Below are 54138 nucleotides of genomic sequence, written 5' to 3' on the forward strand. Positions count from 1 at the left end.
GGTCAACCCCGTGCCGGGCCCGGGGGGCCGGGGGGGGGGGGGGGGGCCCCCCCCCCCCCCCCCCCGCGTCCAGCCTCACGCCCATTTGCTGGTTGCCCACACCCCAACGGCCGCCGCCAGCGCCGACACCACGATGCCCCAGAAGATATCGATGAACACCAGCAACGGCGGCCAGCCCACCAGCGTGGCCCAGTTGGTCAGGTCGTAGGTGCCGTAGGCCACCAGCCCCAGCATCGCCCCCACCCCCAGGCCGCGCCAGACGCTGCCCGCGTTCACCCCCGGCCACACCGCCAGCACCACCACGCCCAGCGCATACAGCAGGTAAAACGCTGCCGCCGGCCCGAGCAAGGGCTTGTCGCGCATCAGCGAGCCGAGCATTTGTTTGTAGGTGGGACTCATGAGCACGCCCAGCCACAGGGCGTCGAGTACAAGGATGACCAGGAGGGTGCTGACGTAGGCGATCAGGGCTTTTTTCATCGGTACACTGCCTCGAAAGGGGTTCGTACAGTGTAGGCCCAAGCCCGGCGCGAAAAGTTCACGCCGGGTGTCTAGCTCAAGGGCTTCAGGTCAATTCGATGCGGTCGGCATGAATCACCAGCTTGCCTTCCTTGTAGAGGGCACCGATGGCCTTCTTGAAGTTGCCCTTGCTCACGCCGAACAGGCCGCTGATCACGGCCGGGTCGCTCTTGTCGCTGACCGGCAGCACGCCATTGTTGTCACGCAGCTTGCCGAGGATCTGGCTGTGCAGGCTGCTGGTCAGTTGCTCACCCACCGGTTGCAGGCTGAGGGCAATCTTGCCATCGCTGCGCAGCTCCTTGATGAAGCCTTTTTCCTGCTTGCCCGAGCGCAGGAACTTGAACACTTCGTTCTTGTGAATCAGGCCCCAGTGCTTGTTGTTGATGATGGCCTTGAAACCCATGTCGGTTTCCTCGGCCACCAGCAGGTCAACTTCCTGGCCGACGCTGTAGTTGGCCGGCAACTTGTCCAGGTAGCGGTCCAGGCGCGCGGTGGCGGTGATGCGCTTGGTGCGCTTGTCCAGGTAGACATGCACCACGCAGTAGTCACCCTGCTTGAGCTCGCGCTTCTCTTCGGAATACGGCAGCAGCAGGTCCTTGGGCAGGCCCCAGTCCAGGAACACGCCGATGCTGTTGATTTCGACGACTTTCAGGCTGGCGAACTCGCCTACCTGAACTTTTGGCTTTTCCGTGGTGGCCAGCAACTTGTCTTCGCTGTCCAGGTACACGAACACATTCAACCAGTCTTCATCTTCACTGGGAATATCTTTCGGAATATAACGGTTGGGCAGCAGTATTTCGCCGTCGGCGCCACCGTCCAGATATAAACCGAAGTCCGTATGTTTAACCACTTGCAAACTGTTGTAGCGCCCGACTAAAGCCATTTCAAAAAACCCTCGTTACGTGGGCGCATTCTACCCCAGATCCCCGGCTGCCGCTGCCCCACTGCGCCAAGCCTTGATTTTCAAGGGCTTGGCGCCCCGTTCGTCAGGCCATTGGTCGCCTGACCTGGCCAAGGCCGGTGCCCGACGGCCGTTTCAACACAAACTTCCCATTTAAAACAAACGCTTAGGGCCGACAAATTAAAATAAAACGAACGATTGACAAATTACTATTAAGCTATTTCCAGACCAATATTAGCCCAGCAATTAAAGCCCCCTTGCGGTATAATCACCGGCCGTATTGAAAATTGCACAGGTGAATGGCAGCCATGCGTGTTAAAGCCTCCAACAGCAAAGCCAAGCCCGCTCCGGCCGTGGAAACCAGCGAATCGATCAACGACCAGATCGCCGCCTTCCTCAAGTCCGGTGGTGAAATCCAGCAGATCGCCAAGGGCGTCAGCGGCCAGACTTTCACGCCGTCGCGCCACATCAGCCTGGGCAAGAAGTAATACCCCTGAGGCTCGTGGGCTGCCTGGCCCACCGCCTCCGCTTCACCTCCCCGCGTAGCCTTTCTGCCCATCGGCGCAGGTAAACCCGACGAACGGTATCAAACCAGCTTCGTTGCCCGGTATGCTTCACCCCTCTAGATCAAGCCTTCCAGCCCGGGAGGAGCATGATGCTCAAGCCCAGCCTACTTTTTGCAGCCACCTTGCTGGCGGCCCAATGTGCGAACGCGCAACCAGTGCAGTTGCAGCGTGACCTGGGCGACTACAGCCTGCAGATCGGCACCAACCCGGCGCGCAGCATGGCCCAGGGCCTGGTCAAACCCGCGACCTCCGACACCGTCCACGGCGGCGTGGACCTGAGCAGCGACAGCGGCTGGTACTTCGGCCAGTGGACACCCAGCATGGGCCTGACCGCGTCCACCAGCATGGAAATCGACACCTACACCGGCTTCAAGAGCTCACTCACCCAGAGCCTGGGCTACGAGGTGGGCGTGATCCACTACACCTTCCCCGACCTTGCCACCAACGACAGCCACGAGGTGTACGCCGGCCTTACCGTGCTCAGCACCCGTTTCGGCGCAGCCTTCAGCGATGACCCGGGGCGCCACGACAGCACCCTGTTCGCCGACTTCGGCCACGTGCCGCTGCTGGACTTCGGCGTGCGCGTGAAGGTCGGCGACCACCAGCTCGACACGCCCTACACCATCGGCGACGGCAGCGAAGTGCGCGGTTTCAGCGACTGGTCGGTGCAGCTGTCGCGGGCGTTCATGGGCGTGGACCTGAACCTCATCTACAGCGGCTCCAGCCTGGGCGGCGCCAGCTGCGAGGCCTACTCGGGCCAGAACAGCTGGTGCGACGGCACCCTGGTACTGCAGGCCCAGCGCTCGCTGTTCTGACCCTTATTCGTTATCCCGCTGCTGGCGGCGGTAAGGGAACACGTCGATCACCTTGCCGTCCATGATCGCGCCCTGCAGGCCTTTCCAGTAATCGGCGTCGTACAGTTCACCGTGCAACTGGCTGAACAGCTTGCGCTGGCCCGCATCGGCGAACAGGAACGGCGGAAACTCCTCCGGGAACACGTCGTGGGGGCCGATGGAATACCACGGCTCGGAGGACATCTCGTCCTCGGGAAAACGCGGCGGCGGGATGTAGCGGAAGTTCACCTCGGTGAGGTAGCTGATTTCGTCGTAGTCGTAGAACACCACGCGGCCGTGACGGGTGACGCCGAAGTTCTTCAGCAGCATGTCGCCGGGGAAGATGTTCGCCGCTGCCAGTTGCTTGATGGCCAGGCCGTAGTCTTCCAGCGCCTCGCGCACCTGGGGCTCGTTGGCGCTTTCCAGGTACAGGTTCAGCGGCGTCATGCGCCGTTCGGTCCAGCAGTGGCGAATCAGCACGGTGTCGCCTTCCAACTGCACGGTGGAAGGCGCCACCTCCAGCAGCTCGGCCAGGCACTCGGGGTCGAACTTGCTCTGGGGGAAGCGAAAATCGGCGAACTCCTGGGTGTCGGCCATGCGCCCCACGCGATCGACGCTTTTCACCAGGCGGTATTTCTCGATGACGGTATTGCGGTCGACGTTCTTCGAGGGCGAGAAGCGGTCCTTGATGATCTTGAACACTGTGTTGAAGCCCGGCAGGGTGAACACCGACATGACCATGCCACGCACGCCGGGGGCCATGATGAAACGGTCGTCGGTCTTGGCCAGGTGGCGGATCAGTGCGCGGTAGAACTCCGACTTGCCGTGCTTGTAGAAGCCGATGGAGGTGTACAGCTCGGCGATGTGCTTGCCCGGGAGGATGCGCTTGAGGAAGCCGACGAACTCGGCCGGCACCGGCACGTCCACCATGAAGTACGAGCGGGTGAAGGAGAAGATGATCGACACCTCGGCCTCGTCGGTGATCAGCGCATCCACGCGCACGCCCTGCCCTTCGCGGTGCAGGAACGCAATCGCCACCGGCCACTGCTCGTCGCGGGTGTACAGGCGGCCGACCAGGTAGGCGCCCTTGTTGCGGTACAGCACCGAGGAAAACAGCTCCAGGCACAGCTCGCTGTCCTTGCACACCCAGTCGGGCAGGTGCTCGCGCAAATGACCCTGCAGGCGCTGGATATCGCCCTCAAGGTCGGCGTAGGGCACCTCGAAACGGTAGTCGCGGAACACCTGGGCGAGCATATTGCCCAGCTGGCCGTTGGGCTTGTAGGTGCGCGTCTGCGGCGCGCGCTCGCCGCGCAGGCTGGGGCGCGTGGTGTGGATGAACATGCAGCCGTCGGTGATCAGGTCATGGCTGAACAGGCCGCAGAAGATCGAGTTGTACCAGGTCTCGGCCAGTTCATCGTCGAAACGCAGGTCAATCAGGCGGATATAGGCGCTTTTCACCAAGGGCCACAGGCTGACGTCCATCAGCACCGGGTGTTCGAAGCCCTCGCGCAGGGCGCCCACGGTCTGCGCCACCTTCTCTTCATACAGGTTGATGCGCGCCGCCGACGCCTGCTGGATGTCCTGCCAATGGGCCTGCTCGAACCGCGCGCGGGCGCCGTCGGTGATCAGCCGGAAATGTTCGCGGTAGTCGTCGAAGCCGTCGAGGATGGTGCGGGCGATCTCGGCGGCCGGCCATTGTTGCGCCATGGGTGAAGCCTCTGCGAAGGGGGCGAACCCCAAGCGTAGCAACCATTGTTTGTAGCCGCTGCCGAAGGCTGCGCTGGCCGGTGTGTACACTGGCGATCTGCAGCGGGGCACTGGGCCAGCGCAGCCTTCGGCAGCGGCTACGAGGGTGGTTGCCAACGCAGGCGTGCTCTAGGAGACTTGCCGCCCTGCCCACCGGATCTGGAGATCCCCTTGAAACCTGCCTCCCTCATGAACATGTTGCTGCTTGCCGCCGTCTGGGGTGCCAGCTTCCTGTTCATGCGCGTCATTGCCCCGGTGCTGGGCGCCTTCCCCACGGCCTTTTTCCGCGTGGCCATCGCCGCTACCGGCCTGCTGGTGATACTGGGCCTGATGCGCGTGAAGTGGGATTTCCAGGGCAAGCTCAAGACCTGCCTGCTGCTGGGCATGATCAACTCCGGCATGCCTGCCACCCTGTACTCGGTGGCCGCCCAGGTGCTGCCGGCCGGCTATTCGGCGATTTTCAACGCCACCACGCCGCTGATGGGCGTTTTGATTGGCGGCCTGTTCTTCCATGAGCGCCTGACCCCGCTCAAGCTGCTGGGGGTGTTCGCCGGGCTGTTCGGCGTCGGCATCCTCACCCGCGCCGGCCCCGTGGCCTTCGACCTGCAACTGGCCCTGGGCGCCGTGGCCTGCCTGCTGGCCACCACCTGCTACGGCTTCGCCGGTTTCCTGGCCCGGCGCTGGCTGGACCAGCAAGGCGGCCTGGACCCGCGCCTGTCGGCCCTGGGCAGCATGCTTGGCGCCACCCTGCTGCTGACGCCGCTGTGCGCCGCCAGCGTAGCCATCGCCCCGCCGGCCAGCTGGGGCGGCTGGGAGGTATGGGGGTCGCTGCTGGGGTTGGGCCTGGTGTGCACGGCGTTCGCCTACATCCTGTACTTCCGCCTGCTGACCGACATCGGCCCGGTGAAGTCCAGCACCGTGACCTTCATGATCCCGGCGTTCGGCGTGTTGTGGGGGGCGTTGCTGCTGGGCGAGCCGCTGTCGTGGGCGCACCTGTATGGCGGGGTGTTGATTGGCTTGGCGTTGTATCTCGTCCTGAAACCCACAAAACCCCTGTAGCAGCGGCCACAGGCCGCGTCCCGCAACGCCGCTCCCATAAGGGATTACGCGGTGCTTCTGGACGCGGCCTGCGGCCGCTGCTACGGGGATGGGTGTCAGCCCAGCATTTCCTTGAGGCGGTACCACGCCATGCCCAGCGCCAGCAGCGGCGAGCGCAGGGCCTTGCCGCCCGGGAAGGTCATGTGCGGCACCTTGCTGAACACGTCGAAGCCGTGGCTGTGGCCGGCATGGATGGCCTCGGCCAGCAGTTTCGCCGTCCAGTGGGTAACGTTCACCCCATGCCCACTGTAGCCCTGGGCGTAGTACACGTTGGGGTGCTGGCTGAGCCGGCCTACCTGGGGGAAACGGTTGGCGGTGATGCCGATCATGCCGCCCCACTGGTAGTCCAATTTCACGTTGGCCAGTTGCGGGAACACCTTGAGCATCTTCGGCCGCATGTAGGCGCCGATGTCCGCCGGGTCCTTGCCCGAATAGTGACAGGCGCCGCCGAACAGCAGGCGGCGGTCGGCCGTGAGGCGGTAGTAGTCCAGGCCCACTTTCTGGTCGCACAGCGCCAGGTCCAACGGGATCAGGCTCTGCGCCACCTCGCGGCTCAACGGTTCGGTGGTGATGATGTAGCTGCCGGCGGGCAGCACCTTGCCGCTCAGGCGTGGCTCCAGGTCATCCAGGTGGGCGTTGCAGCCCAGCACCAGGTGGCCGGCGCGCACCGTGCCGCCGGCGCAGCGCACCTGCACGGTGCTGCCGTGGATGATCTCCAGCGCCGGGCTGTGCTCGAAGATGCGCACGCCCTGGGCCTGGGCCAGCCGCGCTTCGGCCAGCACCAGGCGCAGCGGGTGCAGGTGCCCCGAGCCCATGTCGATGAAGCCGCCGGCGTACTGGTCGCTGGCCACCACTTCGCTCATCTGCCCCGGGCCGACGATGCGGGTTGCATGGCTGTAGCCGATGTCGCCCAGCCAGCGCTGTTCCTCGGCGAACGCGGCGAACTGCGCCGGGGTGTTCGCCAGTTCGCAGAAGCCCCAGCGCAGGTCGCAGTCGATGTTGTTGGCCTCGATGCGCTCGCGCACCACCGCCACCGACTCGATGCCCGCCTGCTCCAGGTAGCGCACGCCGTCGTTGCCCACGTAGCGGGCGAAACCGTCCACCGCGTGGCCGATGCCACGGATCAGTTGCCCGCCGTTGCGGCCACTGGCGCCCCAGCCGATTCGCCGCCCTTCCAGCAGCACCACCGACAAGCCACGCGCGGCCAGTTCAAGGGCCGTGTTGACGCCGGTGAAGCCACCGCCTATCACGCACACATCGGCGACCAGGTCCTCCCCCAGGCAGGGGTAGTCAGGCATCTGGCCGGCGGTTGCCGCGTAGTAGGAACGGGCATGTTCTGAATGCATCACCATCACACTTCTCGCTGTCAGCGGTTTGACTTGATGTCGGTCCAGTCGCGGGTCATCAAGCGCATGATGGCCGGCGTCGGGGCGGTGGAAATGTACAGCTTGTCCAGCACCTCCTGGGGCGGGTAGACCTCAGGATTGCTCAGCAACTCGGGGTCCATGTACTGCTTGGCCTCGACGTTGGGGTTGGCGTAGCCCACGGTGGCGCTGACCTTGGCGATTACCTGCGGGTCGAGCAGGTTGTTGATGAAGGCATGGGCCTCTTTCACGTCGGCGGCGTCGGCGGGGATGGCCAGCAGGTCGAACCACAGGTTGGCGCCTTCCTTGGGAATGGCGTAGGCGATATGAATGCCGTTCTTGGCTTCCTTGGCGCGGTTGGCGGCCTGGAACACGTCACCCGAGTAGCCGAAGGCCACGCAGATGTTGCCGTTGGCCAGGTCCGAGACGTACTTGGACGAGTGGAAGTAGGTGACGTACGGGCGCACGGTCTTGAGCTTGGCCTTGACCTTGGCGTAGTCCTCCGGCTTGTTGCTGCGCGGGTCCATACCCATGTAGTTGAGCACGGCGGGCATCACTTCGTCGGCCGAGTCCATCATCGACACGCCACACTTGGCGAGCTTCTTCATGTTCTCGGGCTCGAACAGCACGGCCCAGGAGTCGATGTGGTCGACGCCCAGCACCTGCTTCACCTTGTCCACGTTGTAGCCAATGCCGTTGGTGCCCCACAGGTACGGCACCGAGTGCTCGTTGCCCGGGTCATTCTTCTCCAGCAGGGCCATCAGTTTGGGGTCCAGGTTTTTCCAGTTCGGCAGCTGCGAGCGGTCCAGTTTCAGGAACGCCCCGGCCTTTACCTGGCGCCCCAGGAAATGGTTGGAGGGCACCACCACGTCGTAGCCGGTGTGGCCGGCCAGCAACTTGCCCTCCAGGGTCTCGTTGGAGTCGAATACGTCGTACACCACCTTGATGCCGGTCTTGGCGGTGAAATCCGCCAGCGTCGTGTCACCAATGTAGTCGGTCCAGTTGTAGACGCTGACAGAGCCTTCGGCATGGGCGCCGGTGGCGCACAGCAGCGCCAGCGCCGCGGGTAACATGGATTTCAGTAAACGCATTCGACTCACTCCGTTGGTACTTTTCTAATGGTTTTTTTGCTTACACGCTCAGCAGCAGGAATTCACGCTCCCAGGAGCTGATGACCCGCTTGAAGTTTTCATGCTCGGCACGTTTCACCGCCACGTAGCCGCGGACGAACTTCTCGCCCAGGTACTTGATCACGGTGTCGCACTCTTCCATATGCGCCAAGGCGTCCTCGATGGTGATCGGCAGGCGCAGGTTGCGGCGCTCGTAGGCCCGGCCTTCCACCGGCGCGCTCGGCTCGATGTGCTCGACCATGCCCAGGTAGCCGCACAGCAGGCTGGCGGCGATCGCCAGGTAAGGGTTGGCGTCGGCGCCCGGCAGGCGGTTTTCCACGCGCATGGCTTCGGGGCTGGCGTCCGGCACGCGCAGGCCCACGGTGCGGTTCTCTTCGCCCCACTCCACGTTCACCGGTGCCGAGGTGTCCGGCAGGAAGCGGCGGAACGAGTTGACGTTGGGCGCGAACATCGGCAGCAGCTTGGGAATGTACTTCTGCAAGCCGCCGATGTGGTGGAGGAACAGCTGGCTCTTGCTGCCGTCTTCGTTGACGAAGATCGGCTTGCCGGTGGCGATGTCGACCACGCTCTGGTGCAGGTGCATGGCGCTGCCCGGCTCGTCGCCCACCGGCTTGGCCATGAAGGTGGCGGTGACGTTGTGCTTGAGCGCCGCCTCGCGCATGGTGCGCTTGAAGATGGTGATCTGGTCGGCCAGGTCCAGGGCGTCGCCGTGGCGGAAGTTGATTTCCATCTGCGCCGGGCCGTCTTCGTGGATCAGCGTGTCCAGGTCCAGGCCCTGGGCTTCACACCAGTCGTAGACGTCTTCGAACAGCGGGTCGAATTCGTTGGCGGCGTCGATGGAGAACGACTGCCGGCCGCTTTCGGCGCGGCCCGAGCGGCCCAGCGGCGCGCGCAGGGGCAGGTCCGGGTCTTCGCAGCGCTGGGTCAGGTAGAACTCCATCTCGGGCGCCACGATAGGCTGCCAGCCCTTGTCGGCGTACAGCTTGAGGACTTTCTTCAAGACGTTGCGCGGCGACAGCTCGACCGGGTTGCCCTGCTTGTCGAAGGTGTCGTGGATGACGATGGCCGTGGGCTCGATGGCCCACGGGATCACGTAGATCGACGAAGGGTCCGGGCGGCAGATCATGTCGATGTCCGCCGGGTCCAGCAGGTCGTAGTAGATGTCGTCGTCGACAAAATCCCCGGTTACCGTTTGCAACAGCACGCTTTCCGGCAGGCGCATGCCGCGCTCGTGCAGGAATTTGTTGGTGGGTGCTATCTTGCCGCGGGCGATGCCGGTCAGGTCGCTGACCACACATTCAACCTCGGTAATCTTGTGATCTTTCAGCCAACTGGACAGTTGGTCGAAGGGGGCATTCATAAAGACCTCGTCGTGGATGATGTGAGCGCCGGTATTGTATGTTTTTTCCCTCACCGGAATGAGGCTTGGGGTGTCTCTTCCCCTTGGGCGCGTTCCCTTATATCTTGCGCAAGCGGCTTATAACCATCTATCCATTTTACGCACGCCGAAATGCACCATTATGGTGCGCCAAGGTCATCGCATGAAAGAGCCTTTTTCGCTTAACGTCCAGGCCTTCGACACCGGCAGCTTTGCCGAACAGATCCAGGTCACCCCCGGCTGGGTGCAGGACTACCAGCAGATGTCGCCCGGGCATTTCCGCGGCCGCATCCGCTACCTCGACCTGCAGGGCGTGGAAATCTACGAAGAAGGCATGAACACCCGCGTGGAGCAGCATTTCAGTGCGCCCAAGGGCTCGCTGGCGTTCTGCTTCGACCTGAGCGAGCAGTCGCTGTATTTGCTCAACGGCGAGAGCCGCAACATCTGGATCACCCCGGAGAACTACCGCGAGGTGGCCGTGGTGTTCGGCCCGCAGTTTGTCCGCGAGCACGGCCTGGACAGCGCGCGCCTGGCCGGGCTGTTCATGGCGCCGCTGAGCTGCGGCCAGAACGCGCTGTTCACCCGCTGGCTGAGCAGCACCCTCACCCGCCTGGCCCAGGCCGAGCACGCCCCCGACCGCGAGGCGCTGACCGCGCAGCTGCTGGACGACTGCCTGTTCATCCTCGACCACGCCTCGGTGGGCCTGGACGGCAGCGCGCTGCAACGCCGCGCTGCGGAACGGCGGATCATGAAGCGGGTGTTCGAATGGGCAGCCGATGTGCCGGACGAGACCCTGAACCTGGTGGAGCTGGCCAGCGTCGCCGAAGTGTCGCTGCGCCAGCTGCAGCAGGCGTTCAAGGCCTACACCGGCATGGCGCCGGCGCAGTGGCTGCGCTTGAAGCGGCTGAACAACGCGCACCGCGAACTGCTGAAGGCCCAGGGCAGCGCCACCACGGTGGCCGAGGTGGCGATGCACTGGTCGTTCTGGCACCTGGGGCGCTTCTCCAGCAGCTACCGGGCGCTGTTCGACGAACTGCCCAGCGAGACCCTCAAGCGCAAGCGCTGAGGCCCTAGGCCTTGCGGAACACGAACACCAGCCCCAGCACGATCAGGCCCATGCCCGCCACGCTCAGCAGCGCCAGGCGGTTGCCGAAGATCAGCCAGTCCATCACCGCCGTCACCGCCGGCACCAGGTAGAACAGGCTGGTGACGTTCACCAGGTTGCCGCGGGCAATCAAGCGGTACAGCAGCAAGGTGGCCAGCACCGACACCACCAGCCCCATGTACAGCACCGGCACGTAGAACGACAGGCTGTGCTCGATGTGGAACGGCTGGCTGGGCGTGAACAACGCACACAGCAGCATGCCCGCCGCGTACTGCACCGGCAGCGTGCCCAGCGGGTCGGTGCTGATGCGCTTCTGCATGATCGAGCCCAGGGTCATGCTGAGCATGGCCAGCAGCGCGAAGGCCATGCCGGCCATGGACATGCCGGCGATGCCGATGCTCTGGAACACCACCAGCACCAGCCCTGCCAGCCCCAGGCACAGCCCGAACAGCCGGGTGAAGGAATGGCGACGCTCCACCAGCACGGCGGTGAGGATCGGCTGCACGCCCATCACCGTGGCCATCACCCCGGGGGTGACCTTCAGGCTCAAGGCCAGGATGTAGAAGATCTGGTAGGCGCCCAGCAGCACCAGGCCGGTGGCAATGGCGTACAGCACGCCTTGCCGAGTGCCGGGCAGGCGCAGCTTGAGCACCGGGATCAGCAGTACCAGCGCCACCAGGGCGATGGCGAAACGGCACAGCAGGAAGGCGAACGCCGAGGCGTGGGCCAAGCCCCATTTGGAGAAAATGGCGCCACTGCTCCACAGCAGGACGAACAGGATGGTCGAGGCCGCCGAGGCCACGGAGTCTTTCGAAAAGGCAAACATGTATGCACCTGTCATTCGGGCCAATCAAGGCCAGCACGGCTAAACAGCCGGGTTCAGTGTTTTGATGTGCGGGTCAGACCGCAGGAACAACGCCTGGAGGGGGTGCAACGACTGCACACACGGGCGTCTGAACGACAGGAGGGGGATATTGACCGAGCATGGCCGGTTGCTGGTCCACGCGCGGCACGCCGACAGCGTGAGCTGTGCGAGGTTTGCCGGTGGGGAAGCAGGAGGTGGCCATGGGGTGCTCGTTATCTGGTGAAGGCCGACTATAGCAAGGGTTGGATCGCGTTGCCAGCGGACGCAGCCTTCGGCAGCTGCTACGGGCACCCTTCCGGCTTACGCCGGGATCAGTGCGTTCAACCACTCGACGAAATCTGCCACCACTGCGCCGCTCAGTTCATGGCCGATGGGGTACAGCTTGAGCTCGTGGCGCACCCCCAGTTCGTTGAGGAACTGGTCGGCGCGCTCGGCCCAGCTGACCGGCAGCTTGTTGTCGTGAATGCCGTGGGCGACGAACGCCTTCAGCGCCGACAGCTCCAGCGGCCCGGCCAACCGCACGGCGATTTCCGGGAGGATGCGGCCGCTGAGCAGGCCGAAGCCCTTGAACAGCGCTGGCGCGGTGAGGCCGCTGCTGGCGCTCATGATGCCGCCCTGGCTGAAACCGGCGATCACCGTGGGCAGCGGCGGCAGCGCCTGCGCCAGGGCCAGCAGCTGGCGGCGGCTGGCTTCGGCCTGCTCGGCGTTGATCACCGGGCCCTGCTCCCCGAACTGCACGTTGAACCAGGCGAACTGCTGCGGGCCGATGGCCAGCGGCCCCTGCACCGCCAGCACTTCAAAGTCGCCGGGCATGTGCTCGCCCAGCGCCACCATGCCGCGCTCGTTGCTGCCCACCCCGTGCAGCAGCAACAGGCGCCCGCGCACCGGGCCGCTGGCCGGGCTGAGGCGGTAGTGGAGGTGCGAAACCGGGTCGTGTTGCAGGTCACCGAAGGTGCGAGTGGTCATCAACGTGGTCCTTGAAGGCAATGGCTCTAGCCTAGGCCATCGGCGCCGTTCTGATAAGTCGCCATTGATGGGACAAAGCATCCCGCCGCGTGTGAAGATAACGGCAGTTGCCCCACCCAATAAAAGGACTGATCGATGCGCACCAAAGCCGTACTGGGCCACACCGAAACCACCCGAATCATGGCCGCCGCCCGCGCCGAAGCGCTGCAGAACCACTGGGCCGTGACCATCGCCATCGTCGATGACGGCGGCCACCTGCTGGCCCTGGAACGCCTGGACGGCGCCGCCTCCAGCACCGCCTACCTGGCCCCCGAGAAGGCCCGCACCTCGGCCATCAGCGGCCGCGAGTCGAAGTATTACGAAGAGCTGGTGAACAACGGCCGCAACTCGTTCCTGTCGGTGGACATCATGACCTGCCTGGAAGGCGCGGTGCCGATCGTCCACGACGGCCAGGTGATTGGCGCCATTGGCGTGTCAGGGGTGAAGTCGGAGTTTGACGCGCAAATTGCCCGCGCCGGCGCCGCCGTGCTGGGTCAATAAGGCAGCAGGGCCCCGGCCGAGCGGCCGGGGCACGGGGCTTAGCCGAACAGCCAGTAGCCCAGGGCAGTCAGCACCACCACCGCCAGCACCGGGCGCATGACGCGGTAGGCCTTGGGGTTGGCGCGCTTGAACTTCTTCACCTTGCCGGCGATGCCGTCGCTGAAGCGCTTGCTCCAGGCGTAGGCCTGGTTGATGCCGCCCACGCGTTCTTCATCGACGTTCTGCGGCGCCGTGGCGCGGCCCAGGAAGGCGCTGACGCTGCGGTTGATGCGGCCCATCAGGCGGCTGCTGAGCGGGCGCTCGATGTCGCAGAACAGGATCACGCGGGTGAAGTCGGTCTCGTTCTTGACCCAATGCACGTAGGTCTCGTCGAACATCACGTCTTCGCCGTCGCGCCAGGCGTATTCCTGGCCATCGACGAAGATGCGGCAGGCGTCGGAATTCGGCGTCGACAGGCCCAGGTGGTAGCGCAGGGAGCCGGCGAACGGGTCACGGTGCGGGTTCAGGTGGCTGCCGCCGGGCAGCAGCGCGAACATCGCGCCCTTGACGTTGGGAATGCGGCTGACCAGCTCGACGGTCTTGGGGCACAGGGCCACGGCCGATGGCAGCGGCTGGTCGTACCACTTGAGGTAGAAACGCTTCCAGCCTTTCTTGAAGAACGAACCGAAGCCGGCGTCGTTGTTCTTCTCGGCGGCGCGAATGTAGCCCTCGTCGAACAGGTGCATGGCTTCTTCGCGGATGGTTTCCCAGTTGTCCTTCAGCAGGTCCAGCTCGGGGAACTTGCTGCGGTCCAGGTAGGGCTTGGACGGCACGGCGGAGAACAGGTACATCAGCGCGTTGTACGGCGCGAAGAAGGCGGAGTGGTTGACGAACTGGCGCAACACCGGCAGGCGCGCCTTGCCGCGCAAGTGCACGTAAAGGATGCTGCAGACGAACAGCATCAGCACCGCAAGCTTGACGGTGAGTGAAAGGGTCATGCAACAACTCCTTGAATGGGCAGTCCGCCATGATAAACCCTGGGAGGCCAGCTAAACAGCCGCTCCGGACGAGATTCATTATTGCGTGGGCGGCAAAGACGGGCATTGAGCCAAGTCAAGACCTGTAGCCGCTGCCGCCAGGCTGCGCTGGCCCCCGTTTACGCTGAAGATCTACAGCGAAGCACAGGGCCTGCGCAGCCTGGCGGCAGCGGCTACGGGCGGCGGGTTACTGCTGGTTTTCCGCCTCGGTGAACAGGTCGGCGAACAGCATGCTCGACAGGTAGCGCTCGCCCGAGTCCGGCAGGATCACGACGATGGTCTTGCCCTGCATTTCCGGCTTCTCGGCCAGGCGCACGGCGGCGGCCATGGCGGCGCCACAGGAAATGCCGCACAGAATGCCTTCTTCCTGCATCAGGCGCAGGGCCATGGCCTTGGCCTCGTCGTCGCTGACCAGCTCCACGCGGTCCACCAGCGACAGGTCGAGGTTCTTCGGCACGAAACCGGCGCCGATGCCCTGGATCTTGTGCGGGCTGGGCTTGATCTCTTCACCGGCGATGGCCTGGGTGATGACCGGCGAACCGATGGGCTCCACCGCCACCGAGAGAATCGACTTGCCCTGGGTGTGCTTGATGTAGCGGGAAATGCCGGTGATGGTGCCACCGGTGCCCACGCCCGCCACCAGCACGTCCACGGCGCCGTCGGTGTCGTTCCAGATCTCCGGGCCGGTGGTCTTCTCGTGAATGGCCGGGTTGGCCGGGTTGCTGAACTGCTGCGGCATGAAATAGGTGTCGGGGTTGGCCTTGGCCAGCTCCTCGGCCTTCTCGATGGCGCCCTTCATGCCCTTGGCCGGCTCGGTCAGCAGCAGCTCGGCACCCAGGGCCTTGAGCACCTTGCGGCGCTCGATGCTCATGGACGCCGGCATGGTCAGCACCAGCTTGTAGCCGCGGGCGGCGGCGACGAACGCCAGGCCGATGCCGGTGTTGCCCGAAGTGGGCTCGATGATGGTCATGCCCGGCTTGAGCTTGCCGCTGCTTTCGGCGTCCCAGATCATGTTGGCACCGATGCGGCACTTGACCGAATACCCCGGGTTGCGGCCCTCGATCTTGGCCAGCACGGTCACGCCGCGCGGGGCGATGCGGTTGATCTGCACCAGCGGCGTGTTGCCGATGGAATGCGCGTTGTCAGCGAAAATGCGGCTCATGGCAGGAGGTCCTTATGCACCAGCGTAAAAATTCAAGGGTAAGCCCGGGGGCCTGGCGAGTCCAGTGCGAACGGATGCGGTGGCCGCAGGTCAATGCCTGTATACGGTCCCGGACATGCGCATCATGAAACGTCGCTACAGCTGGCCCTTGTGGACGGTGGCAGTCATTGTGCTGTTGCTGATCGTGGTACACGTCGCCCTGCCCTACGTGGTGCGCAATTACCTCAACGACAAGCTGGCCGACATGGGCGCCTACCGCGGCCACGTGGCCGACGTCGACCTGGCGCTGTGGCGCGGCGCCTACAAGATCAATGGCCTGGAGATCGTCAAGGTCGACGGCAAGGTGCCGGTGCCGCTGCTGACTGCGCCACTGATCGACCTGTCGGTGAGCTGGTCGTCGCTGTGGTACGACCATGCCGTGGTGGCCAAGGCGGAGTTCGTCGACCCCGAGCTCAACTTCGTCGACGGCGGCGCCAACAAGCAGGCCTCGCAGACCGGTGCCGGCACCGACTGGCGCGCGCAGATGAACAAACTGCTGCCCATCACCCTCGACGAGGTGCGCATCGACAACGGTACCATCACCTTCCGCAACTTCAGCTCCAAGCCGCCGGTAAAACTGTCCGCCGACCAGGTCAACGCCAGCATCTTCAACCTCACCAACGTCGCCGACAAACAGGGCAAGCGCAACGCCCGCTTCGAAGGCCACGCCCATCTGTTCGGCCAGGCACCGCTGGAAACCACCGCCACCTTCGACCCCTTCAGCAACTTCGAGGACTTCCAGTTCCGCCTGCGCACCACCGGCATCGAGCTGCGCAAGGTCAACGACTTCAGCAGCGCCTACGGCAAGTTCGACTTCAACGCCGGCACCGGCGACGTGGTCATCGAAGCCACGGCGAAAAAAGGCCAGCTGACCGGCTACATCAAGCCACTGCTGCACAACGTCGAAGTGTTCAACTGGCAGCAGGACGTGGAAAACAAGAACAAGAGCTTCTTCCGCTCGGTGTGGGAAGCCATCGTCGGCGGCACCCAGACCCTGCTCAAGAACCAGCAGAAAAACCAGTTCGCCACCCGCGTCGACCTCAGCGGCAGCGTGCACCGCCAGGACATCAGCGCCCTGGAAGCCTTCTGGGAGATCTTGCGCAACGGCTTCGTCCAGGCGTTCAACGCCAGATACGAGCAGGCACCGCCGAAAGAAGGCGGCTGATTGCCTCTGTCGTGTTCATTCAGCGACTGAATAGTGGTGCTGCGTTCACATTCGACCGGGCCGCGCGTTATAGTCGCTGCCATAACAAACTCTCGGAACAGAGGACAGGCACACATGAAGTTCGAAGGCACCGCGGCATACGTCGCCACAGACGACCTGAAACTGGCGGTGAACGCGGCCATCACCCTGCAGCGCCCGCTGCTGGTGAAGGGTGAGCCGGGCACCGGCAAGACCATGCTCGCCGAGCAACTGGCCGAATCCTTCGGTGCGCGCCTGATCACCTGGCACATCAAGTCCACCACCAAGGCCCACCAGGGCTTGTACGAGTACGACGCGGTGAGCCGCCTGCGCGACTCGCAACTGGGCGTGGACAAGGTGCACGACGTGCGCAACTACCTGAAGAAAGGCAAGCTGTGGGAGGCCTTCGAGTCCGAGGAGCGGGTGATTCTGCTGATCGACGAGATCGACAAGGCCGACATCGAGTTCCCCAACGACCTGTTGCAGGAACTCGACAAGATGGAGTTCTACGTCTACGAAATCGACGAGACCATCAAGGCCAAGCAGCGCCCGATCATCATCATTACTTCCAACAACGAGAAAGAACTGCCGGACGCCTTCCTGCGCCGCTGCTTCTTCCACTACATCGCCTTCCCCGACCGCACCACGCTGCAGAAGATCGTCGACGTGCACTACCCCGACATCAAGAAAGAGCTGGTGAGCGAAGCCCTGGATGTGTTCTTCGACGTGCGCAAGGTGCCAGGCCTGAAGAAGAAGCCCTCTACTTCCGAGCTGGTGGATTGGCTGAAGCTGCTGATGGCCGACAACATCGGCGAAGCGGTGCTGCGCGAGCGCGACCCCACCAAGGCCATCCCGCCGCTGGCCGGCGCCCTGGTGAAGAACGAGCAGGACGTGCAACTGCTCGAACGCCTGGCGTTCATGAGCCGACGCGGCAACCGCTGAGGGGCCTGCCATGCTGCTCAACCTGTTCAACGAGATGCGCGCCGCCAAGGTGCCGGTCTCGGTGCGTGAACTGCTGGACCTGATCAACGCCCTGCAGGCGCGGGTGACCTTCGCCGACATGGACGAGTTCTACTACCTGTCGCGGGCCATCCTGGTGAAGGACGAGCGCCATTTCGACAAGTTCGACCGTGCCTTCGCCGCCTACTTCAACGGCCTGGAAAAGCTCGACGACCATCTGCAGGCGCTGATTCCCGAGGAATGGCTGCGCAAGGAATTCGAACGCAGCCTTACCGACGAGGAGCGCGCGCAGATCCAGTCCCTGGGCGGCCTCGACAAGCTGATCGAAGAGTTCAAGAAGCGCCTGGAAGAACAGAAGGAACGCCATGCCAGCGGCAACAAGTGGATCGGCACTGGCGGCACCAGCCCGTTCGGCTCCGGCGGTTTCAACCCCGAGGGCATCCGCGTCGGCGACGCCGGCAAGCGCCAGGGCAAGGCCGTGAAGGTGTGGGACCAGCGCGAGTACAAGAACCTCGACGACCAGGTGGAGCTGGGCACGCGCAACATCAAGGTGGCCCTGCGCCGCCTGCGCAAGTTCGCCCGCCAGGGCGCCGCCGAGGAGCTGGACATCGACGGCACCATCGACCACACCGCCCGCGACGCCGGCCTGTTGAACATCCAGATGCGCCCCGAGCGGCGCAACACGGTGAAGCTGCTGTTGCTGTTCGACATCGGCGGTTCCATGGACGCCCACGTGAAGATCTGCGAGGAGCTGTTCTCGGCCTGCAAGACCGAGTTCAAGCACCTGGAGTACTTCTACTTCCACAACTTCGTCTACGAGTCGGTGTGGAAGAACAACATGCGCCGCACCTCGGAGCGCACCGCCACCCAGGACCTGCTGCACAAGTACGGGCCGGACTGGAAGGTGATCTTCGTCGGCGACGCGGCCATGGCGCCGTACGAAATCACCCAGCCGGGTGGCAGCGTCGAGCACTGGAACGAGGAAGCCGGGTATGTGTGGATGCAGCGCTTCATGGAGAAGTACAAGAAGCTGATCTGGATCAACCCGTATCCGAAGGACACCTGGGGTTATACGGCGTCGACCAACATCGTGCGCGAGTTGATCGAGGACCAGATGTACCCGCTGACGCTGCGCGGGTTGGAAGAAGGGATGCGTTTCCTGTCCAAATAACCTTTGCGGCAGCCGCTACAGGAACCGCGTAGCAGCTGCCGAAGGCTGCGTCCGAGGCCACCCGCAAAACCGCGGCGCCCATGACGCGGCCTGCGGCCGCTGCTACGGGAACTGCGCGTCCGGCGGCGCCGGCTAGCGCCAGTGCTCGGGCACTTCGCCCTTGTACTTGCGCACGCCGTACAGGGTCCAGGCCGGCAGCATGATCAGGCATTCCAGCACCAGCGCCAGCACGAAGGCCACGCCCACACCCCAGCCGATGGCTTCAGGCACCAGCAGCACCTGGTAGGTGTAGCCGTTGAGGGTTTCCTGGCTGATCTGCGGGTCGGCGGCGGTCAGCACGTGCCAGTCGCGGGTCCACCAGGGGCCCTGCAGGGCCATCCATTCGCTGTCCAGCGCCTGGTGGCGGTTGATCAGCGTGCCCAGGCTCTGGCTATCGCTCTGGAACACCGGGTCGGTGCTTTCGCGGTAGTGGGCGATCAGCGCCTGCAGGTCACCGTTGAAGAACTTGTCGGCGGTGTCCTGGAAGCCGCGCAGGCTCTGCTGCGCCTCCATCAGGTGGGCTTCCACGCGGTGGGCGTAGTCGTTGATCAACCCGGGCACTTGCACGCCCAGCAGCAGTCCGACGGCGAACAGCACCAGTCGCAGGTAACTTCGCAGCATGTGTGGCTTCCTAGTCGGTGGTGCCCTGGAGCACGCACTCGCCGCGGCGCCAAAGCGCCCATTGGCCAGGCTCGTAGCGGTTCCAGGTTTCGTTATCGGTCAACGGTTCGGTGGTAATCACCGACACCACGTCGTTGGGGGTGGTCTCGGCCTGGAAGTCGACGGTCACGTCCACGTCCTTGAGCCGGGCCGGGCCGAACGGCGCGCGCCGGGTAATGTGGGCAAGTTTCGTCGAACAGAAGCAGAACAGCCAGTCGCCGTCGCTGAGCAGGCCGTTGAACACGCCCTTGGAACGGTAGTGGGCGCAGGCCTCGACCAGGGTGGGCAGCAACTGCTCGACCTCCACCGGCTCCGGGAACGCTTCGCGCACGCGGTTCAGCAGGTCGCAGAAGGCCGCTTCGCTGTCGGTGTCACCCACCGGCCGGTAGAAGGTGGCCGCCGGGTTGAAATCGGCCAACTGGCCGTTGTGGGCGAAGCACCAGTTACGCCCCCACAGCTCGCGCACGAAGGGGTGGGTGTTGGACAGGCAGACCTTGCCAACGTTGGCCTGGCGTATGTGGCCGATCACCACCTCGCTCTTGATCGGGTAGCGCTGCACCAGTTCGGCCACCTGCGATTCGCTGCTGGCGGCCGGGTCCTGGAACAGGCGCAGGCCACGGCCCTCGTAGAAGGCAATGCCCCAGCCGTCGCGGTGCGGGCCGGTGCGGCCGCCGCGCTGCATCAGCCCGGTGAAGCTGAAGACAATATCGGTCGGCACGTTGGCACTCATGCCCAGCAATTCACACATGGCGGCTCTCTTGATGGCTTACAGGCGCGGCTCGACCCGCATGCGCCCGGCCGGGCTGGGTGGCGTCGGGGTTGGCGGCGTGCGGCCATAGCGGTCGCCAGCACCGAAGGGCTCGTCCGGCTCGTCGCGGCGCTGGGCGTCGGCCTTGGCCAGCGCTTCGTCGCGAGCCGCCTGCTCAGCGCGGCGCGCGCGGCTGCTGCGCTCGATGGGCCAGCGGATCAGGGCGTAGATCACGTACAGCACCAGGGCGATCAGGCTGTACATGGCCAGGTCCGACATGGCCGGCAGCGCGTGCCCGGCGTCCTTGAACAGGATGTCCAGGGCCGTCATGGCCACGGCCGGGGCGAACATGCCCTTGCCGGGGTCGACGATGGTGGGGGTGAACAGCAGCACTGCCATCACAATGCGCAGTGGCTGGCGCAGCCAGCGCCAGATCCAGGTGGTCAGGCGCAGCCATACCATCAGGCAACCGAAGGCGGCGAAGGCGTAGATACCCCAGGCGAGGAAATAGTCGTTCTCGGTCATGGTGTCCGTGGCAAGGCAGGCAAATAGGCGCTTATGATAACGACTTTTCGCCGTGCAGGCGCCCCCCATGCCAAATGGCCCGCCGGGCGCCGCCAAAACCTACTGCAAAGTGAGCCGCCCATGCCCCCATCAGCCACCGCCCCACGCGCCCCGATCGCCCGCAAGGCCGACGGCGCCGACCCGTACGCCTGGCTGCAGGAGCGCGACAGCGACGAGGTACTGGATTACCTGAAGGCCGAAAACGGCTACCAGGAAGCACAACTGGCCGACCAGGCCGAGCTGCGCGAACAGCTGTTCGAGGAAATAAAGGGCCGGATCCGCGAGACCGACCTGTCCCTGGCCTCGCCCTGGGGCCCGTACCTGTACTACACCCGCACCACCGCCGGCGACGAATACGCCCGGCATTACCGCTGCCCGCGCCCGGCCGACGACAGCCCCACCGTGGATGAAAGCCGCGAAGAGCTGCTGCTGGACCCCAACGCCCTGGCGGCCGGCGGTTTCCTGTCCCTGGGCGCGTTCAGCGTCAGCCCCGACCACCGCCTGCTGGCCTACAGCCTGGATACCAGCGGCGACGAGATCTACCGCCTGTACGTGAAGGACCTGACCAACGGTAACGTCAGCGAACTGCCCTTCGACGACTGCGACGGCAGCATGACCTGGGCCAATGACAGCCAGACCCTGTTCTTCGGCGAGCTGGATGACACCCATCGCCCGCACAAGCTGTACCGGCACCGCCTGGGCAGCGACGCCTGCGAGCTGGTATTCGAGGAAACCGACGGTCGGTTCTTCCTGCACTGTTACCGCGCCAGCTCCGAGCGCCAGCTGATCCTGCTGCTGAACAGCAAGACCACCAGCGAAGCCTGGGTGCTGGACGCCAACCACCCCGACCAGGCCTTCCAGTGCCTGGCGCCACGGGTGGAAGACCACGAGTACTACCCCGACCACGGCCAGCTCGACGGCCAGTGGGCCTGGTTCATCCGCAGCAACCAGGACGGCATCAACTTCGCCCTGCTGCAGGCCCCGGACGACGGCCTGGTGCCGACCCGCGAGCGCTGGCAGCCGCTGATCGGCCACCGCGACGACGTGATGCTCGAGGGCGTGACCCTCAACGCCCACGCTTTTACCCTGAGCCTGCGCGAGGGCGGCCTGCCGATCATCGAGGTGCACCCACAGGGCCTGGCGAGCTATCGCGTGCAATTGCCGGACGCGGCCTACAGCCTGCACGTGTCCGACAGCCTGGAGTTCATCAGCGCGCGCATCCGCCTGCGCTACGAGGCGCTGAACCGCCCGGCCCAGGTACGCCAGTTGATCCTGGCCACGGGTGAGCAGCAAGTGCTGAAGGAAACCCCGGTGCTCGGCCCGTTCGACGCCGATGCCTACGTCAGCCAGCGCCTGTGGGCCACCGCCAGCGACGGCACGCGCATTCCCATCAGCCTGGTGGCCCGCCGTGACACCCTGGGCCAGCCCACGCCGTTGTACCTGTACGGCTACGGTGCCTATGGCGAAAGCCTCGACCCGTGGTTCTCCCACGCGCGCCTGAGCCTGCTGGACCGTGGCGTGGCCTTCGCCATCGCCCACGTGCGCGGCGGTGGCGAGCTGGGCGAAGCCTGGTACCGCGCCGGCAAGCAGGAGCACAAGGGCAACACCTTCAGCGACTTCATCGCCTGCGCCGAGCACCTGATCGCCGAGGGCCTGACCAGCAGCAACCAGCTGGCCATCAGCGGCGGCAGCGCCGGCGGCCTGTTGATTGGCGCGGTGCTGAACCAGCGCCCGGAGCTGTTCAAGGCGGCCATCGCCGAGGTGCCGTTCGTCGACGTGCTCAACACCATGCTCGATCCCGACCTGCCGCTGACCGTCACCGAGTACGACGAATGGGGCAACCCGGAAGAACCGGAGGTGTACGCGCGCATCAAGGGCTACGCGCCCTACGAGAACGTCAGCGCCCAGGCCTACCCCGCCACCCTGGTGGTGGCCGGCTACAACGACAGCCGCGTGCAGTACTGGGAAGCGGCCAAGTGGGTGGCACGCCTGCGGGCTACCCGCACCGATGACAACCTGCTGCTGCTCAAGACCGAACTGGGCGCCGGCCACGGCGGCATGAGCGGCCGCTACCAGGGCCTGCGTGACGTGGCGCTGGAGTACGGGTTCGTGTTCAAGGTGCTGGGCCTGGCCTGAACGGGAACTTTGCCTTGCCCTGATGTCTGAGTGACATCTTTCACATGCCAGCCGGTTCCCGCCGCCTACACTGGGAGGCAGGAACCGTGCGTATAACAAGACCGTGATGCCATGCCAGATCCGACCTACCTGAATAACGAAATCCGCGACATGCTGATGGACTGCGGGCTGTTCAATACCCTGCTGCCGGCCGACTGTGCGGCGGCGGCAGGCTATTTCATCATCACCAGCATCCAGCAGGGCGAGGAGATTTTCCACGAGGGCGACGCCGGCACCTTCATGTGCATCATTCACCGCGGCCTGGTGACGGTGCAGAAGACCGGCAACGGCGACCGGCCGGTGCCCGTGGCCACCTTGCGCAAGGGCGCCTTCGGCGAGATGGCGGTGCTCGACGGCGAGCGCCGCTCCGCCACCTGCGTGGCGGCCAGCGACTGCGTGCTGCTGAACCTGGGCAAGGACTCGCTGGAGAAGATGCTCAAGGACTCGCCGAAAGTTGCCGCCAAGATCATTCGGGCCCTGGCGGTGGCGATGTCCAAGCGCTTGCGCATGGCGGATGGGCAGTTGTTGTCGCAGAACCCTTGACTCGCTCGTCTGCGTAGCCGCTGCCGCAGGCTGCGCTGGCCGGTGCAAACCCTGGGGATCTCCAGCGAGGCACAGGGCCAGCGCAGCCTGGCGGCAGCGGCTATGCAGGTGATGTGCCCGGCGTTATGGGGTGGGCGGCTTGTTCGGCGATTCCATCGTCGGCAACGGCGCGTCCTTGGGCGGGCCCGGCAACTCGATCGGCGGCAGCAACGGCGCGGTGCCGTTGCCGCCACCGGCCTTGGGCGTGATGGGCGTGCTGACCTGCGGGTAAGGGGTGGGCGTGGGCGTGCCCGGGGCACCGCTGCTGGGGGTGAGCACGTTGCTTTGCACGTCTTCCAGCGCCTGGGCGCTGCCAATTCCCAGCGCAAGGGCGGCAATGCCCGATACAATAAGCGACTTCATCGATGGCGCCCTGCCTGTGGCTTGTCATGCCGCCAAGGCTACTCCCTGGCGCGCCCGCTGTCCCCTCCCCCTGCGAGATCCCCATGAAACGTTTTGTACTGCTGGACACCACGCCGATCCCTGACAACGGCGGCGCCCTGTGCCTGTTCGAGTACGGCGAGGATTTCGTCATCAAGATCCAGGGCGGCGACGGCGGCCAACTGATGAACACGCGCATGCACGGCTCCGAAGACGCCCTGGCCGAAATCCCCTGCCGCAAGGTGGCCGGGCGGCCGAACTCGCGGGTGCTGATCGGCGGCCTGGGCATGGGCTTCACCCTGGCCTCGGCGCTCAAGCACCTGGGCAAGACTGCCGAGGTGGTGGTGGCCGAGCTGGTGCCCGGCGTGGTGGAGTGGAACCACGGCCCGCTGGGCGAAAAGGCCGGCATGCCGGTGCTGGACCCACGCACCACCATCGTCCAGGAAGACGTGGCCAAGGTGCTGCAGGCCGAGCCCCAGGGCTTCGACGCGATCATGCTCGACGTCGACAACGGCCCTGAGGGCCTGACCCAGAAGGCCAATTCCTGGCTCTACTCCATTGGTGGCCTGGCCGCCTGCGCCAAGGCGCTGCGGCCCAAGGGCATCCTGGCGGTGTGGTCGGCCAGCGCCGACCGCCAGTTCAGCGAGCGCCTGCGCAAGGCCGGTTTCAAGGCCGAAGAGGTGCAGGTGTTCGCCCACGGCAACAAAGGTACCCGCCACACCATCTGGATCTGCGAAAAGCTGAAGGGCTGAGGCGCCGTAGCCGCTGCCGCCAGGCTGCGCTGGCCCGGTGGTTCACTGAAGATCTTCAGGGCTCACACCGGCCAGCGCAGCCTACGGCAGCGGCTACGCGGGACTGGTTTTCGCGGTAGAATGCGGGCTGACCGTCATTATTTCCTGAGGTGAACCCATGAGTTCGTCCACGCCCCATACCGCCAAGCTCGACCGCATCCTGGCCGACGCCCAGCGCGAGCGCGAGAGCGGCTACCGCGACAAGGCCCTGAAGATGTACCCGCACGTGTGCGGCCGTTGCGCCCGCGAGTTTGCCGGCAAGCGCCTGAGCGAACTGACCGTGCACCACCGTGACCACAACCACGACAACAACCCCCAGGACGGTTCCAACTGGGAACTGCTGTGCCTGTACTGCCACGACAACGAACACGCCCGCTACACCGACCAGCAGTACTTCGGCGACGGTTCCCTGAGCACCCCGACCATTGCCAAGGCCACCCACAACCCCTTCGCGGCCCTGGCCGGGATGCTGAAGAAGGATTGACCCGGCGTGGCCAACAAGCGTTACAGCTGCATCGGTCTGTTCAACCCCAAATCCCCTGAAAACGTCGGCTCGGTGATGCGAGCCGCCGGCTGCTATGGCGTCAATTCGGTGTTCTACACCGGGAAGCGCTATGAGCGCGCACGGGATTTCGTCACCGACACCAAGCGCATCCACTACGACATTCCGCTGATCGGCATCGACGACCTGCAGAAGATCATCCCCCTGGGCTGTACGCCGGTGGCGGTGGAACTGGTGGAAGGCGCGCGGCCGTTGCCCGAGTACACCCACCCGGACCGCGCCATCTACATCTTCGGCCCTGAAGACGGCTCCCTGGACCAGAGCGTGCGCGACTGGTGCGAGGACACCATCTACATTCCCACAGAAGGCTGCATGAACCTGGCGGCGACGGTCAACGTGGTGCTCTACGACCGCATGGCCAAGGGCCTGAACACCCGCTCGGGGCCAAAATTCAAGTAAGCCGAGGGAACAGCGGCGGGCCGTGCCGGTCTGCTACTGAACAGCGCCCATCAGGAGAAGCATCATGAGCGACAACCAGCACCTGGAAGTCTTCGACACCATCGCCCGCCCTACCCCGTCCGCCGAGCACAACGTGCATGGCTGGGAACGTGCAGGGTCGGTGGCAACCGGCATCGTCATGGTGGGCAAGGGGCTGCGCCGCGGCGGGCTGTTCGGGCTGATCCAGGTGGCCATCGGCGGCGTGGCCCTGGCCCGCGGCCTCACCGGCCACAGCGCCACCAAGGCGCTGATCGAGCACAGCCGCCAGGAGTTCGATGGCGTGCGCGCGAAGATCGAACGGGCCGGGGAAGAGTTGAGCAAGCTGCAGGAAAACGCGGTGAAAGCCACCAAGACCGCGACCATCACCGGCGACACCGAGCTCAAATCCCCGAAGGCCTGACACCCACCTCGCTTGGGATTTTCCGTGCAGGTGATGGCCAGCGCAGCCTTCGGCAGCGGCTACGGGTGGTGTAGCCGCTGCCGCAGGCTGCGCTGGCCGTCATGAACACCACGAATGCCCAGCGTACACGTCAGCCGGCGCGGAAGATCAGATAGTCTTCCCAGTCATCCTCGTCCACGTCCTTCTCGCTGATCATCCGGCCAGACTGCGAGATATGCTTCTTGTGCACCTTCTTGCGGTCGCCGCTGACCAGGTGGTGCCAGTTGGGCAGGTCCTTGCCCTCGCTGACCAGGCGGTAGCCGCAGGTCGGCGGCAGCCACTTGAACTCGTCCGCCTGCCCCGGCGTCAGCTGGATGCAGTCCGGCACCTTGGCCTTGCGGTTGGGGTAGTCGGTGCACTGGCAGGTCTTGAGGTCCAGCAGCTGGCAGGCGATGCGCGTGTAGTAGACGCTGTTGTCTTCCTCGTCCTCGAGCTTCTGCAAGCAGCACAGGCCACAGCCGTCGCACAGCGACTCCCATTCAACCGGGTTGAGCTGGTCGAGGGTCTTGGTCAGCCAGAAGCGATCGACGTTTGCGGGCATGGAGCGGTTTTCCTGTCTCTGAATTCATTTCCACCGGCAGCCGGTGGAAAACGCCGCCAGTCTAGTGCCGCGCGGGCCCCAGGCCAAGCGCGGACGACATCCGGTCAACACTTCACTTGTCAGCCAGGCCCGTGGCGCAGTAGTTTCGCTCTTTTCCGCACACTTCACAGGAAGCGTCCATGAGTGCCAACCCCCGTATCGCCGAGCTCGGCATCAACGAGCAGTTCATCAACCGCTGGTCACCGCGCGCCTTCAGCGATGAGACCATCTCCGAGGAAACCCTGCTCAGCTTCCTCGAAGCTGCACGTTGGGCGCCGTCGGCCTACAACTCGCAGCCATGGCGCTTCCTGTACGCGCGCCGCGGCACGCCGAACTGGGAACGCTACCTGGGCCTGCTGAACGAGTTCAACCGCAGCTGGGCGCAGCACGCCTCGGCGCTGGTGATCATCATCTCCAAGACCACCTTCACCGCCCCGGGCGCCAGCGAAGAAACCCCGGCGCTGTGGCACACCTTCGACACCGGTTCGGCCTGGGGCCACCTGGCGCTGCAGGCCAGCCTGAGCGGCTGGCACACCCACGGCATGGCCGGTTTCGACAAGGAACTGACCCGCAAGGAACTGAAAGTGCCGGAAGGCTACGAGCTGCACGCGGCCATTGCCATCGGCAAGCTGGGCGACAAGGCCAGCCTGGCCGAGCACCTGCAAGCCCGTGAAACCCCAAGCCCGCGCCGCCCGCTGAGCGAGCTGGCCGCTGAAGGTGATTTCACCCTGTAACGCTGCCACCCCACCCTGTAGCCGCTGCCGAAGGCTGCGCTGGCCCGCGTGAGCACTGGAGATATCCAGCGAGGCACATGGCCAGCGCAGCCTGGCGGCAGCGGCTACAAGGCTAAGGCGCGCGCCCGAGGCTACTCAATACCCGCGGGTGAAATCCACCTCACCGCGCAACGGCTGCTTGCCGTTGTACGCCGCCAGGTTCTCGACAAACAACCGCACCATCGCCTGCGGCGAAGTGGGCGCCGAGCTGTGCCCGGTCAGCAACAGGCCCCAGGCCGTCCAGAACGGATGACGCTGCGGCAGCGGCTCCTGCCGGCACACATCGATCACCGCACCGGCCAGGTGCCCCTGTTTCAACGCCTCCACCAGGTCGGCATCGACCACCGCCACGCCGCGCCCGGCGTTGATGAACAACGCCTCGGGGTTGAAGCGTGCGAACAGCGCCGCGTCGTAGATATCCTGGGTAGCCGGGGTGTCGGGCAGCAGGTTGAGCACGTAGTCCACCTGCCCTACCTTCTCGCCCAGCGCCTCCATGCCCAGCACTTCGACGAACGGTGCCTGTTGCCGCGGGCTGCTGGCGATGCCATACAGGGTCACGCCGAACGGCAGCAGGAACTCGGCCACGCGCTGGCCGATGTCCCCGGCGCCAACGACCAGCACCCGCCGGCCTTCCAGGCTGTGGCCAGGGCGTGGGTCCCACTTGCGCTCGACCTGGCTGACCAGCCGCGCCATGACCTCGCGCTCGTGCCCCAGCATGTAGGTCAGCATGTACTCGGCCATCACCTGGCCAAAGATGCCCACCGCGCGGGTCAGGCGGTAATGGCGCGGCAGCCCGTGCATCAGCAGCGGCGTAATGCCGGCCCAGGTCGATTGCAGCCACTGGGGCTTGTGCCCCTGGCGCAACAGCGTGGCCAGCAGGTCGGGCTGGCCCAGCCACACTGGGCAATCGGCAGCCAGCTTCGACAGTTCGGCGGAGTCGCCGCTGGTCAGCACGTCCAGCTCGGGCGCCGCTTCACGCAACAACCGTGCGTAAAGGGCATGATCCTGTTCGGCAATCAGAACACGCATGCTAGTAAAACCCTTGAAAACCCCACCTGCGCCAAGCGCGACTGCGGGGTGTAGCGGTCAGACCGGATCGTTGCGACGCAACAGCTCTTCGGGCAGGTGCTCGATGTATTCCTCTTCGGGCGGCGGCATCTGCAGGTGGTAACCCTGGCTGTCGAGGTTGGCCAGCACCTGGGTGATGTCCTCGCGGGCCAGGGCGCGCTCGGGGCTCAGCACCAGGTCGAAGGCGTGCACCGGCTTGCCGAACACGGTCAGCAGGCCCTCGGGCACGCGGGCCAGGGCGTCGCTCTTGAGCACGTAGAGGTACATCTCGTTCTTGCGCGGGCTTTTGTAGATGGAGCAAATGCGTTTCATGGTGTCTCTCCTGCGCTGGCCAGGGCCTGGAGCAGGGCCGGGCCCATGAGCTCGCGGCGCCAGCCACGCAGTGTGTCGGGCAATTGATAGGGACCGTTGGGGTAGCCGCTCTTGAGCAGCGCTTCCAGGGTCTTCTTGCGCAGCATCACCTCGGGGGCAATGCCCAGGCGCTCGCCTTCGGCCTGGCCGATGGCACGCAGCTGCTTGAGGATGCCAGCGGCTTCCAGCGGCAGCGGCTCGGGCAGGGCCGGCGGCCACTGGTCGGGCGGCACGCTGCCGGCGTCCTTGATCAGCTTGAGCAGGAACTCGCCGTCCTGACGCACGGTGCGCGGGTGCATGTCCTCGATCTTGGCCAGGGCTGCCAGGTTATCCGGCTGGGTGCGGGCCAGGGGCCATAGGGAATGCTCACGCACGATGCGGTTGCGCGGCAGGTCGCGGGCGCGGGCCTCGCGCTCGCGCCAGGCGCACAGCTCGCGCAGCACGGCCAGCTGCTGGCGCGACAGCTTCCAGGCCAGCTTGGCCTCGCGGTAAACCTCGTAGGGGTCCACTTCGCGGCGCAGTTGGGCGACCAGCTCGCCGCCGTCTTCCAGCACCCAGGCGTACTTGTCGTCGGACAGCTGCGGGCGCAGTTTTTCGTAGACCTCGGCCAGGTGCACGGCGTCTTCGGCGGCGTAGCTCACCTGGGTCTCGGACAGCGGGCGCTGCAGCCAGTCGGAGCGGGTCTCGCCCTTCGGCAGCTCGATGTCGAGCACCGCCTGCACCAGGCGCGAGTAGCCCATGGAGAAGCCCAGGTTCAGGTAGGCGGCGGCCAGTTGCGTATCGAACAGGGGCGCGGGCAGGCTGCCGGTCAGGCGCAGCAGCACCTCCAGGTCTTCACTGCAGGCGTGCACCACCTTGATCACGTCGGGGTTTTCCAGCAGCTGGGCCAGGGGCTGCCACTGGGTGATGGTCAATGGGTCGATCAGCCACGCGCACGCGCCATCGCCGATCTGGATCAAGCCGGCTATCGGGTAAAAGGTGTCGACCCGCATGAACTCGGTGTCGAGTGCAACGTACGGCAGACGCTGCCACTCGGCACATTGCCGGGCCAGGCTGTCGTCGTCGCGAATCCAGTGAATATCGATGGCCACAAGGCTCTCCCCTGAAGAATGGCGCGCAGTATATATCGACCCCGACGTTTACTGGGCATTCCATCGATGCAGGAAGCGACCTTTCAACCCTTGCGCAGCACGTAGGTGCGCCACATGGCGATGCCGGGGATCAGGTCATGATGGGCCACTATCTCGAAACCTGCCTGGCGAAACTCGTGCTCGATCTGCGCCCGCGCCACCACGAAGCGGTGCTGGCGCGCCGGCCCCGCACGCCGCTGCTCCATGCGCCGGCGCCGCCAGGCACGGTAGTTGCCGTCCACCCACAGGGAAATGATCACCGTGTCGCGGCTGACCCGGTGGAACTCGCGCAGGATACCCAGGCGCTGCTCGTTGTCCGACACACGGTGGAACAGGCCCATGCAGAAGATGCAATCGACGGCGTTGCTGCCCAGGGTGATGGCGTCCACCGACGCCTCCAGCGGCGTGATGCGCGCTGCCAGCGCCGGGTCGAAGGCGCCCATGGCGCGCCCCAGGCCTTCGGCGTTGTGGCCGCCCGCCAGGATCACGCGGTTGGCGTGCTCGGTCAGCACCGGCCAGAACCGCCCACCGCCGCACGGCAGGTCCAGCACCAGCCCCGGTTCGCCCGCCGAATGCAGCGAATGGCGCACCAGCTGCGCCTCGCGCCAGTACGCCAGGCGCGCGCCCAGGCTGGCAGGCGCGGGGCGGCCCAGGGCCAGGGAGAGGTCGCGCTCAGCAGGGGTCGAGGGTGGCAAAGGCATGAAGCGCAACTTCCCGAAGGGATAAGGTAGGCCTGTACGTTAAGGGTGCACCAGTTAAAGTCCGGTCAACCCATTGTGAAAAAAATGTCACGAAATGAAGGTCTGTCGATTGCTTCAGCGCTTCGCGACTGCCTGCGTCGTTGTAGTGTTTTTGAAACACCTGGCCCCCTGCCGGGGTCGTACCTGTGAATCGAGGCTATTCTCTAGAAGTCTCAACCTAGGCCCACTACCCCTGCGGAGATGACGAACATGCCGGTCAAACACAATCTGTTCGAGGACTTGAAACTCACACGCGAAGAGGTCGAAACCCGCAGGAAAGGCGATGACAGGCTCAGCAAGCTGCTGGACGACTACCACGCCATCGATGCAGACGTACTGAAGGCCGAATCCGCCGCCGCGCCGGACGACGACGTGAAGAAACTCAAGGAAAAACGCCTGCTGGCCAAGGACCGCATCGTCCAGCAGCTGGAATACCCGGGCACCCAGGGTGCCGGCACAGGCTTCGACAAAGCCTGACCTCCCCTCCCCCGTAACAGCGGCCCCAGGCCGCGTCCGAGCCACCACGGTGCCCGGGACGCGGCCTGGGGCCGCTGCTACGTAGAACGGTGCCTTCCTCTTACATCGCGGTGCGGAAAATCTCTTCGATCTCGCCTTGGCTCGCCGTGCGCGGGTTGGTGAAACCGCACGCGTCTTTCATGGCGTTGGCCGCCAGGGTGGGGATGTCGTCGGCCTTGGCGCCCAGCTCGGCCAGGCCACGTGGGATGCCGATGTCGGCCGACAGCTGGCGAATGGCGGCGATGGCGGCGGCCGCACCCTTTTCGTTGTCCAGCCGCTGGGTGTCGACGCCCATGGCGGTGGCCACGTCCTTCAGGCGACCAGGGCACACGCTGGCGTTGAAGCTTTCCACGTGGGGCAGCAGCACCGCGTTGCAGACGCCGTGGGGCAGGTCGTAGAAGCCCCCCAGCTGGTGGGCCATGGCGTGCACGTAGCCCAGGGAGGCGTTGTTGAACGCCATGCCGGCCAGGAACTGGGCGTAGGCCATGTTCTCCCGCGCGGTCATGTCCTCGCCCTGGGCCACGGCGGTGCGCAGGTTGGCGGAAATCAGCTCCACCGCCTTCAGGGCGCAGGCGTCGGTGATCGGCGTGGCGGCGGTGGACACGTACGCTTCCACAGCATGAGTCAGCGCGTCCATACCGGTGGCAGCGGTCAGGCCCTTGGGCATCTTGGCCATCAGCGCCGGGTCGTTCACCGACAGCAGCGGCGTGACGTTGCGGTCGACGATGGCCATTTTCACGTGGCGCGCTTCGTCAGTGATGATGCAGAAACGGGTCATCTCGCTGGCGGTGCCGGCCGTGGTATTGATGGCGATCAGCGGCAGCTGCGGCTTGGCCGACTGGTCCACGCCTTCGTATTCACTGATGTGCCCGCCGTTGGTGGCGCACAGGGCAATGCCCTTGGCGCAGTCATGGGGCGAGCCACCGCCCAGGGAAATGATGAAATCGCTGCGCGACTGCTTCAGCGCGGCCAGGCCTTTCTCGACGTTGCCCACGGTAGGGTTGGGCTGCGCGCCGTCGAAGACGGTGGCGTTGATGTCCTGCTCGGCCAGCAATGCGGCCACTTTTGCAGCCACCCCGGCCTTGGCCAGGCCAGCATCGGTGACGATCAGGGCGTTGCGAAAACCATACTTGCGAATGGCCACCACCGCCTCGTCGAGGCTGCCGATACCCATCATGTTCACGGAGGGAATGAAGAAGGTGCTGCTCATGATTGATCCTCTTTTATTGTGGTTGGCCCAGGGCCGGGCCGAGGTTGCGGTTCATCAGGCGAGCTGTGTGCGAGGTCAATGCTAGGCGCGGGGCGGCGGGGGAAGAATGGTGCTTTGGGGGGGATGGAGGGGGTGCTTTGGTAGTAGGTGGGCGCCGACGCAATCCCATCCACAACCCTCCTGCCGGCTGCTACGATACCCCTCACCAAAAGAACAAACCGGCGCGATCTTTGTAGTCTCCCGGATGGAGGAAAGATGACCGCCCAGAATGACCATCCGCTGACCGAGCTGCACCGCCTGCCCCGCAATCCCTGGCTGCAGAAGCTGGCCAACGCCCCCGCCGGGCTGTGGTTCTGGCCGATCATGCTGCTGGCCACGGTGGCGCGGCTGTACCAGCTGACCGCCTCGGCGATCTGGTGCGACGAGGGCTCGAGCCTGGTGATCAGCCAGTACGACCCCGCGCAGATCTGGCTGCACGCCGCCCACGACGTGCACCCGCCGCTCTATTACCTGGTTTTGCATGGCTGGATGTCGCTGTTCGGCAACGGCATGTTCTCCATTCGCGTCATCAGCGCCCTGCCCGGCATCGCCAGCGTGGGCCTGGGGGTGTGGCTGCTGCAGTTGACGGCTGGCCGGCGGGCGGCGCTGCTGGGCGGGGTGATGCTGGCGCTGCTGCCGATTGCCGTGCACTACAGCCAGGAAATCCGCATGTACCCGCTGATGGGCATGTGGCTGCTGGGCGCCACCCTGGCGCTGGTGCATTGGGCCAGGCAGCCGCACCGGCATCGCTACCTGGTGATCTACGCGCTGCTGATGGCCGCCAGTTTCTACACCCATTACTTCACCAGCCTGTGCGTGCTGGCCCACTGGGCGTGGCTGGCGCTGCTGCGCGGCCATGGCAACCGCCTCGTGCAGCGCCCGGCGTGGTGGCTGGCCAACGTCGCCATCGTCGTCCTGTACGCACCGTGGATTCCCAGCCTGGTCGGCCTGGTGCAGCACCTGCCCGAGCTGGAAGCGGGCAACGATGTCGGCTGGATTGGCGCGGTGACCCTGGGTTCGCTGCCGTCGATGGTGTGGCAGTACCTGATCCTCAGCGACGGTTTCGACCTGCCGCTGGCGCTGTTCATCAGCGTGCCGGTGCTGCTGGCGGCCATTGTGCTTTGGGTGCTGTGCACCGACCGCCACGCCCTGCGGCTGCCGTCGATGCTGGTGATCTACTGCGTGCTGCCGCTGCTGCTGATCTTCCTCATCTCGTTCAAGACGCCGCTGCTGGTGGACCGCTACATGATGTTCTCGGCGCTGGCCCTGCCGCTGGTGCTGGGCGTGGCGGCCGACCGCCTGGCGCGCCATTCGCGGCCCCTGGCGATGGTCGCGGTGCTGGCCTACGTGGCCCTGCAGGGCGTAGGCCTGCAGCGCAACTATGACGTGGACGATGATCAGTTCGACAAGATGGTGGACTTCGTCAACCAGCGCTTCCAGCCCGGCGACCGCATCGTGGTCAGCGACCTGTTCTGGTATTTCGGCTACCTGTACTACAACACCACCGACACCGAGCCGCTGCTGTACACCCCGGCCAAGCCCGACGGCAGTTCGGGCCGCCCCACCGACTACGGCTTCGGCAACCTGGTGGACGAGCGCGCCGACCACATCTACGTCGACGCCCTGCAGCAGCTGCCCGCCGACCACCAGCGGGTATGGCTGATCAGCGGCACTGGCGACGTCGACGACTTCGCCTCGATACCCGCCCAATGGCGCAAGGTCGACCAGAAGGTGGTGGGCGACACCGAGGCGCGGCTGTACGAGCGCCCCTGATCAGGGCAGGTAGAGCTTGAAGTTGCCGCCGCCCAGGTTGCCGCCGTTGCTCAGCTGCACGTGGCCCAGCACGCCGTTGCGCTCATGGCGCTCGGCGATGCGCGCGGCGAAGTACAGGCCCAGGCCAGTGCTGCCGCTGACCGGGTTGATGCCCTGCACGTAGGCCGACTGCGACTCGATCAGGGCCGGCGGGTAGCCGGGGCCGTCGTCGTTGACGCTGATCACCAGCTGGCCGTCTTCCTCGGCCGCGGTGATATGGATGGCCTCGCGGGCGAAGCGGATGCCGTTGATGATGACGTTGGCCACCACCGAGCCCACCAGCTCGCGGTCGAAGAAACCCAGCGGGCACAGCACGTCCACGTCATAGCTGGCACTGATACCGCGGCTGGCCAGCACTTCCTGGTGCCAGGCCAGCTGCGACTCGATGAAATCGTCCATCTCATGGTATTCGGGGCGCAAGGGCAGCTGGTTGACGCCCAATTTGTACAGGCCCAGCAGCTGCACCATCATGCCGTTGAGGTTGGCGAACTCGTAGTCGATCACCCCGCGCTCGGCGTTTTCGCGCTGGGCCGGCGGCAGGCTTTGCGACCATTTGCCGTGGGCGGTCATCACCGAAGCCAGGGAGTTTTTCATGTCATGCACAATTGAGGCGATGACCATGGAGAAATCCAGACTTGCCTTGTCGTCACTCATGCGCCAAACGCCCTGTTACGCAGTTTCTGATAGCGCTCGAAGCGCGCGTCGCTCTCGGGCATGTGGCCTACCATCCGCAGGGCCTCGCGGCACTCGGCCAACCCCGCCGCGGTAATCGGCACGCCCTTGGCGTGCAGCAGGCCCTGGGCCAGGTTCAGGGCGATACTGATGTTCTTCGGCTGCAGGGCCATGGCCTTGCGGAACAGCGCCTGGGCCTCGGCGAAGCGGCCTTCGCGGTAGGCACGCACGCCCTCCTGGTTGACGTCGATGGCCACCTTGTTGGCCCCCAGGATTGCAGGGTCATCGGTCTGCTTGGCGATGTTCTGCATCACCGCCGGGTCGTCGCCGTAAATTTCCGCGCAGCTCTTGAGCACGCCCACGCCGGCGTCGGCCTGCCCCAGGTTCTGCAGCTGCGCGGCCACCGACAGGGCGGCCTCGGCGCTGAGGAATTGGTCCATGTCCTGCAACCGGCCCACGGCCTCCTCGGCCAGCTTGGCCGCGGCCTCCGGGTCGGAACGCTGCAGGCTGGTGGCCTTGATCAGGCGGGTGCGCACCTGGATGCCCTGGTCGTCACCGTTGTCCTTGGCCACGTCCATCAGGGTCTGGTTCAGCTCTACGCGGCTGCGTGCGTCCAGGCCGGCATCGCCGCCCTTGTTGATCAGCGCCTGGGCGAAGCCGAGGTTGGTTTCCGGGTTCTTGAAGCGCGAATACTGGCCCTGGTTGACCGCCTGGCGGTAGGCACGGGACGAGGTGTCGAAATCCTGATTCTCCATGGCCAGCTTGCCCAGCAGGCTCTGCCGGCGCACCGCCAGCGGCGACAGTTTCACCGCGTCTTCCAGCACCTGCTGCGCACGCTTGCCGTCGTTGCGCGCCACCAACACCTCGGCGAGGCCGTCGTACAGCGCCGGCAGCATGGGGAAGGTCTTCAGGGCGCGCTCGTACACGTCCTGGGCCTCGGCCAGCTTCTTGCGCTTGAACAGCTGGCTGCCCAGCAACCCGAATGCCCAGGGCGTCGGGCGGTCGGCCAGGATGGTCTTGAGGAAGGCCTCCAGCGGCTCATGCTGGTTCAGGTCACGCAACGCCTCGGCCTTGTAGCGATGGCACAGCGGCGCATAGCGGGCGTCTTCCTGGGTGAGACGCGTGCAGGCGGCCAACACCTCCATCGGCAGCTTCTTGTCCAGCGCCTGCAGGATCGGCTTGAGCAGCGTCTTGCGCTGCACCAGCTTCTCCAGGCGCTGGGCCAGGCCGGCGCGGTTGAACGGCTTGGTCAGGTAGGCGTCGGGCTCCCATTCCAGGGCGCTCATCACCATGGCCTGGCTGTTCTCGGCGGTCACCATGATGAACACGCTCTCGTGGCTGAGCAGCTTGTCCAGCATCAGGTCTTCAAGCACCTGCTGGCCGTTCTTCTTGCCGTCGCCCAGGTTGAAATCGTGCAGCACGAAGTCGTAACGCTTCTGCGCGCACGCCTTCAGCGCCTGTTCGCCGGTGTCCGCCGTGTCCACGTCCTTCACGCCCAGCTCGCGCAGCATGGAGCGCACCGAGCTGCGGAAGTCGGAGAAGTCATCGACGATTAGAAACGATTTTTGGTTGTACGCCAGCATTCGCGATCCCGTCAGGGGAGTGAATATGAGCCCGTGGGGGCTATCCAATACGTGGGCTATCGGCATGGGCGGAATTTTCTAGAGGGTGTGCACCCCATGAAAACCGCGCGTTTGGCCCGGGTGTGGGACCGCTGGAATGCCTGCGGGGTCACACCACATTGCCATTATATAGCCACTAGCAAGGCTGGCCGCGGCCGATTGCCACACGGGTAAAACGGTAGGCCAGGATTGACCGGGCGTCTTGCCCGCGTCGTGCAACTTTTACCTCAAGACACCCCTATTCGAAACAACCCGAACAGACCCAATGGTTAGTTTAATCATTCCAAAATAAACATATACCAAACCCGCTGCGACACTTTAACCTGCCGCTAAATAACAGTAATAGCGCATTGAAAATAATGTGCGCCATTGCTCATTTTCTGACAATTAAATTTCATCTGCCTATCCCGCACGATGAGGTAACACACCATGCCCGCGACAATAGAACGCGCCACTGATATCAACTTGCGAGTCTTTGATATTCGCCAACGCATCATGGCGCAGTGTGCGGAACTACGCCGCCGCTATCCGTTGCTGAATCATCAGGACGCTTTGGGCGCCAGTATTCTGCTTATCGCCATGAGCGCCATGATCAGCACTTCGGCGCTTTACCTGGGCGGGCAGATACCCTGGTGGGCCTGCGTGCTCGCAAACGCCTTCTTCACCTCGTTCACCCACGAACTGGAGCATGACCTGCTCCACCGTCTGTATTTCCGCAGCCGCCCCGTGGCGCAAAACCTGATGATGGCGCTGTCCTGGCTAACCCGCCCCACGGCCATCAACCCCTGGGTGCGGCGGGAGTTGCACATCAACCACCACAAGGCTTCGGGCACCGAGACCGACCTTGAAGAGCTGACCCTGTCCAATGGAACGCCCTGGGGAATGTTGCGAGGGCTGATGATCAGCGACCTGATGATTGGCGCGGCAGTGATGGTTGCGCGTGCCAAGACATGGCGTGAACGCAAACAGCTGCTCGACACTGGCTTGAAAGCCTATTTACCGTCGACTGCACTGACGTGGGCAGCCTGGTATGTATTCCTCGGTTTTCACCTTATTCAGAGCATCGGTTATTTGCTTGCACTACCGTTCCACTTCTCGACCTCATTGCTGAATGCCATGCAATGGCTCGATGCTGTGGTAGTGATCATTATCGCCCCCAATATCCTGCGCAACTTCTGCCTGAACTTCATCACCTCGAACATTCATTACTATGGCGATATAAACCCCAAGGACCTTACCCAGCAAGTGCAGGTGCTCAACCGCTGGTGGCTGTGGCCGCTGCAGGCGTTCTGCTGCAACTTCGGCGGCACCCACGTGATTCACCATTTCGTGGTGATGGAGCCGTTTTACATCCGCCAATTAAGCGTGCCGGCGGCGTACCGGGCGATGCGGGAGAATGGGGTGCGGTTTAATGATTTTGGGACGTTTGGGCGGGCTAATCGGTGGGCATTCCCCACCACACCCGCGCCCCAGGCGCCGCAGTGAGCCAGGTATACCTTGCAAACCGCCTGACGCCGCCTGCGGCAGCTGCTACGAGGAATTTTGCGTACGCCGCCCCTGTAGCAGCGGCCGCAGGCCGCGTCATTGGCGCCGTGGTGCGCCAGGCATACCTTGCATGCCGCCTGACGCCGCCTGCGGCAGCGGCTACGGGCGCTGGGCCGCCCGTGCGCGCTTTGCCGCCACGGCCCTGTCCAGGGTCAGGGGGGATCGAGGCCAATCATTATCCCATTTCAGGATAATTCGCCCGTAGCAGCGGCCGAAGGCCGCGTCCGGCCGCAGCGCGGAGTATCTGCGAATGCGCAGTGCCCTTTTCGCGGGTAGAACCCGCTCCCACAAAGACTGTCGTTGCAAAAAATGCGCACAAACAAAAAACCCCGCAGCTTCTCAGCTGCGGGGCTCTTCGATATATGGCGGAGAGATAGGGATTTGAACCCTAGGTACTGTCGCCAGTACAACGGATTTCGAATCCGTCCCGTTCGGCCACTCCGGCATCTCTCCAGTGGCGCGCATGATACCAGCGTTTTCTGAAAAGGCGAAACCTTTTTTGAAAAAAATTTGCGTGGTATCAAACGCTTGCGTGAGCTTGCCGAATTACAGCGGCACGCCCAGGCGTTTGGCGACTTCTTCGTAGGCTTCGATCACGTCGCCCAGACCCTGGCGGAAGCGGTCCTTGTCCATTTTTTTCTTGGTGTCCTTGTCCCACAGGCGGCAGCCGTCAGGGCTGAACTCGTCGCCCAGGACGATCTGGCCGTGGAACAGGCCGAATTCCAGCTTGAAGTCCACCAGCAGCAGGCCGGCGTCGTCGAAGAGCTTGCTCAGCACTTCGTTGACCTTCAGCGACAGCTCTTTCATCTTCGCCAGTTGCTCGGCGGTGCCCCAGCCGAACGCAACCACGTGGGATTCGTTGATGAACGGGTCGCCCTTGGCGTCGTCCTTCAGGAACAGCTCGAAGGTGTACGGGTTCAGCTTCAGGCCTTCTTCCACGCCCAGGCGCTTCACCAGGCTGCCGGCGGCGTAGTTGCGCACCACGCACTCGACCGGAATCATGTCCAGCTTCTTCACCAGGCACTCGTTGTCGCCCAGCAGCTTGTCGAACTGGGTAGGAATACCCGCTTCTTCCAGCTTCTGCATGATGAAGGCGTTGAACTTGTTGTTCACCATGCCCTTGCGGTCCAGCTGTTCGATGCGCTTGCCGTCGAACGCCGAGGTGTCGTTGCGAAACAGCAGGATCAGGCGGTCGGCGTCGTCGGTCTTGTAAACCGATTTGGCTTTGCCACGGTAGAGTTCTTCACGTTTTTCCATGATGGGCTCCGCTTGCTAAGTAGATGGGCTAGGCGATTTCGCGCCAGTCGAGCCCTGCATCTTGATCGGCCAGTTGCAGCCAGTCCGGGTCGCACCCCAGGGTGTCGACGAAACATTGCCGGGCCAGCTGCGGCAGGTTGTTCTTGCTGCTGAGGTGGGCCAGCACCAGGTGTTGCAGGTTTTGCCAGCCCAGCTCCGACACCAGGTTCGCGGCCTGGTGGTTGTTCAAATGTCCCAGGGAACCGCCCACCCGCTGTTTCAGAAACATCGGGTAGTGGCCCCGGGCAAGCAGGTCGCGGCAATGGTTGGACTCGATCACCAGCGCATCGAGGCCCTGGTAACTGTCCATGACACGCCCGCAGTACGAGCCCAGGTCGGTCAGCACGCCGAGGCGCCGCTGGCCATCGCTGAACACGTACTGGGTGGGCTCCAGCGCATCGTGCGCCACGCCCACCACGTTGATCTTCAGTGCGTCGACTTCCAGCACGTCGCCACACGCCACGAAACCGGTGGGTTCCACGGGTTTGCGCAGGGCGCGGTGGGTGCCGCGGCTCAGGTACACCGGAATATTGTAGCGCCGCGACAGCAAACCCACGCCATGCACGTGGTCGGCATGTTCGTGGGTGACCAGGATGGCGCTCAATTGTTCGGGGCTGACGCCCAGGCGGGCCAGCCGACGTTCGGTTTCACGCAGGGAGAAACCGCAGTCGACCAGCACGTAGGTGCCTTGGTGAACCACCAGCGTGCCATTCCCTTGGCTGCCGCTACCGAGAATGGCGAAGCGCACTTAACCCAGGTTGTCCTGGATCACGCTCAACACGCGGCGGGCCACATCGGCCGGTGCCACGGTATTGATGTTCTTCTCGACGGTGACCTGGATGTTGTCACCCACCTTGCTCAGGCGAACCTGGTAGCGCTCGGCGCGTGCCTCGATCTCTTCCTTGCTCGGCTCGCTCCCGAACAGGCGGCTGAAGAAGCCTGGCTTGTCATCCTTCTTGACGGGTTTTTCCGCCAGGTTGATGTAGTACAGGCCCAGGCTGCGGTTGATGTCTTCCACCTTCCACTGGCCGTGGTCCAGGGCGCGGCCAACGCTGGACCAGGCGCGGTCAAGGTCCGTGCCCACGTTCAGCACCGGGTTGCCGCTACCGTCTTCGCTCAGGGCCACGCGGCTCGGGGCGTCGAAGTCACGCGCGGCCAGCAGCGACACCGAGCCGCCCTTCTGGGCGCTGCGGGTCATGCTGGCAAGCATTTCGTCCACCAGGGCCACGTCGGCACCGGCGTTGGTCGGCATTTTCGGGAAGTCGACCGACTGGCTGCTGCCCGAAGGACGGCTGACGGTGGTCACGTAGACTTCACTGGTGTTGCGCTGCACGCCCGGCTCGATGCGCACGCGCACGCGGGTCTCACCGTCGCCGCTGGCGGCGGAGGCTTGCAGGCGCTTGGCCATGGACGCCGACAGCTCGTCGTAACGCTGCCAGGCGGTGGTGAACTCACCGGTCTGCGGGCGCTCGTCGGCGATGCGGAAGCCGTTGTCCTCGAAGAACTGGTGGGCCACTGGCCAGGTTTCAGCCGGCGGGTGCTCGGACAGGATCCAGTGGGCGTCGCCGTTCTTCTGCAAGGTGTAGTCGGTAGCTTCCTGGGACGCCTGCAGCGGCAGCGGGCGCGGCACCTGGTACTCGCCGGTGCGCTGGGCCTCATCGGCGACGTTGCGCGGGATCGGCAGCAGCGGGTCCAGGCGCTTGTCCAGCGCCAGGCCTTCAGGGGTCTGCATGGGCGCCGTCTGACGGGCCTCCAGGTAATCGCTGCCACGGTCACGGAAGTAACCATTCTCGCCCCACAGCCAACTGCAGCCGCTGGTGCTCGAAATCACCAGGGCAAGGGCGGAAAGACCGGCCAATCGCTTCATGCGTTGTACTTCCTCAATTAGACCAGGACGCCGGTCTGGCGCAGGGCCTGACGCAGCGTTTCGTGATAAGGGGCGCTCAACCAGGTGAGCGGCAGGCGAATGCCTTCAGGCATCAGGCCCATTTCGTGCAGTGCCCATTTCACGGGAATCGGGTTGGCTTCCAGGAACAGGTTCTTGTGCAACGGCATCAGCTGCTCGTTGATGGCGCGGGCCTGCTCGGCCTCGCCACGCAGGGCAGCGGCGCACATTTCGTGCATGGCGCGCGGCGCAACGTTGGCGGTGACCGAGATGTTGCCCTTGCCACCCAGCAGGATCAGCTCGACCGCGGTCGGATCATCGCCGGACAGCAGCAGGAAGTCGCTGGAGACGCCGGCCAGGATGTCCTTGGCGCGCTGCAGGTCGCCGGTGGCTTCCTTGATACCGATGATGTTCTTCACGGTGGACAGGCGGATCACGGTCTCGGCCTTCATGTCACAGGCGGTGCGGCCTGGCACGTTGTAGAGGATCTGCGGGATGTCCACGGCCTCGGCGACGTGCTTGAAGTGCTGGTACAGGCCTTCCTGGGTCGGCTTGTTGTAGTACGGGGTCACCAGCAGGCAGGCGTCGGCGCCGGCTTCCTTGGCGTTGCGGGTCAGTTCCACCGCCTCGCGGGTGGAATTGGCGCCGGTGCCGGCGATGACCGGGATACGACCGGCCACCTGCTCGACCACGCGGTGGATCACATCGATGTGTTCCTTGTAGTCCAGGGTCGCGGACTCGCCGGTGGTGCCCACGGCGACGATGGCATCAGTGCCTTCCTTGAGATGGAAGTCCACGAGTTTGCTGAGGCTGTCCCAGTCGAGACGACCTTCTGCGTCCATGGGTGTGACCAGTGCCACCATACTGCCCGCAATCATGCAACCGCTCCTGCCGGAAAAAGAGAGCGGTAATGGTACTGGGGCCATGTGCCTTGCACAAGCGAAGTACCACCTCGCGAGCATTCCCCTTGGCGCCGCTTTTCGCTACCCTTCAGACTTTGATCGGTACCGGTGGGCGTGTTTGTCCGGTTTGCAACGCGTTCCAAGCACTGCAAACCCCTGATCCTGAGCCGCCGATCCCCTGCCAACGGGCGTTTTGCGCGCCGTTGCCGGCATCGTGCCCGGCTACCATGGGGTCACGCGGGCCAGCCTTCATGTCCATTTGTGTACTGACCGCTCATCGCTTTAGGAATGCTGCATGTCCACCCCCACAGTTCGCGAACAATTCCTTGTCATCAGTGCCCTTGGCCCTAACCCCATGGAGCTGACCAACGTCCTGTGCCGGGCCAGCCACGACAGTCGCTGCTCGGTGGTGACCTCGCGCCTGACCCGCCACGGCGAGTGCAGTGCCCTGGTACTGCAGGTGTCGGGCAACTGGGACGCCCTGGCGCGCCTGGAAACCAGCCTCGGCTCGCTGGCCAAGAAGCACGGCTTCACCGTCAACCTGGTGCGCAGCGCCACCCTGGAAACCCGCCCGCTGTCGCTGCCCTACGTGGCCTACGTCAGCTCGGTGTACCGCTCGGACATCATCAACGAGCTGTGCCAGTTCTTCATCGACCACCACGTGGAACTGGAGAACCTGACCTGCGACACCTACCAGGCACCGCAGACCGGCGGCACCATGCTCAACGCCACCTTCACCGTGACCCTGCCGCCTGGCGTGCAGATCAGCTGGCTGCGCGACCAGTTCCTGGACTTCGCCGACGCCCTGAACCTGGACGCGCTGATCGAGCCATGGCGCCCCACCAACCCCATCTGACAAGGACTTGCCCATGGCAGTTGAAATCGGCCAGCCGGTCGCGGACTTCGAAGCCCCGGCCACTGGCGGCCAGTCGGTCAGCCTGAGCACCCTGAAGGGTCGCCAGGTGGTGATCTACTTCTACCCCAAGGACAGCACCCCGGGCTGCACCACCGAGGGCCAGGGTTTCCGTGACCAGCACGAAGCCTTCGCGGCGGCCAACACCGTGGTGTTCGGCGTGTCCCGCGACGGCATCAAGAGCCATGAGAACTTCAAGGCCAAGCAGGCGTTCACCTTCGAGCTGATCAGCGACAAGGACGAGGCCCTGTGCCAGCTGTTCGACGTGATCAAGCTGAAGAAGCTGTACGGCAAGGAATACCTGGGCGTGGACCGCAGCACCTTCCTGATCGACCAGAATGGCGTGCTGCGCCAGGAATGGCGCGGCGTGAAGGTGCCCGGCCACGTGGACGCGGTGCTGGCTGCCGCCCAGGCCCTGCACAGCGCCTGACCCCGTAGCAGCTGCCGAAGGCTGCGTCCCAGCCCACCTGCAACATCGCAGCGCCTGGGACGCGGCCTTCGGCCGCTGCTACAGGATCGGGGACACCTGTGGCTCGTTGCGCGGCCACGCGTCCAGCACCGCCTTGAACAAGGTGGCCAGCGGGATGGCGAAGAAGATCCCCCAGAAGCCCCACAGCCCGCCAAACAGCAGCACCGCGCAGATGATCGCCACCGGGTGCAGGTTCACCGCACCGGCGAACAGCAGCGGCACCAGCACGTTGCCGTCCAGGGTCTGGATGATGCCGTACACCGCCATCAGGTAAATGAACTGGTCGCCCCAGCCCCACTGGAACAGCGCGATCAGGGTCACCGGCACGGTCACCACCACCGCGCCCACGTAGGGCACCACCACCGACAGCCCCACCAGCAGCGCCAGCAGGGCCGCGTAGTTCAGGCCCAGGGCCACGAAGGCTATATAAGTGGCGACGCCGCAGATGATGATCTCGATCACCTTGCCACGGATGTAGTTGGCGATCTGCCGGTTCATTTCCTGGCCCACGCGGGTGATCAGCGCCCGTTCGCGCGGCAGGTAGCCCTTCACCCAGCGGGCAATCATGACCCGGTCCTTGAGGAAGAAGAACACCAGGATCGGCACCAGCACGAAGTAGATCATGATGTTCACCAGCAACGGCAGGCTCGACAGCGAGAACGTCAGCGCCCACTGGCCGAACTTGCCGATCTCGCCGCGCGCCGCCTCGATGGCCTGCAGCACCTGCTCGTCCGACACCAGGTGCGGGTAGCGCTCGGGCAGCAGCAACAGCAGCGACTGCCACTTGCCAAGCATGCCCGGCAGCTCGTTGAACAGGGTGATCAGCTGGTGCCACAGCAGCGGCACCAGCACCAGCATGAACACCGCCAGGGCGCTCATGAACAGCGCGAACACCAGGGCCACCGCCACCCCCGAAGGCACGCGCAGGCGCTCAAGGCCGGTGACCAGCCCCTGCATCAGGAACGCCAGGACCATGCCCGCCAGCACCGGCGCCAGCATGCCGCCCAGGGTCAGCACGGCCGTGAACGCCAGCACCAGCAGCACCGTGAGCACCACCGCTTCTTCATCCGAGAAGTAACGCTGTATCCAGTCGCGAAGCACTTTGAACATCAGTTTTCCTTGTTATGAGAAGCGGGCACGCACGCTCAGGCTTTCTTCAGCCAATAGGTATAAACCCCGTCCCGAACAGTTTCGTGTAACAGGGCATGACCTGCCAACCGGGCAAAGCTGTGGAAATCACGCTGGGAACCGGCGTCGGTGGCGATGACTTTCAGCACCGCCCCGGCCTGCAGCCGGTTGAGTTCCATCTTCGCCTTGAGCAATGGCAACGGGCAATTGAGACCGCTGGCGTCGAGCTCGGCGTCACACTGTACTGCGTCGGTCATGGCCTTTTTTTCTCCGGGGCACGGCAGGCTGGCGGGGTTGGCCGCCTAGAATACCTCATGCGCGGCCCCCTCTGGTCGTGGAAGGATGACCCGGCTACAGTAAGGTCTTTCTCGACTCAGAGCCCCGTGCATGTCTTTATTGCGCCCCACCCTGCTGACGCTTGCCTGCCTGCTGGCCCTGCCGGGCCATGCCGACGACTTGCCGTCGCTTGGCGATGCCAGTTCGGCCATTGTCTCCCCGCAGCAGGAGCATGACCTGGGCCGTGCCTGGCTCGGGCTGCTACGCAGCCAGGTCGGCCAGTTGTCCGACCCCCAGCTCAAGGATTACGTCGAAACCACCGTGTACCGCCTGGCCGAAAGCAGCCAGCTGGAAGACCACCGCCTGGAATTCATCCTCATCGACAGCAAGGAGCTCAACGCCTTCGCTGCCCCCGGCGGCATCGTCGGGGTGAACGGCGGACTGTTCCTCAACGCCGACACCGAAGGCCAGTACGCCGGCGTGATGGCCCACGAACTCTCCCACTTGGCGCAACGGCACTTCGCCCGCGGCGTGGAAGAACAGAAACGCATGCAGATGCCGGTAATGGCCGCCTTGCTGACGGGCATCGTGCTGGCAGCCACCGGTGCCGGTGACGCCGGCATCGCCACCATCATGGGCAGCCAGGCGGCGGCGATCCAGTCGCAACGGGCGTTCTCGCGTGAAAATGAGAGCGAAGCCGACCGCGTCGGCCTGGTCACCCTGCAGAAGGCCGGCTACGACCCGCGCAGCATGCCCGACATGTTCGAGAAGCTGGCGCGCCAGTACCGCTTCGACGCCAAGCCGCCGGAATTCCTGCTCACCCACCCGGTCACCGAAGCGCGGATCGCCGACACCCGCAACCGCGCCGAGCAGTTCCCCAAGGGCGGCATCGAGGACAGCCTGCGCTTCCAGCTGATCAAGAAGCGCGTGGAGCTGATCTACGAAGACACCCCCGGCATGGCCGCCAAGCGCTTCCGCGCCCTGCTGGACGAGAACCCCAAGTCCGACCCGGCCCGCTACGGCCTGGCCATCGCCCAGATCAAGAGCAGCCAGTTGAACGATGCGCGCGAGAACCTCAAGCCACTGCTGGCCAAGGCGCCCAATGACATCACCTACAACCTGGCGGCGGTGGACCTCGACGTGGCCGCCAACAAGCTAAGCGACGCCCAGGCACGGGTCGACCGCCTGCTGGGCCTGTACCCGGGCAACTTCCCGCTCAACCAGGTGCGGGTCGACCTGCTGATCAAGCAGAGCCGCACCGCCGATGCCGAGAAGGCCCTGGAAGACCTGCTGCGTTCGCGCCCCAACGACCCGGACGTGTGGAACCAGGTGGCCGACACCCGCGGCGCCAACGGCAACATCATCGGCCTGCACCAGGCCCGGGCCGAGTACTTCGCCCTGGAAGGCGACTTCCGCCAGGCCCAGCAGCAGCTGGACTTCGCCAAGCGCCGGGCGGCCAACAACTTCCAGCTGGCCTCGCGCATCGACGCGCGCCAGAAGGACCTGGCCGAGCAGGAGCGCATGGTCAAGGAAATGATGCGCGGGTGATGTACCCGGACGCGGCCTGCGGCCGCTGCTACAGCGGGTTTCCCGTAGCAGCGGCCGCCAGGCCGCGTCCCCCACCATCAGCTATACTTTTTCCCCGCCACGGAAGGAGTTAGCCGCGCCAACGGTTTTTTTCGCGGCCCATTCGACAAATTTTTCACCATTGACGGCCAGCGTCTAAGCTTCAGGCAGGTACGATGAAATTACCTGATTGGGCTGACGACTATGGGCGCTTTGTGGCAGACAGAACCCACCAAGACTGCGGTACCCACCGACAGTCCGGCTGAACCACCGACCCCGAAACCTGCGCGCCAGCGCCATTTGTGGCGCCGCCTGTTCTGGCTGCTGGTGCTGATCGGCCTGGTGGCACTGGCCTTCGCCATGCGCGCCGAGATGCGCACCTCCAAGCTGCAAGCCCGCGAATTCAGCCGCTACGCCAAGGATTTGACCTACACCCTGGCCGCCGGCCCCAGCGACTCCATCGCCTACCCTGGCGAAGGCCCGTTCGACAAGCGCCTGGGCTACAGCGACCTGGGCCAGTTCCTGCCCCGGCTGATCAAGCGCGACTACGCCATCGAGGCACAGACGCGCTTCTCGCCTTCGTTGATGGCCTACTACGATCGCGGCCTGTTCATCCCCTATTCCGAGAAGATCCAGGCCGGCCTGACCATTACCGACTGCAAGGCCGACGTCCTCTACGAATTCCACTACCCGCAGCAGCTGTACGCGCAGTTCCAGGACATTCCGCCGGTGGTGGTCAACAGCCTGCTGTTCGTGGAAAACCGTAGCCTGCTCGACCCGCGCGAACCGCTGCTGAACCCGGCGGTAGACTGGCCGCGCTTCGGCAAGGCGGCCTACACCCAGGTGGCGAAGATTTTCGCCCTGCCCGGCCAGTCGGCGGGCGGCAGCACCCTGGCCACGCAGCTGGAAAAATACCGCCACTCTCCGGACGGCCTTACCGTGTCGGGCGGCGAGAAGATCCGCCAGATGGTGTCGGCCAGCGTGCGTGCCTACCAGGATGGCCCCGACACCCTGGAAGCACGCCAGCGCATCGTGCGCGACTACCTCAACAGCGTGCCGCTGTCGGCCGTGCCCGGCCACGGTGAGGTGCACGGCATGGCCGAGGGCCTGCGGGTGTGGTACGGCGCCGATTTCGCCCGGGTCAACCAGGTGCTGTCGTCCACCGACAACAGCCCGAAAGTCCTCGCCGAGCGCGGCCTGGCCCTGCGCGAAGTGCTGTCGCTGATGATCGCCCAGCGCCGCCCCTCGCACTTCCTGTCCAAGGGCCATGACGAGCTGGCACAGCTCACCGACAGCCACATCCGCCTGCTGGCCGCCAACAACGTCATCGACCAGCCCCTGGCCGACGCCGCCCTGGCCGGCAAGGTCAGCTACCGCGACTGGGTGCTGGAACCGACCATCCAGCCCATCGAGACCAACAAAGGCATCAGCGTGGCGCGCACCCGCCTGTCCACCCTGCTCAACCGCCCGCTGTACGACCTTGACCGCCTGGACCTGTCAGCCACCAGCACCCTGCAGAATGACCTGCAGCTGCAGGTCACCGACTACCTCAAGCACCTGGCCGACCCCGCCTATGCCCAGCAACTGGGGCTGATTGGCGAGCACCTGCTGACCCCCGCCAGCACCCCCGAGGTGAAATACAGCTTCACCCTGATGGAGCGCACCCCGGACGGCTCGCGCGTGCGGGTACAGACCGACAACACCGACCAGCCGTTCGACATCAACGAAGGCAGCAAGCTGGAGTTGGGCTCCACCGCCAAGATGCGCGTGCTCACCAGCTACCTGGAGATCATCAGCGAGCTGCACGACAAGTACGGCGCCCAAGCACCTGCCGAGCTGAAGAAAGCCGACATCAACGAGCAGGACCGCCTCAGCCGCTGGGCCGTGGACTACCTGATGCAGAACAAGGACCACGCCCTCAAGCCCATGCTCGACGCCGCCCTGGAGCGCAAATACTCGGCCAGCCCCGGCGAAAGCTTCTTCACCGGCGGCGGCATGCACACCTTCAAGAACTTCCGCAACGAAGACAACGGGCGCATTCCCACGCTCAAGGAAGCCCTGCGCGAATCCATCAACCTGCCGTTCATACGGCTGATGCGCGACATCGTCCGCTACACCACCTACAACGGCCCCAACAACAGCGCCGAACTGCTCAAGGACGACGGCGACCCACGCCGCCAGGAATACCTGGCGCGCTTCGCCGACAAGGAAGGCAGCGACTTCCTGCTGCGCTTCTATAAACGCTACCAGGGCAAGAGCGCCCAGGAACGCCTGGACACCTTCCTCGACGGCCTGCACCCCACTGCCTCGCACCTGGCCGCGGTGCACCGCTACCTGTACCCCACCGCCAGCCAGGCCACCTTCGAAAGCTTCGTGCGCTCGCACCTGGGCAAGGGCGAGACGGTCACCGAAAAACGCCTGGGCGAGTACTACGAAAGCTACGGCCCCGGCCACTGGGACCTGCCCGACCAGGGCTACATCGCCCGCGTGCACCCCCTGGACCTGTGGCTGGTGGGCTACCTGATGCAGCACCCCGACGCCAAGTTCAGCGAGGCGGTGACCGCCAGCCACTTCGAGCGCCAGGAGGTCTACGGCTGGCTGTTCAAAAGCCGCCATAAGAGCGCGCGCGACAGCCGCATCCGCACCATGCTGGAAATCGAGGCGTTCCTCGATATCCACCGGCGCTGGGCACGCCTGGGCTACCCGTTCGACCACCTGGTACCCTCACTGGCCACCGCCATCGGCAGCTCCGGCGACCGCCCCGCCGCCCTGGCCGAGCTGATCGGCATCATCCAGAACGACGGCGTGCGCCTGCCGGTGCTGCGCATCGACAGCCTGCACTTCGCCGCCGGCACCCCGTATGAAACCGAAGTGACCGCAGCGCCGGACAAGGCCCGCCAGGTGCTCAAGCCGGAAATTGCCCAGGCCATGCGCGAAGCGCTGTCGCAGGTGGTGGACGCCGGTACCGCGCGGCGCGTGTCGGGTAGCTTCAAGACCGCCGACGGCACCGCGCTGGTGATGGGCGGCAAGACCGGCACCGGCGACAACCGCATCGAGAGCTTCGGCGCGCGTGGCCGGGTGTTGGGCTCCAAGGCCATCAACCGCACCGCCACCTTCGTGTTCTACATTGGCCAGAACCACTTCGGCACCCTTACTGCCTTCGTCCCCGGCCGCGCCGCCGAAGGCTTCCGCTTCACCTCGGCGCTGCCGGTGCAGGTGCTCAAGGGCATGGCGCCAATGCTTACCCCCTATGTGCAGCCGGGCGCCGCCACCCAATGCAAGGTGCCCAACCAAAGCACCGCCGCCCGGTAAACCCTACGCCAATCTGCGTAGCCGCTGCCGAAGGCTGCGCTGGCCCTTGAGTTCACTGGAGATCTTTGGTGAATGATGGGGCCAGCGCAGCCTGCGGCAGCGGCTACGGGGCCCAGGCGTCCCGTGCATTGCCCAGATGAGAACCATTCGTCTTTTGTGCTTGCGCAATTCTAAGATATATCTTACGGTATATCTTAAGTAACCAAGCGAAGAGAAAAAGACGATGAGAGACCACCATCACCCCCACCCCCGCCGCGAGTTCGGCGACGGCCACGACGGCCTGGAACGCCGCCCCGGCCGCGAGCGCGGCGGCCGCGGCCCCCGTGTGTTCGCCCCCGGCGACCTGAAATTGCTGCTGCTGGCCCTGGTGGCCGAGCAGCCCTGCCACGGCTACGACCTGATCCGCCAGATCGAAGGCATGTTCGACGGCGCCTACAGCCCAAGCCCCGGCGTCATCTACCCGACCCTGACGTTCCTAGAAGAAAGCGAGCTGGTCCAGGGCGACGCCCAGGGCGGCAAGAAGCTCTACACCGCCACCGACGCCGGCCGTGCCTCGCTGGGCGACCAGGCCATTGCCCTGGAAGGCGTGCGCACCCGCATCGACGTGAGCAAGCGCGCCCTGCGCGGCCACGACCGCCCGGCCGAGATTCACGAAGCCGTGCACAACCTGCGCCATGCCCTGCAGCTGCACCACGGCCGCTGGAGCCCTGAAGAGATCGTGCGGGTCCGCGACCTGCTCACCAGTACTGCCAAGGCCATCGTCGATGGCCCCGCCACTGCTTACCCCGCTCAGGAGAAGTCCGTATGAAGGTAGAGAACACTCACGGCGTGCACCGCGTCATGCACGAAATCAAGCGCCGCCGCCTGGACGTGTTGCGCGTTACCCAGCTGACCCCACGCATGCGCCGCATCACCGTGGGCGGCCCGGAGCTGGAAGGTTTCCTGAGCCTGGGCGCCGACGACCACATCAAGCTGATGTTCCCGCGCAACGCCGAGGAACAGGCGGCCCTGCTGACCCTGAAACTGGGCGGCCCCAGCGAAGGCCCGAAACCGGCCATGCGCGACTACACCCCGCGGCGCATCGACCTGGCCGCCGGCGAACTGGACATCGACTTCGTGATCCACGGTGACGGCCCTGCCTCCACCTGGGCCGAGCAGGCCGCACCGGGCCAGCACCTGTACATCGGCGGGCCGCGCAGCTCCACCATCGTCCCGGATATCTTCGACAGCTACCTGCTGATCGGCGACGAAACCGCCATCCCGGCCATCGCCCGGCGCCTGGAAGAACTGCCGGCCAACCGCAAGGCGCTGGTGGTCATTGAAATCGAGAACGCCCAGGAGCAGCAGGTGCTGGGCAGCGCCGCGCAAGTGGAAGTGATTTGGGTGGAGCGCCACGCCAGCGAACACGCGCTGCTGGCCGCCGTCACCGACCTGACCATCCCCGCGGGCGAGCTGTACGCCTGGGTCGCCACCGAAGCGGCGCTGTCGCGCCAGGTGCGCAAGGTGCTGCTGGACCACCATCACCTGGGCGAGTCTGCCGAGGTCAAGGCCGTGGGCTACTGGCGCCTGGACGAAAACGACGAAGGCTGACACCCCGTAGCAGCTGCCGAAGGCTGCGTCCGAGGCCATCCGCTAAACCGCGGCGCCTGGGACGCGGCCTCTGGCCGCTGCTACGCAGGGCTGCGTCCGAGGCCATCCGCTAAACCGCGGCGCCTGGGACGCGGCCTTTGGCCGCTGCTACGCGATTGTGCGGCGGGCTTGCCAGCGGTCCACGCCCACCAAGGCGAAGGAAATGGCCACGAAGCCGAGCAGAATCACCAGCGCATTCACCACCACCCGCCCATACCCCAGCGTGCCCACGTCGATGAACGGATAGGGGTACACGCCGATCTCGCTCCCGCGCAGCAGGCAATAGCCGAAATACACGATGGGATAGACCATCCACGCCACCACGTGCCGGGGCCGCAGGCTGCCCTTGGGCACGCACCACCACCAGAACGCCACGAACACCGGCGGCAGGATGTCATGCAGCAGCTCGTTCACCACCCACTGCACCCCTTGCGGGTGCCAGGTGTTGCGCAGCAGCAGGCTGTAGGCCACGCCCACCAGGATAATGCTCGCCGTCACCCCCGAACTCACCCAAGGCCGCAGCCAGAACGACGCCGCGTTGCCGCCCTGCGCCCGCGCCGTGGCCGTCAGCACGATGGCCACCAGGGTGTTGGTGAGAATGGTGAAGTAGCTGAAGAAGTGCAGCACCCCGCCCACCAGGCTGGCCTGGTCGGCCAGCCTCCCCTGCAGGATCAATAGCAGCTGCACCGTCAGGGCCAGCCAGGCGGCCCAGGCCGACAGGGTGACGAACAGGCGCAGCGGGCGCGATGGCAGGGGGTTATGCATACAGGTCAGTCCTCGACAGGCCGTTTGGTGCGGGCCAGCTTCACGTACAGACGCTCCACCTTCTCCCGCGCCCAGGGCGTCTTGCGCAGGAAGGTCAGGCTCGACTTGATGCTGGGGTCGCTCTTGAAGCAGCGGATATCAATGCGTTCGGCCAGCCCTTCCCAGGTGTAGTGGGTGACCAGTGCAGTGAGGATCTGCTCCAGCGTCACACCGTGCAGCGGGTTGTTTGTGGTTTGGGTCATGCCTGGCTCCAGCCGTGTGAGGGGTGCGCACCATAGCCGAGCCGTACGGCAGCGGGAAGACCTTAGCGCCGCGGCCCGGGCTGGCTAATAGGCGCTTTCTGCGCACCTTGTAGGATATTTCCTAATTTACCACTGTGCGGCCGGGCTGGCGGCGGTTGGCAGATTTAACCGCGGCGGCGTGACGCGGCCCTGTGGCCGCTGCCACGGGGGCGGGCGACGCTTGTTCGCGGGCGCATGACTAAAGATTAAGCCACCGCGCACGTTCGCCAAGGGACACTGAAGAAATTTTCATGGCTGCGAAAGGTCGATATTCAGGCGGTTCGGCGGGGTCCGGCTATTGTTACGCCACTAGCAACTATGCATGTTGCATAAGCGTCTTTTAATAACAAAAAAACCTCTATATCCTCCGCCACCCGCAACTGAAACGATTTTTTTGCGTAATAAAACCTACATTCTCCATTGACATTAATGCCATCGAAGAATGTACCGTTTGGTTAATAATTAAAGATCCTTAATAAATGCCAAAATTCGAACTTCGCCGCGCCCGCGTCGCCGGCCGCATCAACGTATCGCCTGCCCTGCGCCTGCTGGGCGGCATGACTGCCCTGGGCCTGGCTTCCTGCGTCCAGGCAGCACCAGCCTTCGACGCCGATTCGCCCTACATGCTGGGCGACTGGGGCGGCAAGCGCACCGAGCTGCACGACCTGGGCTACGACTTCAAGATGGAGTACGTGGGCGAATCGGGTTCGAACCTGCACGGCGGCTACAACCATGACCACGCCACCCGCTACAGCGACCAGTTCGCGCTGGGCATGCACATGGACCTGCAGAAGATCCTGGGCTGGCACGACGCCGAGTTCCAGCTGACCCTGACCGACCGCAACGGTGACAACATCACCAACGACCGCGTGGCCGACCCACGCACCGGCGGCATCAGCTCGTCCCAGGAAGTCTATGGCCGTGGCAGCATCGTGCGCATCACGCAGATGTACTACGAGCAGAAATTCTTCGACAAGGCGCTGGACATCAAGGTCGGCCGCTTCGGCGAAGGCGAAGACTTCAACAGCTTCCAGTGCGACTTCCAGAACCTGGGCTTCTGCGGCTCGCAGGTGGGCAACTGGGCCACTGGCATCTGGTACAACTGGCCGGTCAGCCAATGGGCTGCACGGGTCAAATACCACCTGAACGACGAAGTCTACGCCCAGATCGGCGCCTACGCCCTGAACCCGTCCAACCTGGAAAATGGTAACGGTTTCAAATTGAATAACGCCGGCACCACCGGCGCCGTGCTGCCGGTCGAGCTGGTGTTCACGCCGAAGATCAACAACCTGCCGGGCGAATACCGCGTGGGTTACTACTACAGCACCGCCAACGCCAAGGATGTCTACAAGGACAGCAACGGCCAGCCGGCCGCCCTGAGCGATGACGACTACCGTTCCAGCTCCAGCAAGCACGGCTACTGGCTGACCCTGAACCAGCAACTGACCGCCCAGGCCAGCGACAACTCGCGCGGCCTGAGCGTGTTCGGCAACGTCACCGTGCACGACAAAAAGACCAACATGGTCGACAACTATGTCCAGGCCGGCGTCGTCTACAAAGGCCTGTTCGATGCCCGTCCGAAGGATGACATCGGCTTCGCCCTGGCGCGCATCCACGTGAACCCGGCCTACCGCAAGAACGAAGAAGCGACCAACGCCGCCAATGGCGTGACCGACTACAACGATCCTGCCTACATGCCGATCCAGCGCACTGAAACCAGCGCCGAACTGAACTACGGCG

General features: G+C 64.7%; 55 protein-coding genes and 1 tRNA gene (1 of these 56 only partly in view). 25 read left to right on the forward strand and 31 right to left on the reverse strand.

The genetic code is table 11. The features are described 5' to 3' along the window. Positions 1 to 75: 75 nt before the first annotated feature. Positions 76 to 477 (reverse strand): DUF2177 family protein, encoded by a 402-nt coding sequence (locus tag AC0Z2B_RS05655; RefSeq protein WP_416426494.1) that lies wholly within the window; start codon positions 475 to 477, stop codon positions 76 to 78. 85 nt (positions 478 to 562) lie between these two features. Next, positions 563 to 1399, reverse strand: a complete 837-nt coding sequence (locus tag AC0Z2B_RS05660; RefSeq protein ID WP_416426495.1) for a CvfB family protein — start codon at positions 1397 to 1399, stop codon at positions 563 to 565. Positions 1400 to 1716: 317 nt separating this feature from the next. Between AC0Z2B_RS05660 and AC0Z2B_RS05665 the strand changes: the two genes are divergently transcribed. Further along, a complete protein-coding gene (locus tag AC0Z2B_RS05665) occupies positions 1717 to 1905 on the forward strand; it encodes a hypothetical protein (RefSeq protein WP_027977102.1) in 189 nt (62 codons plus the stop codon). A 167-nt stretch (positions 1906 to 2072) separates the two neighbouring features. Continuing rightward, positions 2073 to 2798 (forward strand): TorF family putative porin, encoded by a 726-nt coding sequence (locus AC0Z2B_RS05670; protein WP_476295530.1) that lies wholly within the window; start codon positions 2073 to 2075, stop codon positions 2796 to 2798. Between the two features lie 3 nt (positions 2799 to 2801). Here AC0Z2B_RS05670 and aceK read toward each other — a convergent pair whose 3' ends face one another. Next, positions 2802 to 4523 carry a bifunctional isocitrate dehydrogenase kinase/phosphatase gene (gene aceK / locus AC0Z2B_RS05675; protein ID WP_476295532.1) on the reverse strand — a complete coding sequence of 574 codons (1722 nt, stop codon included), beginning with the start codon at positions 4521 to 4523 and terminating at the stop codon, positions 2802 to 2804. A gap of 228 nt (positions 4524 to 4751) precedes the next feature. Here aceK and AC0Z2B_RS05680 point away from each other — a divergent pair, with 228 nt between their 5' ends. Next, entirely contained in the window at positions 4752 to 5621 is an 870-nt protein-coding gene (locus tag AC0Z2B_RS05680; protein ID WP_476295570.1) for a DMT family transporter, read from the forward strand. A 95-nt stretch (positions 5622 to 5716) separates the two neighbouring features. On the opposite strand, the gene AC0Z2B_RS05685 is transcribed toward AC0Z2B_RS05680, so the two are convergent. The 3 genes from AC0Z2B_RS05685 to AC0Z2B_RS05695 are packed head-to-tail and all read right to left on the reverse strand — an operon-like array spanning position 5717 to position 9514. After that, a complete protein-coding gene (locus tag AC0Z2B_RS05685) occupies positions 5717 to 7006 on the reverse strand; it encodes an NAD(P)/FAD-dependent oxidoreductase (RefSeq protein WP_416426498.1) in 1290 nt (429 codons plus the stop codon). A gap of 20 nt (positions 7007 to 7026) precedes the next feature. Beyond that, positions 7027 to 8115 carry a polyamine ABC transporter substrate-binding protein gene (locus AC0Z2B_RS05690; protein ID WP_476295533.1) on the reverse strand — a complete coding sequence of 363 codons (1089 nt, stop codon included), beginning with the start codon at positions 8113 to 8115 and terminating at the stop codon, positions 7027 to 7029. Positions 8116 to 8155: 40 nt separating this feature from the next. Then, positions 8156 to 9514 (reverse strand): glutamine synthetase family protein, encoded by a 1359-nt coding sequence (locus tag AC0Z2B_RS05695; RefSeq protein ID WP_416426500.1) that lies wholly within the window; start codon positions 9512 to 9514, stop codon positions 8156 to 8158. Between the two features lie 181 nt (positions 9515 to 9695). Between AC0Z2B_RS05695 and AC0Z2B_RS05700 the strand changes: the two genes are divergently transcribed. Next, positions 9696 to 10598, forward strand: coding sequence for a helix-turn-helix domain-containing protein (locus AC0Z2B_RS05700; protein WP_416426502.1), 903 nt, complete (start codon positions 9696 to 9698; stop codon positions 10596 to 10598). 4 nt (positions 10599 to 10602) lie between these two features. Here the strand turns inward: AC0Z2B_RS05700 and AC0Z2B_RS05705 are convergent, their stop codons facing one another. Together AC0Z2B_RS05705 and AC0Z2B_RS05710 are read right to left on the reverse strand one after the other, a co-directional pair. Further along, complete coding sequence (locus AC0Z2B_RS05705) at positions 10603 to 11463, reverse strand: DMT family transporter (protein WP_476295534.1); 861 nt, start codon at positions 11461 to 11463, stop codon at positions 10603 to 10605. A 339-nt stretch (positions 11464 to 11802) separates the two neighbouring features. Beyond that, positions 11803 to 12468 (reverse strand): alpha/beta hydrolase, encoded by a 666-nt coding sequence (locus AC0Z2B_RS05710; RefSeq protein WP_476295535.1) that lies wholly within the window; start codon positions 12466 to 12468, stop codon positions 11803 to 11805. Between the two features lie 135 nt (positions 12469 to 12603). On the opposite strand from AC0Z2B_RS05710, the gene AC0Z2B_RS05715 reads away from it, so the two are divergent. After that, positions 12604 to 13008 (forward strand): heme-binding protein, encoded by a 405-nt coding sequence (locus tag AC0Z2B_RS05715; RefSeq protein ID WP_416426506.1) that lies wholly within the window; start codon positions 12604 to 12606, stop codon positions 13006 to 13008. A gap of 38 nt (positions 13009 to 13046) precedes the next feature. On the opposite strand, the gene AC0Z2B_RS05720 is transcribed toward AC0Z2B_RS05715, so the two are convergent. Then, positions 13047 to 13985 (reverse strand): aspartyl/asparaginyl beta-hydroxylase domain-containing protein, encoded by a 939-nt coding sequence (locus AC0Z2B_RS05720; protein WP_416426508.1) that lies wholly within the window; start codon positions 13983 to 13985, stop codon positions 13047 to 13049. Positions 13986 to 14211: 226 nt separating this feature from the next. Further along, positions 14212 to 15186 (reverse strand): cysteine synthase A, encoded by a 975-nt coding sequence (gene cysK, locus AC0Z2B_RS05725; protein WP_416426510.1) that lies wholly within the window; start codon positions 15184 to 15186, stop codon positions 14212 to 14214. Between the two features lie 124 nt (positions 15187 to 15310). Between cysK and AC0Z2B_RS05730 the strand changes: the two genes are divergently transcribed. The 3 genes from AC0Z2B_RS05730 (at position 15311) to AC0Z2B_RS05740 (ending at position 18539) form a co-directional block, all read left to right on the forward strand. Further along, the gene (locus AC0Z2B_RS05730; protein WP_476295537.1) at positions 15311 to 16390 is read left to right on the forward strand and encodes a DUF748 domain-containing protein; all 1080 of its coding nucleotides are present in this window, start codon (positions 15311 to 15313) and stop codon (positions 16388 to 16390) included. 114 nt (positions 16391 to 16504) lie between these two features. Then, positions 16505 to 17350: an AAA family ATPase gene (locus AC0Z2B_RS05735; protein WP_027977089.1), complete on the forward strand. Its 846-nt coding sequence runs from the start codon at positions 16505 to 16507 to the stop codon at positions 17348 to 17350. Positions 17351 to 17360: 10 nt separating this feature from the next. After that, the gene (locus AC0Z2B_RS05740) at positions 17361 to 18539 is read left to right on the forward strand and encodes a vWA domain-containing protein (RefSeq protein WP_476295538.1); all 1179 of its coding nucleotides are present in this window, start codon (positions 17361 to 17363) and stop codon (positions 18537 to 18539) included. A 132-nt stretch (positions 18540 to 18671) separates the two neighbouring features. Here AC0Z2B_RS05740 and AC0Z2B_RS05745 read toward each other — a convergent pair whose 3' ends face one another. Genes AC0Z2B_RS05745 through AC0Z2B_RS05755 form a run of 3 tightly spaced genes read right to left on the reverse strand, consistent with a single transcriptional unit; the run spans position 18672 to position 20511 of the window. Next, entirely contained in the window at positions 18672 to 19199 is a 528-nt protein-coding gene (locus tag AC0Z2B_RS05745; RefSeq protein ID WP_416426515.1) for a DUF2937 family protein, read from the reverse strand. A 10-nt stretch (positions 19200 to 19209) separates the two neighbouring features. Beyond that, positions 19210 to 19986, reverse strand: coding sequence for a class II glutamine amidotransferase (locus tag AC0Z2B_RS05750; RefSeq protein WP_416426516.1), 777 nt, complete (start codon positions 19984 to 19986; stop codon positions 19210 to 19212). 18 nt (positions 19987 to 20004) lie between these two features. Next, on the reverse strand, positions 20005 to 20511 hold the full coding sequence (locus AC0Z2B_RS05755; protein ID WP_473004297.1) for an MFS transporter: 507 nt from the start codon (positions 20509 to 20511) through the stop codon (positions 20005 to 20007). Positions 20512 to 20631: 120 nt separating this feature from the next. Here AC0Z2B_RS05755 and AC0Z2B_RS05760 point away from each other — a divergent pair, with 120 nt between their 5' ends. Together AC0Z2B_RS05760 and AC0Z2B_RS05765 are read left to right on the forward strand one after the other, a co-directional pair. Beyond that, positions 20632 to 22686 (forward strand): S9 family peptidase, encoded by a 2055-nt coding sequence (locus AC0Z2B_RS05760; protein WP_476295540.1) that lies wholly within the window; start codon positions 20632 to 20634, stop codon positions 22684 to 22686. Positions 22687 to 22797: 111 nt separating this feature from the next. Further along, positions 22798 to 23268, forward strand: coding sequence for a cyclic nucleotide-binding domain-containing protein (locus AC0Z2B_RS05765; protein ID WP_476295542.1), 471 nt, complete (start codon positions 22798 to 22800; stop codon positions 23266 to 23268). 123 nt (positions 23269 to 23391) lie between these two features. On the opposite strand, the gene AC0Z2B_RS05770 is transcribed toward AC0Z2B_RS05765, so the two are convergent. After that, complete coding sequence (locus AC0Z2B_RS05770; protein ID WP_476295543.1) at positions 23392 to 23670, reverse strand: hypothetical protein; 279 nt, start codon at positions 23668 to 23670, stop codon at positions 23392 to 23394. Positions 23671 to 23753: 83 nt separating this feature from the next. Here AC0Z2B_RS05770 and AC0Z2B_RS05775 point away from each other — a divergent pair, with 83 nt between their 5' ends. The 4 genes from AC0Z2B_RS05775 (at position 23754) to AC0Z2B_RS05790 (ending at position 25879) form a co-directional block, all read left to right on the forward strand. Next, positions 23754 to 24440, forward strand: coding sequence for a spermine/spermidine synthase domain-containing protein (locus tag AC0Z2B_RS05775; RefSeq protein WP_473004299.1), 687 nt, complete (start codon positions 23754 to 23756; stop codon positions 24438 to 24440). Between the two features lie 157 nt (positions 24441 to 24597). Continuing rightward, entirely contained in the window at positions 24598 to 24963 is a 366-nt protein-coding gene (locus AC0Z2B_RS05780; RefSeq protein ID WP_473004300.1) for a YajD family HNH nuclease, read from the forward strand. A 6-nt stretch (positions 24964 to 24969) separates the two neighbouring features. Beyond that, positions 24970 to 25440: an RNA methyltransferase gene (locus tag AC0Z2B_RS05785; RefSeq protein WP_027977079.1), complete on the forward strand. Its 471-nt coding sequence runs from the start codon at positions 24970 to 24972 to the stop codon at positions 25438 to 25440. 64 nt (positions 25441 to 25504) lie between these two features. Further along, positions 25505 to 25879, forward strand: a complete 375-nt coding sequence (locus AC0Z2B_RS05790) for a YgaP family membrane protein (RefSeq protein ID WP_416426528.1) — start codon at positions 25505 to 25507, stop codon at positions 25877 to 25879. Positions 25880 to 26009: 130 nt separating this feature from the next. On the opposite strand, the gene AC0Z2B_RS05795 is transcribed toward AC0Z2B_RS05790, so the two are convergent. Continuing rightward, complete coding sequence (locus AC0Z2B_RS05795) at positions 26010 to 26459, reverse strand: YcgN family cysteine cluster protein (protein ID WP_416426530.1); 450 nt, start codon at positions 26457 to 26459, stop codon at positions 26010 to 26012. A gap of 179 nt (positions 26460 to 26638) precedes the next feature. Between AC0Z2B_RS05795 and AC0Z2B_RS05800 the strand changes: the two genes are divergently transcribed. After that, on the forward strand, positions 26639 to 27232 hold the full coding sequence (locus AC0Z2B_RS05800) for a nitroreductase family protein (RefSeq protein ID WP_416426531.1): 594 nt from the start codon (positions 26639 to 26641) through the stop codon (positions 27230 to 27232). A gap of 135 nt (positions 27233 to 27367) precedes the next feature. Here AC0Z2B_RS05800 and AC0Z2B_RS05805 read toward each other — a convergent pair whose 3' ends face one another. The 4 genes from AC0Z2B_RS05805 to AC0Z2B_RS05820 all read right to left on the reverse strand — a co-directional run bounded on the left by AC0Z2B_RS05805 (position 27368) and on the right by AC0Z2B_RS05820 (position 30515). Continuing rightward, on the reverse strand, positions 27368 to 28300 hold the full coding sequence (locus tag AC0Z2B_RS05805) for a D-2-hydroxyacid dehydrogenase (protein ID WP_476295544.1): 933 nt from the start codon (positions 28298 to 28300) through the stop codon (positions 27368 to 27370). 57 nt (positions 28301 to 28357) lie between these two features. Beyond that, on the reverse strand, positions 28358 to 28651 hold the full coding sequence (locus AC0Z2B_RS05810; protein ID WP_416426533.1) for a YcgL domain-containing protein: 294 nt from the start codon (positions 28649 to 28651) through the stop codon (positions 28358 to 28360). Then, a complete protein-coding gene (gene rnd / locus AC0Z2B_RS05815; RefSeq protein WP_473004303.1) occupies positions 28648 to 29781 on the reverse strand; it encodes a ribonuclease D in 1134 nt (377 codons plus the stop codon). The genes AC0Z2B_RS05810 and rnd overlap by 4 nt, the downstream gene beginning before the upstream one ends. A gap of 83 nt (positions 29782 to 29864) precedes the next feature. Next, entirely contained in the window at positions 29865 to 30515 is a 651-nt protein-coding gene (locus tag AC0Z2B_RS05820) for a class I SAM-dependent methyltransferase (protein WP_416427460.1), read from the reverse strand. Between the two features lie 255 nt (positions 30516 to 30770). On the opposite strand from AC0Z2B_RS05820, the gene AC0Z2B_RS05825 reads away from it, so the two are divergent. Then, a complete protein-coding gene (locus AC0Z2B_RS05825) occupies positions 30771 to 31037 on the forward strand; it encodes a hypothetical protein (RefSeq protein WP_476295546.1) in 267 nt (88 codons plus the stop codon). Between the two features lie 100 nt (positions 31038 to 31137). Here the strand turns inward: AC0Z2B_RS05825 and yiaY are convergent, their stop codons facing one another. Then, positions 31138 to 32286 (reverse strand): L-threonine dehydrogenase, encoded by a 1149-nt coding sequence (yiaY, locus tag AC0Z2B_RS05830; RefSeq protein ID WP_416426537.1) that lies wholly within the window; start codon positions 32284 to 32286, stop codon positions 31138 to 31140. A gap of 255 nt (positions 32287 to 32541) precedes the next feature. On the opposite strand from yiaY, the gene AC0Z2B_RS05835 reads away from it, so the two are divergent. Further along, complete coding sequence (locus AC0Z2B_RS05835; RefSeq protein ID WP_476295548.1) at positions 32542 to 34098, forward strand: glycosyltransferase family 39 protein; 1557 nt, start codon at positions 32542 to 32544, stop codon at positions 34096 to 34098. On the opposite strand, the gene AC0Z2B_RS05840 is transcribed toward AC0Z2B_RS05835, so the two are convergent. Together AC0Z2B_RS05840 and AC0Z2B_RS05845 are read right to left on the reverse strand one after the other, a co-directional pair. Next, positions 34099 to 34791 (reverse strand): sensor histidine kinase, encoded by a 693-nt coding sequence (locus AC0Z2B_RS05840; protein ID WP_476295549.1) that lies wholly within the window; start codon positions 34789 to 34791, stop codon positions 34099 to 34101. Continuing rightward, positions 34788 to 36392 carry a response regulator gene (locus AC0Z2B_RS05845; protein WP_416426546.1) on the reverse strand — a complete coding sequence of 535 codons (1605 nt, stop codon included), beginning with the start codon at positions 36390 to 36392 and terminating at the stop codon, positions 34788 to 34790. The genes AC0Z2B_RS05840 and AC0Z2B_RS05845 overlap by 4 nt, the downstream gene beginning before the upstream one ends. A gap of 468 nt (positions 36393 to 36860) precedes the next feature. Between AC0Z2B_RS05845 and AC0Z2B_RS05850 the strand changes: the two genes are divergently transcribed. Further along, positions 36861 to 37916 (forward strand): fatty acid desaturase, encoded by a 1056-nt coding sequence (locus tag AC0Z2B_RS05850; protein WP_476295551.1) that lies wholly within the window; start codon positions 36861 to 36863, stop codon positions 37914 to 37916. A gap of 423 nt (positions 37917 to 38339) precedes the next feature. Here AC0Z2B_RS05850 and AC0Z2B_RS05855 read toward each other — a convergent pair. The 5 genes from AC0Z2B_RS05855 to dapA all read right to left on the reverse strand — a co-directional run bounded on the left by AC0Z2B_RS05855 (position 38340) and on the right by dapA (position 42035). Continuing rightward, positions 38340 to 38429: transfer RNA gene (locus tag AC0Z2B_RS05855), tRNA-Ser, on the reverse strand. 93 nt (positions 38430 to 38522) lie between these two features. Then, entirely contained in the window at positions 38523 to 39233 is a 711-nt protein-coding gene (gene purC / locus AC0Z2B_RS05860) for a phosphoribosylaminoimidazolesuccinocarboxamide synthase (protein WP_476295552.1), read from the reverse strand. A 28-nt stretch (positions 39234 to 39261) separates the two neighbouring features. Continuing rightward, positions 39262 to 40020, reverse strand: coding sequence for an MBL fold metallo-hydrolase (locus tag AC0Z2B_RS05865; protein ID WP_416426553.1), 759 nt, complete (start codon positions 40018 to 40020; stop codon positions 39262 to 39264). After that, complete coding sequence (gene bamC, locus AC0Z2B_RS05870; RefSeq protein ID WP_416426554.1) at positions 40021 to 41139, reverse strand: outer membrane protein assembly factor BamC; 1119 nt, start codon at positions 41137 to 41139, stop codon at positions 40021 to 40023. It lies immediately after the preceding gene. 17 nt (positions 41140 to 41156) lie between these two features. Next, positions 41157 to 42035 carry a 4-hydroxy-tetrahydrodipicolinate synthase gene (gene dapA, locus AC0Z2B_RS05875; protein ID WP_416426555.1) on the reverse strand — a complete coding sequence of 293 codons (879 nt, stop codon included), beginning with the start codon at positions 42033 to 42035 and terminating at the stop codon, positions 41157 to 41159. 319 nt (positions 42036 to 42354) lie between these two features. Here dapA and AC0Z2B_RS05880 point away from each other — a divergent pair, with 319 nt between their 5' ends. Both AC0Z2B_RS05880 and AC0Z2B_RS05885 read left to right on the forward strand, forming a co-directional pair. Further along, on the forward strand, positions 42355 to 42915 hold the full coding sequence (locus AC0Z2B_RS05880) for a glycine cleavage system transcriptional repressor (protein WP_416426556.1): 561 nt from the start codon (positions 42355 to 42357) through the stop codon (positions 42913 to 42915). A 13-nt stretch (positions 42916 to 42928) separates the two neighbouring features. Further along, positions 42929 to 43402: a peroxiredoxin gene (locus tag AC0Z2B_RS05885; protein ID WP_476295554.1), complete on the forward strand. Its 474-nt coding sequence runs from the start codon at positions 42929 to 42931 to the stop codon at positions 43400 to 43402. 78 nt (positions 43403 to 43480) lie between these two features. On the opposite strand, the gene AC0Z2B_RS05890 is transcribed toward AC0Z2B_RS05885, so the two are convergent. Together AC0Z2B_RS05890 and AC0Z2B_RS05895 are read right to left on the reverse strand one after the other, a co-directional pair. After that, positions 43481 to 44551: an AI-2E family transporter gene (locus AC0Z2B_RS05890; protein ID WP_416426560.1), complete on the reverse strand. Its 1071-nt coding sequence runs from the start codon at positions 44549 to 44551 to the stop codon at positions 43481 to 43483. Positions 44552 to 44586: 35 nt separating this feature from the next. Continuing rightward, positions 44587 to 44826: a sulfurtransferase TusA family protein gene (locus tag AC0Z2B_RS05895; RefSeq protein WP_416426562.1), complete on the reverse strand. Its 240-nt coding sequence runs from the start codon at positions 44824 to 44826 to the stop codon at positions 44587 to 44589. A 130-nt stretch (positions 44827 to 44956) separates the two neighbouring features. Between AC0Z2B_RS05895 and AC0Z2B_RS05900 the strand changes: the two genes are divergently transcribed. From AC0Z2B_RS05900 to AC0Z2B_RS05915, 4 genes are all read left to right on the forward strand, one after another. Beyond that, a complete protein-coding gene (locus AC0Z2B_RS05900) occupies positions 44957 to 46393 on the forward strand; it encodes a M48 family metalloprotease (protein ID WP_476295556.1) in 1437 nt (478 codons plus the stop codon). Positions 46394 to 46615: 222 nt separating this feature from the next. Then, a complete protein-coding gene (locus tag AC0Z2B_RS05905) occupies positions 46616 to 49723 on the forward strand; it encodes a transglycosylase domain-containing protein (protein ID WP_476295558.1) in 3108 nt (1035 codons plus the stop codon). Between the two features lie 223 nt (positions 49724 to 49946). Then, positions 49947 to 50531, forward strand: coding sequence for a PadR family transcriptional regulator (locus tag AC0Z2B_RS05910; protein ID WP_416426567.1), 585 nt, complete (start codon positions 49947 to 49949; stop codon positions 50529 to 50531). Beyond that, positions 50528 to 51313, forward strand: a complete 786-nt coding sequence (locus tag AC0Z2B_RS05915; RefSeq protein ID WP_476295559.1) for a siderophore-interacting protein — start codon at positions 50528 to 50530, stop codon at positions 51311 to 51313. Before AC0Z2B_RS05910 ends, AC0Z2B_RS05915 begins: the two co-directional genes overlap by 4 nt. Before the next feature lie 147 nt (positions 51314 to 51460). On the opposite strand, the gene AC0Z2B_RS05920 is transcribed toward AC0Z2B_RS05915, so the two are convergent. Then, positions 51461 to 52117 (reverse strand): Pr6Pr family membrane protein, encoded by a 657-nt coding sequence (locus AC0Z2B_RS05920; RefSeq protein WP_476295560.1) that lies wholly within the window; start codon positions 52115 to 52117, stop codon positions 51461 to 51463. A gap of 5 nt (positions 52118 to 52122) precedes the next feature. After that, the gene (locus AC0Z2B_RS05925; protein WP_416426572.1) at positions 52123 to 52359 is read right to left on the reverse strand and encodes a VF530 family protein; all 237 of its coding nucleotides are present in this window, start codon (positions 52357 to 52359) and stop codon (positions 52123 to 52125) included. Between the two features lie 518 nt (positions 52360 to 52877). On the opposite strand from AC0Z2B_RS05925, the gene AC0Z2B_RS05930 reads away from it, so the two are divergent. Next, positions 52878 to 54138: the 5' portion of a carbohydrate porin gene (locus AC0Z2B_RS05930; protein ID WP_476295561.1), read on the forward strand. 119 nt of this gene lie beyond the right edge of the window; the window shows 1261 of its 1380 coding nt (coding positions 1-1261); it begins with the start codon at positions 52878 to 52880; its stop codon lies off the right edge, out of view.

It is taken from the genome of Pseudomonas sp. GYB4201 (assembly GCF_056312595.1).

What these genes read in the sequence shown, in the direction of transcription:
- AC0Z2B_RS05655 (WP_416426494.1), bottom strand. Translation starts at nt 477, where the DNA reads ATGAAAAAAGCCCTGATCGCCTACGTCAGCACCCTCCTGGTCATCCTT.
- AC0Z2B_RS05660 (WP_416426495.1), bottom strand. Translation starts at nt 1,399, where the DNA reads ATGGCTTTAGTCGGGCGCTACAACAGTTTGCAAGTGGTTAAACATACG.
- AC0Z2B_RS05665 (WP_027977102.1), top strand. Translation starts at nt 1,717, where the DNA reads ATGGCAGCCATGCGTGTTAAAGCCTCCAACAGCAAAGCCAAGCCCGCT.
- AC0Z2B_RS05670 (WP_476295530.1), top strand. Translation starts at nt 2,073, where the DNA reads ATGCTCAAGCCCAGCCTACTTTTTGCAGCCACCTTGCTGGCGGCCCAA.
- aceK (WP_476295532.1), bottom strand. Translation starts at nt 4,523, where the DNA reads ATGGCGCAACAATGGCCGGCCGCCGAGATCGCCCGCACCATCCTCGAC.
- AC0Z2B_RS05680 (WP_476295570.1), top strand. Translation starts at nt 4,752, where the DNA reads ATGAACATGTTGCTGCTTGCCGCCGTCTGGGGTGCCAGCTTCCTGTTC.
- AC0Z2B_RS05685 (WP_416426498.1), bottom strand. Translation starts at nt 7,006, where the DNA reads ATGCATTCAGAACATGCCCGTTCCTACTACGCGGCAACCGCCGGCCAG.
- AC0Z2B_RS05690 (WP_476295533.1), bottom strand. Translation starts at nt 8,115, where the DNA reads ATGCGTTTACTGAAATCCATGTTACCCGCGGCGCTGGCGCTGCTGTGC.
- AC0Z2B_RS05695 (WP_416426500.1), bottom strand. Translation starts at nt 9,514, where the DNA reads ATGAATGCCCCCTTCGACCAACTGTCCAGTTGGCTGAAAGATCACAAG.
- AC0Z2B_RS05700 (WP_416426502.1), top strand. Translation starts at nt 9,696, where the DNA reads ATGAAAGAGCCTTTTTCGCTTAACGTCCAGGCCTTCGACACCGGCAGC.
- AC0Z2B_RS05705 (WP_476295534.1), bottom strand. Translation starts at nt 11,463, where the DNA reads ATGTTTGCCTTTTCGAAAGACTCCGTGGCCTCGGCGGCCTCGACCATC.
- AC0Z2B_RS05710 (WP_476295535.1), bottom strand. Translation starts at nt 12,468, where the DNA reads ATGACCACTCGCACCTTCGGTGACCTGCAACACGACCCGGTTTCGCAC.
- AC0Z2B_RS05715 (WP_416426506.1), top strand. Translation starts at nt 12,604, where the DNA reads ATGCGCACCAAAGCCGTACTGGGCCACACCGAAACCACCCGAATCATG.
- AC0Z2B_RS05720 (WP_416426508.1), bottom strand. Translation starts at nt 13,985, where the DNA reads ATGACCCTTTCACTCACCGTCAAGCTTGCGGTGCTGATGCTGTTCGTC.
- cysK (WP_416426510.1), bottom strand. Translation starts at nt 15,186, where the DNA reads ATGAGCCGCATTTTCGCTGACAACGCGCATTCCATCGGCAACACGCCG.
- AC0Z2B_RS05730 (WP_476295537.1), top strand. Translation starts at nt 15,311, where the DNA reads ATGAAACGTCGCTACAGCTGGCCCTTGTGGACGGTGGCAGTCATTGTG.
- AC0Z2B_RS05735 (WP_027977089.1), top strand. Translation starts at nt 16,505, where the DNA reads ATGAAGTTCGAAGGCACCGCGGCATACGTCGCCACAGACGACCTGAAA.
- AC0Z2B_RS05740 (WP_476295538.1), top strand. Translation starts at nt 17,361, where the DNA reads ATGCTGCTCAACCTGTTCAACGAGATGCGCGCCGCCAAGGTGCCGGTC.
- AC0Z2B_RS05745 (WP_416426515.1), bottom strand. Translation starts at nt 19,199, where the DNA reads ATGCTGCGAAGTTACCTGCGACTGGTGCTGTTCGCCGTCGGACTGCTG.
- AC0Z2B_RS05750 (WP_416426516.1), bottom strand. Translation starts at nt 19,986, where the DNA reads ATGTGTGAATTGCTGGGCATGAGTGCCAACGTGCCGACCGATATTGTC.
- AC0Z2B_RS05755 (WP_473004297.1), bottom strand. Translation starts at nt 20,511, where the DNA reads ATGACCGAGAACGACTATTTCCTCGCCTGGGGTATCTACGCCTTCGCC.
- AC0Z2B_RS05760 (WP_476295540.1), top strand. Translation starts at nt 20,632, where the DNA reads ATGCCCCCATCAGCCACCGCCCCACGCGCCCCGATCGCCCGCAAGGCC.
- AC0Z2B_RS05765 (WP_476295542.1), top strand. Translation starts at nt 22,798, where the DNA reads ATGCCAGATCCGACCTACCTGAATAACGAAATCCGCGACATGCTGATG.
- AC0Z2B_RS05770 (WP_476295543.1), bottom strand. Translation starts at nt 23,670, where the DNA reads ATGAAGTCGCTTATTGTATCGGGCATTGCCGCCCTTGCGCTGGGAATT.
- AC0Z2B_RS05775 (WP_473004299.1), top strand. Translation starts at nt 23,754, where the DNA reads ATGAAACGTTTTGTACTGCTGGACACCACGCCGATCCCTGACAACGGC.
- AC0Z2B_RS05780 (WP_473004300.1), top strand. Translation starts at nt 24,598, where the DNA reads ATGAGTTCGTCCACGCCCCATACCGCCAAGCTCGACCGCATCCTGGCC.
- AC0Z2B_RS05790 (WP_416426528.1), top strand. Translation starts at nt 25,505, where the DNA reads ATGAGCGACAACCAGCACCTGGAAGTCTTCGACACCATCGCCCGCCCT.
- AC0Z2B_RS05795 (WP_416426530.1), bottom strand. Translation starts at nt 26,459, where the DNA reads ATGCCCGCAAACGTCGATCGCTTCTGGCTGACCAAGACCCTCGACCAG.
- AC0Z2B_RS05800 (WP_416426531.1), top strand. Translation starts at nt 26,639, where the DNA reads ATGAGTGCCAACCCCCGTATCGCCGAGCTCGGCATCAACGAGCAGTTC.
- AC0Z2B_RS05805 (WP_476295544.1), bottom strand. Translation starts at nt 28,300, where the DNA reads ATGCGTGTTCTGATTGCCGAACAGGATCATGCCCTTTACGCACGGTTG.
- AC0Z2B_RS05810 (WP_416426533.1), bottom strand. Translation starts at nt 28,651, where the DNA reads ATGAAACGCATTTGCTCCATCTACAAAAGCCCGCGCAAGAACGAGATG.
- AC0Z2B_RS05825 (WP_476295546.1), top strand. Translation starts at nt 30,771, where the DNA reads ATGCCGGTCAAACACAATCTGTTCGAGGACTTGAAACTCACACGCGAA.
- yiaY (WP_416426537.1), bottom strand. Translation starts at nt 32,286, where the DNA reads ATGAGCAGCACCTTCTTCATTCCCTCCGTGAACATGATGGGTATCGGC.
- AC0Z2B_RS05835 (WP_476295548.1), top strand. Translation starts at nt 32,542, where the DNA reads ATGACCGCCCAGAATGACCATCCGCTGACCGAGCTGCACCGCCTGCCC.
- AC0Z2B_RS05840 (WP_476295549.1), bottom strand. Translation starts at nt 34,791, where the DNA reads ATGAGTGACGACAAGGCAAGTCTGGATTTCTCCATGGTCATCGCCTCA.
- AC0Z2B_RS05845 (WP_416426546.1), bottom strand. Translation starts at nt 36,392, where the DNA reads ATGCTGGCGTACAACCAAAAATCGTTTCTAATCGTCGATGACTTCTCC.
- AC0Z2B_RS05850 (WP_476295551.1), top strand. Translation starts at nt 36,861, where the DNA reads ATGCCCGCGACAATAGAACGCGCCACTGATATCAACTTGCGAGTCTTT.
- purC (WP_476295552.1), bottom strand. Translation starts at nt 39,233, where the DNA reads ATGGAAAAACGTGAAGAACTCTACCGTGGCAAAGCCAAATCGGTTTAC.
- bamC (WP_416426554.1), bottom strand. Translation starts at nt 41,139, where the DNA reads ATGAAGCGATTGGCCGGTCTTTCCGCCCTTGCCCTGGTGATTTCGAGC.
- dapA (WP_416426555.1), bottom strand. Translation starts at nt 42,035, where the DNA reads ATGATTGCGGGCAGTATGGTGGCACTGGTCACACCCATGGACGCAGAA.
- AC0Z2B_RS05880 (WP_416426556.1), top strand. Translation starts at nt 42,355, where the DNA reads ATGTCCACCCCCACAGTTCGCGAACAATTCCTTGTCATCAGTGCCCTT.
- AC0Z2B_RS05885 (WP_476295554.1), top strand. Translation starts at nt 42,929, where the DNA reads ATGGCAGTTGAAATCGGCCAGCCGGTCGCGGACTTCGAAGCCCCGGCC.
- AC0Z2B_RS05890 (WP_416426560.1), bottom strand. Translation starts at nt 44,551, where the DNA reads ATGTTCAAAGTGCTTCGCGACTGGATACAGCGTTACTTCTCGGATGAA.
- AC0Z2B_RS05895 (WP_416426562.1), bottom strand. Translation starts at nt 44,826, where the DNA reads ATGACCGACGCAGTACAGTGTGACGCCGAGCTCGACGCCAGCGGTCTC.
- AC0Z2B_RS05900 (WP_476295556.1), top strand. Translation starts at nt 44,957, where the DNA reads ATGTCTTTATTGCGCCCCACCCTGCTGACGCTTGCCTGCCTGCTGGCC.
- AC0Z2B_RS05905 (WP_476295558.1), top strand. Translation starts at nt 46,616, where the DNA reads ATGGGCGCTTTGTGGCAGACAGAACCCACCAAGACTGCGGTACCCACC.
- AC0Z2B_RS05910 (WP_416426567.1), top strand. Translation starts at nt 49,947, where the DNA reads ATGAGAGACCACCATCACCCCCACCCCCGCCGCGAGTTCGGCGACGGC.
- AC0Z2B_RS05915 (WP_476295559.1), top strand. Translation starts at nt 50,528, where the DNA reads ATGAAGGTAGAGAACACTCACGGCGTGCACCGCGTCATGCACGAAATC.
- AC0Z2B_RS05920 (WP_476295560.1), bottom strand. Translation starts at nt 52,117, where the DNA reads ATGCATAACCCCCTGCCATCGCGCCCGCTGCGCCTGTTCGTCACCCTG.
- AC0Z2B_RS05925 (WP_416426572.1), bottom strand. Translation starts at nt 52,359, where the DNA reads ATGACCCAAACCACAAACAACCCGCTGCACGGTGTGACGCTGGAGCAG.